The organism is Flavobacterium circumlabens (assembly GCF_004345565.1).
In the GTDB taxonomy this organism is placed as follows: Bacteria; Bacteroidota; Bacteroidia; order Flavobacteriales; family Flavobacteriaceae; genus Flavobacterium; species Flavobacterium circumlabens.
The window spans coordinates 57,672-115,342 of sequence record NZ_SLWA01000011.1 but is presented as its reverse complement, the minus strand read 5'-3'; the positions used below and the strand labels follow the sequence as shown (position 1 = coordinate 115,342).

Here is a 57,671-nt window from a genome sequence, read left to right as displayed (position 1 = left end):
TCCTGTAGAAGCTTCTTTTGCAGTACCTAATCGGCTCATGGTAGTGAATTTTTTGAATAATTCTTCGATCTGATCTTTGTTAAAACCAATTCCCTTGTCGGCAACAGTGATCACTAATTTATCTTTTTCAAAGTAAATCCGAACTTTAACTTCACTGTCAAAATAAGAGAATTTAATGGCATTACTAATCAGGTTCACCAAAACCTGCACCAATAAACCTTCATCGATTCTTAGCTTGGCTTCGTTTACTTCTAAACTCAGAGACAGCTTTATATTTTTATCAATCAGGCGTTGTTCTACCTGCTCGTTGATAAAAGGCAGAATATTAGGGAATACAATAGTCCTTACTTCCTGGTTGATTTTGGCAATCTGATCCTGCTCATTCAGTAATTTTATAAAATTCTCAATGTATCGAAATTGCAAATTAGTGGATTCACAAATTAATCCCGCCAGATTTTTTACCGAGTCCGATGGATTCTCGCTGATAATTAAATTGGCCAGACCCTGAGGATTTCCGGCAAAATTCTTTAAATCGTGCGAAAGCATATAAATCAAGTCCTGTTTTTCGTTGATATAACTTTCTGCCTCATAAATAGATTCCTGAATATTACACATCAAAAGACCTGCCTCATCGGGATATTCGGTCGGCAAAACAGACAATCTTCTGTTATTCCTGTAATCGTCTAAAGATTTTGAAGCAATTGCAATTGGTTTTATAAGCTGCTTTAAAACTAAAAGAGTTACTACAGTAGCCAATAATGTCATTATCAGGGAAAAAATTAAAATAGAAGCCGGCGAAATTTCAGTATCAAAATAGAGTACAAAGAATAAAATTCCGATTAATGGGATGTGTATACCTATAAAAGCAACAAACAGGAATTTGAAGGCATAACTTTTTTTTAAAAAGCCAATTTGTGAAAGATTGTGATACAACTTCATAAAAAAATAACAAAACGATAGGTTAAAAATGTAGCATTTGGGATTTTGCTAAAACAAAGTTACCTTTTAAACTCAATTAAACTAGCAAATTAAAAAAAATGGTAAAATATTTTAAAAATTAAATTTATAAAAGTTTACAAACCCTTATTTTTGCGCTATGGGAAGAAAAATTACAGACAAAGTTGTCTTTCATCAAATTCAGGTTCTTGATGCCGGAGCAAAGGGAGTATCCGTAGCCAAGGCTCCTGACGGAAAAGTTATCTTTATTCCGAATGTAGTACCTGGTGATGTGGTTGACGTACAGACTTTTAAAAAGAGAAAAGCCTATTATGAAGGTAAAGCCGTAAAATTTCATGAATTATCAGAACATCGCATCGAGCCGATTTGCGATCATTTTGGAGTTTGTGGAGGATGTAAATGGCAAAACATGAAATACAGCCAACAGTTGTATTATAAACAAAACGAAGTAAAAAATCATTTGCAGCGTATTGGAAAAGTTGAACTTCCTGAATTCGAAACTATTTTGGGTTCAGAAAAGCAGTTTTTCTACCGAAATAAAATGGAATTTTCATTTTCTAACAGCCGTTGGTTAACTGAAAAAGAAATTGACAGCACTGAAGATCTAGGAAACAGAAATGCCTTAGGTTTTCATATTCCGAAAATGTGGGATAAAATCCTGGACATCAGCAAATGTTATTTACAGGAAGATCCTTCAAATGCAATCAGAAACGAAATCAGGGATTTTGCAAACGAACATAATTTAGCCTTTTTTAACCCGAGAGAGCAGTCCGGTTTACTTCGAACTTTTATGATTCGTACCGCTTCTACCGGTGAAATAATGGTTTTGATTCAGTTTTTCGAAAATGACAAAAAAAATCGTGAGCTTCTTTTAGATCACCTTTACGAAAAATTCCCTCAAATTACCTCGTTACAATATGTCGTAAATTCAAAACAAAACGATACCATTTACGATCAGAATATTAAACTGTATAAAGGAAGGGATTATATACTGGAAGAAATGGAAGGTTTAAAATTTAGTATTAATGCTAAATCTTTTTACCAGACCAACTCCGATCAGGCTTATGAATTATACAAAATAACACGTGACTTCGCAGGTCTTTCCGGTGATGAAACGGTTTATGATTTATATACAGGAACAGGAACTATTGCACAGTTCGTTTCTAAAAAAGCAAAAAAAGTAATTGGTGTAGAAAGTGTTCCGGAAGCAATTTTAGATGCTAAAGCCAATGCAGAACGCAATAATATTACAAATTGCGAGTTTTTTGTTGGAGATATGAAAGTTGTATTTAACGAAAGCTTCATTGCCCAGCATGGCAAACCGGATGTTATTATTACAGATCCGCCAAGAGACGGTATGCACGCTGCCGTTATTGATCAGATTTTGAAAATTGCTCCTAAAAAAGTAGTTTACGTAAGTTGTAATTCGGCTACACAGGCACGTGATTTGGCTTTGATGGATGAAAAATACAAAGTAACACGCGTTCGTCCGGTAGATATGTTTCCGCAAACGCATCATGTTGAAAATGTTGTACTTTTAGAACTTCGATAACAAAAATTATACATGAAAAAAATAATCTCGTTTTTATTGGTTTTTGCTTTTGGTTTATCCAGTTGCGAGAAAGATGATATTTGTGACCCGGATACCCCAACAACGCCACGATTAGTAATCACTTTTTACGATATAAACAATTCAACCTTACGAAAAAGGGTAAATAATCTTAGGGTAACCGGAAAGGATCAGGAACTGAGTGTTGTTTTTAATGAAAGTGCCCTTGATGATACAAAATACCTAACCAGTGCCGACTCGATTGCTATTCCGCTCAGGACGGATACAGATATAACAACCTATACATTTATTAACAATTATGGCAGTACGAATGCTTCCCTTGTTAATTCTGATGAAATAAATTTCGTTTATTCCCGTCAGAATTCTTATGTTTCCAGAGCTTGTGGCTTTAAAACCATCTTTAATTTAAGTGCTTTTCAAAGAACGGATCCTACCGGTGACGGAGTTTGGATGCAGGACATTTTTATAATAAACCCTAACATTGAACTCGAAAATGAAACACATATTAAAGTATTTTTTTAGTATTCCTTTATTGTTTTCAATGTTTTTGGTTCACGCTCAGGAAACAGTCAAAACAAAAGAAACTGCTCCGGAAAAACCAAAATCAGAAATCAAAAAACCAGCTGGTCAGGAAACTGCCACAGATACTATTCTTCCAAAAACCAATCGATATGGACTTCGGGTTGGTGTTGACTTGTACAAACTGACACGCGGTTTTTACGACAAAGATTATAAAGGCGTTGAATTTGTGGGAGATTTTCGTCTAACGAAAAAGTATTATCTGGCTGCAGAACTTGGTTTTGAGGATAAAACCACAGATGACGACAGATTAAACTCAACAGCCACAGGAACCTACATAAAAGGAGGTTTTGATTACAATACGTATCAGAACTGGCTGGACATGGAGAATCTTATCACGATAGGGCTGCGCGGAGGTTTTAGTACTTTTAGCCAGCAATTGAATACGTACAAGATCTATAATCCAAATCCGTACTGGGGACAGCAAACCCCAATTGTTTCAGGAGAAAAATACAATGGACTTACAGCGGCCTGGCTTGAAGTTGCCATGGGGCTTAAAGCAAAAGTGTTTAATAACGTATTCGTAGGTTTCGGTGTTCAGTTAAAGCTTCTGGTAAGCAACAAAGAACCCGGTAATTTCGAAAATCTTTATATTCCCGGCTTCAACAGAACGTACGACGGAAATTTCGGAGTAGGTTTTAATTATACCGTTTCTTACTTTATTCCACTTTACAAGAAAAAAGTAATTGTTCCGGAACTGAAGAATGTCTCTCCTAAAAAATAGTTTTTTTTTTAAAAGGTGCTAAGTTACTGAGGTTCTAAGTGACTAAGATAAAATTAAAAGCCACAAATTCATCTTTGAATTTGTGGCTTTTAATTTTGTTGTTTGCAGCTTTTTTTTAACATTAGAGCTTTAGAATCTCAACACCTTAGCACCTCTAAGAAACTCTAAGAACCTATTTCCCTAATTCCTTTTAGAAAAATCCATTTCATAAATAGTTTTTCGCCGTCCTTGGTTTTCACAGCCTGAAATTTAGGCGAAATCAAAGTGGCAGCGATAAAAGCCGTCATTGGAATCCAAAGTCCTGTTAATCCGGTATAATTAGCCACCAAATATCGTCCTGCTATAAATAAAATAGCAAAACATCCTAATTGATATAAAAATCCTCTTAATTGTAGTTTAGTCATTTTTTTCTTTTTTAAGGTTCAGAGCTACAAAGGTTCAAAGGTACAAAGAAAAAACTCTGTTCCTTTGAACCTTTGCCTCTTTGTAACTATTCGTTTACCTGAAACTTCGTTCTCTTACTTCCCTCGTACATTTCGTACTTAACCAGACGCGCTTCTAAACTTGCGTTGAAAAGTTTGATTTTTCTGGAAGGTTTCAGGCCTACGAATTTTAGGGCTTCAAGATTGGCCGTGATAAACCAGGCGTTAGTCCCTGGGTAGCTTTTCTTTAAAGTATCTCCAATATTTTTGTAGAATTCTTCCATATGAATGTCCAGACGTTCGTCATAAGGCGGATTGAAAACCATGTGTAACTTTCCTTCGACCGTTTTTTCACTTTCAAAAAAGTTGTTTTCAGAAATGGAAACATAATCCTCCAGATTGGCATTCTTAATATTGTCTTTAGCTTTGTTTACAGCACTTGGCGCTTTATCAAAACCTTTTATCGTATAATGAAATTCCTTTGTTTTTTTCATCAGGCTGTTTACGATGTCATCAAATAAATCGTTATCCCAGTCTTTCCATTTCTCGAATGCAAATTCCTTACGGTTGATGTTTGCCGGGATATTGCAGGCAATCATTGCGGCTTCTGCCAGAAAAGTCCCTGACCCGCACATCGGATCAAGAAAATGGCTCTGCCCTTCCCAACCGGATAACAATAAAATTCCTGCTGCCAAAACTTCGTTAATCGGCGCAATATTCGTGGCTGTTCTGTAACCACGCTGATGCAGTGAATTTCCGGAAGTATCTAAAGCAACCGAAACCTGATCTTTATCAATATGAACGTTAATCCTTAAATCCGGAAACGCTTTATCAATACTCGGACGCTGTCCCGTTCTTTCTCTGAACTGGTCTACAATAGCATCTTTACATTTTTGAGAAACAAACTCGGAATGATTAAAATAAGTCGAATGCACGGTGGCATCAATTACAAAAGTCTGATTGGCGTTCAGCAATTTAGACCAGTTTACTCCGGAAATTCCTTTGTACAAGGCCTGCTCATTATTGGCTCTGAAAGAGTAAATCGGTTTTAAAACTTTAAGGGCAGTACGCAACGATAAATTGGCTTTGTACATAAAACCTTTATCGCCTTTAAAGCTTACCATTCGAACTCCTTTTTCTACATCCTGAGCACCAAGCGCACGCAATTCATTCTCTAATATTTCTTCAAAACCAAAAAAACATTTGGCTATCATTCTAAAATTTTCTTCCATTTTCTTATTTGAATTAAAACAGATTTCCGATCAAAATCGAATCTGCATTAAAAACTTCCCCTTAAACGTAACGATTCATGAGGTATCGTTGCGAAATAGTTATTTTTCGGCAAAAATACACTAAATTTGCGGGACTTTGAATTAATTGAAATAGAATAAATGTCTGACGCATCGAACTCCTCAACACCGAATCAGGAACGTAACACCGAAAATTGGTTTACTTCATGGTTTGACACTCCGTATTATCACATTCTTTATAAAGACAGAAACTACAGGGAAGCCCAGATTTTTATGGATAATCTGACCCATTACCTGAACTTGCCCGAAAAAGCAACAGTATTGGATCTTGCCTGCGGAAAAGGTCGCCATTCTATTTATTTAAACCAATTGGGTTTTAATGTCTTAGGTGCAGATTTATCGGAGAACAGCATCGCTGAAGCAAGCAAAAACAGTAACGAGACACTTCATTTCAAGGTGCACGATATGCGTGAACCTTTCGAAGAAAAATTCGATGCCATATTCAATTTATTTACCAGTTTTGGCTATTTCGAAAGTGATGAAGACAATCTTACCACCCTAAAAGCCATAAAAGACAGCTTATCCGAATATGGTTTTGCCGTAATTGACTTTATGAACGTGAATCAGGTGATCGAAACTTTGGTGCCTGAAGAAGTAAAAACTGTTGATGATATCGATTTTAAAATCAAAAGATACTTGAAGGACGGACATATTATTAAGGAAATAGATTTTGAAGATCAGGGACGACATTTTCATTTCACCGAAAAAGTAAAAGCCCTAACGCTAAAAGATTTTGAAGACTTAATGGCCGAAGCGGGTATTTTCCTGTTAGATATTTTTGGGGATTACAAACTCAAAAAATTCCACAAAACGGAAAGCGAACGATTAATCATGATTTTTAAATAAAATTGGTTAATCGTTTAATTGTGTAACCGTTTAATCGCTTAGACAAAAAAACAATTAACCGATGAAACGAATCAACGATTAAACAAAATACAAATGAACTATTTATTACCCTTATTTTCTGTACTTTTAGGTTATCTTGTAGCTTTGTTTTTAAAACCGAAGAGCAAAACCAATCTAAAATTATTACTTGCTTTTAGTGGTTCTTTTTTATTATCACTGACGGTAATGCATTTATTGCCGGAAGTTTACGAATCCCACAATCACCATATCGGACTCTTCATCATGATCGGGATTTTATTTCAGATCATTCTTGAATTTTTCTCCAAAGGAGCTGAACACGGTCACGTACATGGCCATGCACAAATGTCCCAGATTCCGTGGCTGCTTTTTATCAGTTTATGTATCCACGCTTTCCTGGAAGGTTTTCCTGTGAGTCATCATCACGATTTAGCCCTCGGAATTGCAATCCATCACTTACCGATTGCTATTATCTTAACGACATTTTTCATCAATGCGAATTTAAACAAGAAAGCCATTTTTGTTTTCATGCTTACCTTTGCTGTTATGACTCCGCTGGGGACAATCGCATCCGATTATCTGCCTGTCTTAAGTACATATTACACCGAGATTACCGCCATAGTAATCGGAATTTTATTCCATATTTCCTCTACCATAATTTTTGAAAGCAGCGAAGGACATAAGTTCAATGTCGCCAAAGTTTCCATGATTGTAATCGGAATTCTTCTCGCCTTTTTCCTATAATCAGGACGTGTCCCCATTTACTAAAAGCGCCATGTGACAAACCGCTGACAGGCGCCTTTAGTAAATGCGGTCTGGCTATCCGCTCCGCCGCGGCGCACAGCTCCTGTCCCTCACGCAAAAAACTCCGTCCTTACCACATATTTCGTTGTTAGAAGCCTTAAAACTTTGTAACTTTGAGACCTTGCAACTTAGAACCCAAAAAACACAATGACTTTTACTAAAACCACAGAACAAGCATCCAAATACGAACATTTAGAAAAAATGTCCGTTCACGAACTGCTTACCAATATCAATAACGAAGACAAAACCGTTCCGCATGCCGTAGAAAAAGCTTTACCACAAATTGAAGCCCTTGTGGCACAAGTGGTAAACCAATTAAAATTAGGCGGAAGATTATTTTATATCGGCGCCGGAACCTCAGGACGCCTGGGTGTTGTGGATGCCTCTGAATGCCCTCCTACTTTCGGAGTTCCATTTGATCTGGTTAACGGAATCATTGCAGGTGGCGACACAGCTATTCGTCGTGCAGTAGAAAATGCCGAAGACAATGCCACACAAGCCTGGATTGATTTACAGGCGCATAATATTGACAAAAACGATGTTGTTATAGGCATCGCAGCTTCCGGAACCACTCCGTATGTTATTGGAGGACTGGAAAGCTGTAATCAGAATAATATTGTAACGGGTTCTATTAGCTGTAATGCCGGAAGCCCTTTGTCTTTAACAGCGCAGTTTCCTATTGACGTTGTCGTTGGACCGGAATTCGTTACCGGAAGTTCCAGAATGAAAGCCGGAACAGCCCAGAAATTAGTTTTGAATATGATTTCGACTGCAGCCATGATTAAGCTTGGAAAAGTAAAAGGCAACAAAATGGTCGATATGCAATTAAGTAATGTCAAATTGGTAGATCGTGGCGTGAAGATGATTATGGGAGAAATTCCGGTTTCCTATGAAGAAGCTTCCGATCTGTTGAAAAAACACGGAAGCGTACGAAAAGCGGTAGACAATTATAATTTATAACGAACTGTTTTAACGAACGGCAAAGTTCGCAAACCTGAAACTTGAAACCTGAAACAGCAAAAAAATGGCAACAAATAAAGAATTACTGGGAAAAGGCGTCAGATATCTAACGGGGTCGTTACCTCTTTTGTTTATTGGCCCTTCGCTGATTTATAATGCTTTTATGAACCAGCATACCAATTGGCACTATCTGGTTCTGGGAATTGGAATTGTGGCTTGTCTAAGCGCTATGTTTTTAATTTTTTACGGATTGAAAACCATGATGAAAGGGTTGTTTAATGACTAAACAACTAGCAAACCCGACAGGTTTTAAAAACCTGTCGGGTTTAAATATTCAAAGTTAAAAATTCTTTTATCCAATACAAAAATGGAAAGTTTAATACACATTCAGAAAACATTCGACAAAGTCATTTATATTGACAAAAAAATAAACAACCGGGAGTTTGAAGATTGTGTCTTTAAAAACTGTGATTTTTCCAACAGCAACTTTGCGTACAATACTTTTTTGGATTGCGAATTTATCGATTGCAACCTGTCCATGACCAGCTTGGCGGGAACAAGTTTAAAAAATGTGACTTTCAAAAACTGTAAACTCCTGGGAATTGCATTTAGTGAATGTGATGATTTTTTATTTCAGGTTTATTTTGAAGAAAGCGCTTTGGACTATGCTATCTTTTCGAACAAAAAAATGCCGAAAACCAAATTTATCAATTGTTCGGTGAGAGAAGTTACTTTTATCGGAACCAATCTGACCAGTTCGCTTTTTGATCATTGCAACCTTGAAGGTGCCATTTTTAATGAAACCCAATTAGCCGCTGTTGATTTCAGAACCGCTTATAATTATAAAATTGACCCTGAATTTAATCCGATGCGAAAGGCACAATTTTCGACTCAGGGAATTGAAGGTCTTTTAGATAAGTATGATATTAAAATTGTATAAAAAAGACAACACGTATTTGCGAATTTCTATTTCAGTAAGAAACAATTAATAATTTTAATTTGTGAAATTCGTGGCCAAAAAAACAATCATGGAAGCAACCGACTCGTATTTAGAAAGCGTTAAGAAGCAATTTTTGTATTATAAAACTTTAGGCGAAAAAGCAATGGCCCAACTGGAAGCGGAGCAGCTTTTTACAACCGTAAATGAAGACAGCAACAGTATAGCCACCATTGTAAAACACGTTTCCGGCAATATGTTATCACGCTGGACCGATTTCTTAACGACCGATGGTGAAAAAGAATGGCGTAACCGTGATGCCGAATTTGAAAACGACTTACAGTCAAAAGAAGAAGTTTTAGTACTTTGGAATAAAGGCTGGGATTGTTTCCTCAATACGCTGAACAGTTTAAAAACACAGCAGCTGTCTGAAATAATCTATATCAGAAACGAAGGTCATAGCGTTATAGAAGCAATCAATCGGCAGCTGGCGCATTATCCGTATCACGTTGGACAGATTGTTTTTTATGCGAAACAATTAAAAAAAGACGACTGGAACAGTTTATCGATTCCGAAGAATAAATCAGGAAATTACAACGCTGAAAAGTTCGCTAAGGAAAAAGAAATTAAGAACTTTACCGAAGACGAATTAAAAAGACTAAAATAATCGTTTTTGTCTGTCTGAGCGAATTCGAAGATCTAATGAAATAAAAAGTCCCTTCGGCTTCGCTCAGGGCGACCTGAAAACGAAAGCACTAGCCCTGATTGCAATGGAAATCCTTTTCATTTTTTTCTTTAAAAAATGAAAAGATTGAAATGGAAAGCAGGAATTAGCTCCTAAAAAAAATAACTTACATTAAAATGAAAAAAATTATATTCTTACTTCCGTTATTAGGATTAATGTCTTGCTACGATGCGGAACACAACTGCAAGGACTTTAAAACCGGAAAATTCAAATTTGAATTTGAAGTAAACGGCGTAAAAAAAACAACCGTTTTTGAACGTAAAGACAATATTGAAATTGAAACTTTTGACGGTAAAACCGATACTTCGACCGTACGCTGGGTAAGCGACTGCGAATACATCCTGCAGAAAAAACACCCGAAAAACATGGCAGAGGAAAAAGCAATCAGCATGAAGATTTTAACGACTTCTAAGGATTCTTATACTTTTGAGTTTGGAATGGTGGGTTCTGAGGAAAAACAACGCGGAACTGTTGTTAAAATTGAGTAAATCAGTTTAGGCATTACCTAAACCATATAAAAAGTTCCTTTTGGGAGCTTTTTTTATGCTTTTCTAAAAAATAAACGTTCGTTTTAAATCTTATAAAAAGTTTAAAGGTGTTTCTTTTACATTTCTATTTTAAGTCTTACATTACAACCTAAATCTTACGCATGAAAAATACCATTTCGCATAGAGTTGCCGACTTCCTGAAAAACTATCCGCCTTTTAGTTTTTTGCATCAGGCCGATCTTGAAAAACTATCCGAGCAAATTTCTATTGTTTATAAGGAGAAGGATGCTGTGATCTTTGCAGAAAATGAGAAGACCCATGATTCTTTTTACGTGGTGCACAAAGGTGCCGTGGCTTTAAAGAAAAATCAAAAAAACGTCGTGCTGGACATGTGTGACGAAGGGGACATTTTTGGACTGCGTCCGCTTTTGGCACAGGAAAACTATATCATGGAAGCCGTTGCCCATGAAGAAAGCATCCTGTATGCGATTCCGATAGCGGTTTTCAAACCTTACGCGCTCGAAAACAGAACGGTGGGAAATTTCCTCATTGAAAGTTATGCTTCCAATACCCGAAATCCGTATTCTGATATTCATAAAGACAAACTTTACGGCGACGATCTGGTTTCCGAATCTATGCATTCCGAAAGCCATTCCTTTGACTTACAGCCTATAAAATATTCGAAGAAAATTGTGACCTGCAGTCCGTCAACAACAGCAAGGGACGTCGCTAAAATCATGAATAAGAAAAAAGTCGGAGCGATATTGATTGTTGATGAAATGCTACCGATCGGGATTATTACCGATAAAGATCTTCGAAATAAAATTGTGACGGGTGACTATTCAATCCTGACAACCGCAGAAACTATCATGACCAAACCTGTTGTGACGTATCCTAAAAAAATGACGGTTACAGAGGCCCAGATCGCTATGATGAAAAGCAATATTAGTTATTTGTGCCTGACCAAAGACGGAACCAACAATACAAAAGCGGTTGGCATCCTGTCGAAACATGATGTTATGGTAGCCCTCGGCAATAATCCGGCTGTTTTGATAAAAGCCCTGAAAAGAGCTAAAAAACCCAAAGATATCAAACCCATTCGCGCCCGTATCATGCAGTTACTTCAGGGCTATTTGGACCAGAATATTCCAATGACACTGATTTCAAAAATCATCACCGGATTAAATGAAGCCTGTACAACCCGTGTTATCGAAATGTCAATTGAAAAAATGAGCAGTCCGCCGCCTGTGAAATTTGCCTGGCTGGCTTTGGGAAGTCAGGGACGAAGCGAACAAATGCTGCATACCGATCAGGATAATGCTATTGTTTATGAAAATGTTTCTGAAGTTTTCAGAGAGGAAACAAAGGTATATTTCCTGAAATTTGCCGCACTGGTAAACAAAGGCCTTTTTGAAATTGGTTACGATTATTGCCCTGCCGACATGATGGCTTCGAGTCCGAAATGGTGCATGAGCCTGGACGACTGGAAAAATCAGGTGCATCACTGGATTACGAATCCGGGGAAAAATGAGGTTTTGCTGTCTTTTATCTTTTTTGATTACAGCGTAACCTATGGTGATGCTGAAATAGCCAATGAACTTTCGGATGCTATTTTTGAAAACATAAAAGCAAATCCGATTTTTTATGTGCATCTCGTGAGCGGTGCTTTGCAAAGCCCTTCCCCAACGGGCTTTTTCAGACAGTTTTTAGTTGAACAGGATGGTGCCAACAAAGACAATTTCGATATTAAAAGAAGAGCCTTAATGCCGTTGACGGATGCAGCAAGGGTTTTGATTTTATCACATTCCGTAAAATCTATAAGCAATACCGCCGAACGTTTTGAAAAATTAGCCGACCTTGAACCGAATAACAGGGAATTGTATTTGTCTTGCTCATATTCGTTTAAAGCTTTATTGAAATTCCGAACCAAACAAGGCCTGCTGCACAATGATTCCGGACAATTTATCGCGTTGGAATCCTTATCCAAAATGGAAAAAATAAAGCTCAAAAGAACTTTTAAAACCATAAAGGAACTTCAGGAATTGATTACTGTGCGATTTAATATTTCAAATATCGTTTAAGTATGGGTTTATTTAATTTTTGGAAGAAAGACGAAAATCTATTCGATGCAGCTATTTCGGTTGAAGAAACCCGCTTTGTGGTTTTAGATACGGAGACCACCGGTTTTGATTACGAAACAGATCGGATATTGTGCATCGGCGCTTTAGTTCTTCAAAATGGTATTATCTCAATACAGGACAGTTTCGAAATTTATATCGAACAGGATCATTATGATAAAGCAACGGCTCAGATTCATGGTATCCTAAAAGCTTTCGTCGTTCAACGTCCAACAGAATTAGAAGCCTTACAGCAGTTTCTTTCTTTTCTGGGAGATTCGGTTATTATTGCACATCACACCATTTTTGATGTGACCATGATCAATAAAGCCTTAGAACGAAATGGTTTGCCTTTACTAACCAACAAGCGTTTAGACACTGCTATTTTATATAAAAAGACCTTAATCAAGTCGCATTTGTTTGAGCGAAAAGACCATTATACACTCGATGATCTCGCGGACAAATTTGATATTTCGAAAAAAGACCGGCACACGGCACTCGGAGATGCCTATATTACTGCCATTGCCTTTTTGAAAATTGTCAAAAAACTGAAAGAGAAGAAGGCCATTAATCTGAATTACCTTTTCAAATAGTCATTTTAAGTTTTTTTTTACAAAGCTAAAATTTACAATTAAACACCACAATTTACAATTTAGTAATACATACCTTATTATTTATTAGCAATTATAAAAAATTGGCATAACATATATTTTGTTTTTGAAGGATAGCTTTGTTAAAAATAAAAAACACAAAATACTATGAAATTTAATTTTTTAAAATCAATGGCATTGCTGGGTATTACAGGTCTTTCTGTAATCAGTTGTCAGGATGATGACAACAAGAACCCTTCTAATGATGTAAACGCTGAAATCGATTTTACATCTCATTCAAAAGTTCCTGCTTTTGTATTCGCAATGAATGGTTTCGAAAGTCTAAAAATCAGTACTCTTATTAGTAGTACCGATGTTTTACCACAATCACCTGCATTTGTTTACGGAGCTCAGCCAGATGGTGCCGGATTAATGAAAAATCCAAATGGAGAAGGTTACATTATGATTACCAATCACGAGATATTACAATCTGTTTCCAGAGTTTATCTGGATAAAACTTTCAAACCGGTAAAAGGAGATTACCTTGTTGACGGAATTGGCGGATTAACACGTTTATGTTCTGCAACTTTGGCAACACCTGAAATTCACGGATTCGGACCGATTTTCTTAACTGCCGGAGAAAGTGGTCAGGAAAGTATGGTACACGGAATTAACCCGTTAGGGTTATCTTCTGATAAAAGCAAAACCGACAGAGTTTTACCGGCTTTAGGAAAAGCAAGTATGGAAAACGCAGTTCCGTTACCAAAGGAAGCGTATCAGGGTAAAACCATCATCTTAATCGGAGAAGATCAGTCTTATGCGACTTCACATGTAAGTGCCGGACAATTGATCATGTACATGAGCAACACTGTAGGTGATTTATCAAACGGAAAATTATATGCTTTAAAAAGAACAGACGGAAATCAGGTAGAAACGACTATGACTTTAAACAATTCATACCCAGTTTCCTTTGTTGAAATTCCGGATGCTAAAAACCTGACAGGAGCTGTAATCAATACGACAGTAAATGCATTGGGAGCCATTCGTTTTTCAAGAGTGGAAGATGTTGACTACAGAAAAGGAAGCGCCAGCAACAACAGAGAAGTCTATTTTACGGCAACAGGACAGGCGACATCAAACGCTCCGGTTGACGGATACACCATGTGGGGAAGAGTTTACAAGTTGAAAATGGATGCTGCTGATCCATTAAAAGGAACTTTAGAATTAGCGGTTGAAGGTGACAGTACACCTGGAACGGGAATCATTAATCCTGATAATCTTTGTGTAACGGAAAACTACGTTTACATTCAGGAAGATGGTGACAGTTATTATGCAAATGCAAAACATGATTCTTACATCTGGCAGTATAGTATTGCATCGAAACAAAATAAACCATGGTTAAACATGAACCACAAAAGAACAGATACGGCCTGGAATACTTTATACAACCAGACTGGTGAAATGAGATTCGGAAGCTGGGAATTTGGTGCCATGCAGGATATTTCAGATTTAATTGGTGTTCCAAATACTTTTACGGTAAATATTCACCCTCACACATGGCAGCTTGACGCGTTTAAAAATGCGGATGGTTCCGGTATCAACACCAATAAAGAAGGTGGACAAACTGTTATTATCAGAGACGTACAGCGATAATAATTTCAATCTAAAATAATTTATGACCCTTATTTTTCAATAAGGGTTATTTTCTTTTTAAGTATTATGATACAATTAAAACACTTTACTTCCCTGTTGGTATTACTTTTTCTGGTTTCTTCCTGCAAAGAAAATCAGGCTGTAAAAACGACCGTTAAACAGGATTTAATCATTGATTTAAACAAATTAGATAATGAAATTATACAATTTCAAAAACTGGTTACTGAAAATAAAGCACCGGCAGCAATTGTAGAGCAGTTTAAAAAATCCCGTCTGGCGTATAAAAAAGCAGAATGGGCCATTGAATATTTCATTCCCGAAACGGCCCGTTTTATGAATGGCCCGGCGCTGGATGAAATGGAACTGGAAGAAAACAGATCTTTCGAACCGCATGGTTTTCAGGTAATGGAAGAGCTTATTTATCCGGAATACGACAGCAAAAATAAAGAAGATTTAATTCGGGAATTAAAGATTTTCATGTCGAATATCAAACAGGTAAAAAGCACTTTTGAAGTAATTGCCATCAGTAACGATTATGTACTTGATGGTATTCAACAAAATGTTTTCAGGGTGATTGCTTTGGGAATTACCGGCTTTGACAGTCCGATTTTGCAGTCTTCTATTCCGGAAGCAGGTGCTAGTTTAATTGGCATTCCGAAAGCACTCGAAAAAATCAATGCAGCCAATACAACATTGCCGGACTTAAAAAAACTGACACAGGAAGCACAAAAATATTGTACGGAAAATAATAATTTTAATTCCTTCAACAGAGCTGTTTTTATAACGCAATACCTGAATCCGATTTCAAAAAAAATAAAAGCTTTTCAGCAGGAAGAAAAAATCAAAAATGTAAAGAAAAGCAGTCCGCTTAAGCCCACTGCAATAACTTTGTTTGATAAAGATGCTTTTGATGTAAACGGATTTGTGCTGTCTGAGGATTATAATTATACTACTGATAAAGCCGTTTTGGGAGAAAAATTATTTTATGACAAAAGCCTGTCCAAAAATAGTGACCGAAGCTGTGCTACCTGCCATCATCCCGAAAAGGCTTTTACCGATGGCCTGAAAACAAATGTATCGCTAAACGGCAGTAACCTGATGAGAAACACGCCTACCCTAACCTATGCTTCGTTACAGAATGCACAATTTTGGGATATGCGTCAATTGGATTTAGAAAAACAAAGTGTTGATGTAATCGAAAATACAGACGAAATGCATGGCTCCCTGAAAAACATTCACGCTCAGGTTTTACTGGATGCTGCTTATATCAAACTTTTCAAAAAAGCCTATTCTAAAACGGCCAAACCGGAAGCCTGGCAAATTCAAAATGCCATTGCCAGTTACGTAAGATCGCTAAACGCTTTTGATTCCAGATTTGACGATTATATTAGGGGACGGGAAAACAAACTGACCGATCAGGAAATTGAGGGAATGAATCTTTTTATGGGAAAGGCAAAATGCGCCACTTGTCACTTTACCCCTTTATTTAACGGAACTGTTCCGCCCAATTATGCCAAAACCGAACATGAAGTGATCGGAACTCCGAAAGACGCCTCCGGAAAAGCACTTAGCCCGGATACCGGCCGTTATTTATACAATAAAATGCCGCAGCTAATTGGGGCTTTCAAAACACCAACCGTTCGAAATAGTGCTGTTACAGGACCTTACATGCACAATGGCGTTTTTAAAACTCTTGAGGAAGTAGTTGATTTTTACAATAAAGGTGGAGGAAAAGGTTTAGGATACGCGGTAGACAACCAAACACTACCTTTTGATGCCCTAAAGCTTAATAAAAAAGAAGAGCAGGCACTGGTTGCTTTTATGAAAACCCTGACGGATAAAAGATATCAGAAGAATTAATTTTTTTCTCGCAGATTTTGCAGATTAAGCAGATTTTTTTTAATGATCCGCTGAATCTGCTAAATCTGCGAGAGAATTTAATCGCAAAGTGAAAACAATGACTAATTTTTTCCCGCAGATTGAGCAGATCTGGCAGATTTTTTTTTAAATAGATCCGCTGAATCTGCTAAATCTGCGAGAGACTTTAATCGCAAAGTGAAAACAATGACTAATTTTTTCCCGCAAATTGAGCAGATTTTGCAGATTTTTTTTAAAATGATCCGCTGAATCTGCTAAATCTGCGAGAGAATTTAATCGCAAAGATTTTGAATAGCCTCCTGCTTTAGCTGGAGGTATTGAATTTATTTTCAGATCACTTAATGATTTTTTCCCGCAGATTTAGCAGATTGGGCAGATTTTCTCTTAAAATAGATTTACTGAATCTGCAAAATCTGCGAGAGACTTTTAATCGCAAAACTTTTGTTTATAATAAAGCTATTCCTTAATCAGCCTGCTACTAAAAACCTTGTTCTTATCATCCACAAACTTTAGAATATAAATCCCTTTTTGCAAATTTGAAATATTCACCTCGCCATCAAAATTTTCTGTGATATTTTTTACCACTGTCCCTTTAATGTCATAAATTTTCATTGTCTTGATAGTACCTCTATGTTTTACCCTGAAAGTATCCTTCACAGGATTAGGATAAACAGTTGTGTTACTGGTAAGGTCAAAATCATCAACTCCTAAACTTACGCCACACACAATTTCAACCGGAACCCTTCTTTCAAGTCCCGAAGGAACGCCTAACTGTCTGTAGAAGTTTTGCCCCCATCCCCAGAGAGAGCCATCTTTTTTAATGACAAGTGTATGCACAGAGCCTGTATTAATGCTTTGCCAGTCGTTAGCCTCTTCCAGCTTAGCGGGTACGCGTCCGTAATTTTTTGTTCCATTCCCTAATTGTCCGTAGTAATTATCTCCCCACAACCAAATTGTTCCATCTGTTTTCATTGCAACACCGTGGTAGGCTCCCGCACTAATGCTGCTCCAGTCGGTATCAGTTCCTATCGGAGCAGGTACTCGCCTCGTTTCTACAAGAGTACCATCTCCTAACTCATAGTTAGAATTACTTCCCCAGGCCCAAAGCGTGCCATTGGTTTTTATGGCAAGAGTAAAATAATATCCTCCTGTGACGGTTTGCCAGTCAGTAGCACTTCCTACCTGAAGCGGGAATTTTTGATCTGTATAGGTATTATTCCCCAATTGACCTGCCCAGTTATATCCCCATGTCCAAAGCGTACCATCGGTTTTAATGGCCATCACATGACCATCACCCGTAGAAATAGTTCGCCAATTCGTATCTATCCCCAGCTTTTTGGGTATACTTCCATTAATCGTTGTTCCGTCTCCCAATTGACCGTAATTATTTCTTCCCCATGCACATAAAGTGCCATCTGCTTTAAGTGCAATAGTATGATATGTTCCCGCGCTAACGAAAGTCCAATTGGTATCACTTCCTATTTTTGTGGGTACCGTTACATTCGTGGTTGTGCCATTCCCTAACTGACCATAAGTATTACTTCCCCATGTCCATAATGTGCCATCTTTTTTTATAGCAATAGAATAACTTCCGCCTGCAGCAATTTTCTCCCAATCTGTATCTGTTCTTATTTGTCGCGGTACACTTTTATTTACTATGGTTCCGTCTCCCAATTGGCCTGCCCAGTTATCCCCCCAAGTCCAAAGCGTACCATCATATTTTAAGGCAATAGTATGTCCTACGCCACCATCAATACTTTTCCAGCACTGACCAAAAATTTGCAAACTCAAACAAATAAATAATAGTGTAAATATTCTTTTCATATTTTATATTTAGAGATATCAATCCATTTCAAAACTTCACCAACTTACATGATTATGAAGTCTTAAAAAAAGCTCCTGAAAAGGAGCTCTTCTTTATTATTCTAAAACCAGTCCGATCTGGCCGTCGTCGTCTAATTCGGTTTCCACTGAATCATCCTCTTCTAATTCCGGTTTTTCCGGAACTTCTTCAACGGGTTCTTCATACGGCAATGGATCCAGTAAATTGACTTGTTTTAACTTATCGGCTGTCAGTTGATTTCCTAAAGCCTTAAAGCCTTTTACAGCAATAAAATCCTCCACATCTATATGTAAATCTTCTTTCTGGACTCCTTTTACTTTGGCGAAAATTAATTGCGCCACCGGACGGTAATCTGTCGATACGATTTCTAATTGCGAATTCGGATGTTCTGTAATAAAGCTCTCTTCTTTTTCGGTTTCCACCAGAAAACGTTTCAGGTAATAGCGCTCTTTTTCACCATCAAAATAAATGGCCGAGATTGGTTTCTTCGGATTGAATTTCTCCAGAACAATCATATCTTCATCAAAATGAGTCGATAATTCCGGGATGATAACCTTCAGTTTTCCGCTTTGGTTGATGACTAAGATTTTATCACTTGGCTTAAATTCACCCAATAATTCCCCTCTGGCATCCACATTTAAACGTTTTACGGTATCATCAAACCAGACTTTTCTTGGCAGTAATGTCGAAATTCCTTTTTCTTTCAGTTCGATTTTCTTGATCGGATATTTAGTAACCAGATTTCCTTTTGAAGCACGTCCTTTAATCGCTAATTTGGCGAAATCAATATCGAATTTCAATTTCTTGATCGTTCCGACCTGACGTAATAAAATCGTGATTACTTCTGCTTCTCCATTCGGATTATGCGAAAAATAAACCACTTGCGAACCGGCCGTTTCATTTGTCAGATCATAGGGTTTATCACGTGTTACACCCGAAACATTGAAACGTTTGATATAAGAAGGCCCGGATTTTCCGTCACGGTACATCATGTTGTAAATGGTACGCTTATCGCTTTTATCAAAAATAGCGACATGTATAATATCCTTGCCCACAAACGTTTTGGCATCGACTTTTGTCACCAGCATTTTTCCGTCACGCAAAAACACAATCACATCATCAATATCAGAACAATCGGTCAGGTATTCGTCTTTTTTAAGACTGGTTCCAACGAAACCTTCTTCACGATTAACGTATAGTTTGGTGTTACGCAGCACTACTTTTGTAGCTTCAACATTATCAAAAACACGAAGCTCCGTCTGGCGTTCGCGGCCTTTTCCGTACTTCTCTTTTAATCTGGTAAAATAAGCAATGGCAAAATCTGTTAAATTTGCTAGATGATGCTCTACTTCTTTCATTTCGTCTTCTAACTTCGCGATAAAATCATCGGCTTTGTCAGAGTCAAAACGGGTAATACGAATCATCGGAATCTGAGTCAGTCTTTGTAAATCCTCGTCAATAATTTCTCTTACGAATGATTTTTTGAAAGGCTCAAAGCGGTCATACATGTATTTGTAAAGCGCTTCCCTGTCGGAATACAATTTGAAATCAATATACATTTCTTCACGAATGAAGATTTTCTCTAATGTAGAGAAATGCCATTTGTTTTTTAATTCCTCTAATTGGATTTCTAATTCCTGACGAAGCAAATCAACCGTTCTGTGTGTCGAAATTTTCAACATTTCAGAAACTCCGATAAACAATGGTTTATTGTCTTCAATCACACAGCCTAAAGGCGCAACAGAAGTTTCGCAGGCGGTAAAAGCAAACAAAGCGTCAATTGTTTTGTCCGGAGAAACACCCGGAAAAAGATGGATTAAAATCTCAACATCCGCAGCTGTATTGTCTTCAATTTTCTTTATTTTGATTTTACCTTTATCGTTGGCTTTCAAAATACTGTCAATCAAAGTCGTAGTATTGGTCGAAAACGGAATTTGCGTAATGACCAGTGTATTTTTGTCTAATTGGGCAATTTTAGCACGCACACGCACACGTCCGCCACGAAGTCCGTCATTATAATTAGATACGTCGGCAATACCCTGTGTCATGAAATCAGGATATAGCGTAAAGGCTTTTCCTTTTAAAATCTTGATCGAAGCATCAATTAACTCATTGAAGTTGTGTGGTAAAACTTTAGTCGAAAGTCCCACTGCAATTCCCTCAGCTCCCTGTGCCAGAAGCAACGGAAACTTAACCGGAAGATTGTTGGGTTCTGCACGACGACCATCGTAAGAAACACCCCAATCGGTAATTTTTGGAGAATATAAAACCTCCAGGGCAAATTTAGATAAACGTGCCTCAATGTAACGAGAAGCCGCAGCTCCGTCACCCGTTAAGATATTTCCCCAGTTTCCCTGGCAGTCAATCAATAAATCTTTTTGACCAATTTGTACCATTGCATCTCCAATACTCGCATCTCCGTGTGGGTGATACTGCATGGTGTGACCTACAACATTGGCCACTTTATTATAACGACCATCATCTAATTCTTTCAAAGAGTGCATGATACGACGCTGAACTGGTTTAAAACCGTCCTCAATCGCCGGAACTGCACGTTCTAAAATTACATACGAAGCATAATCTAAGAACCAGTCTTTGTACATACCCGTTACTTTTGTAATAACGTCTTCTCCTTCTTCTTCCTGATTTTCGTAAAAATGCTGTCCTTCAAAATTTTTAGCATCTACGTTGATAATTTCATCATCCTCTCCGTCCTGATTTTCATCAAGTTGATTCTCCTCTGAATTATTTTCGTCGTCGTTTGGAATTATGTTATCGTCTTCTTCGTCTTTCATTTATTTATATTCGAAAATTATAAATTTAAATTTGTTGTAATAAACTTTTATTTAACTCAAGTTTGGTATTTTTAATTCGAATTGTATTGATCTAAAATTGTGTTTTTTAAAATATACGGTTTTAATTCTTCATAACTGAAAAAAATCTCAGGTTCTCCACCTGCAAAACCAACAAGTTCATATGGAGCATAAGAAAAAGTAATCCCTGTTGGCAAAATATAAAAAGTATTGGCCATTTCTATTTTATCTGATAATCCATCACCATACTCTGACTTAATTCTATTTTCATAAAAATCAATAAAATTTTGATTTTTTGTATTTAGAAGATGTTCTATTTCTATTTTTCTTCCGGTACTTACTTCATAATTATCGTATGATGTGCGGTACAAACCGTGTGCTCCGCCCATATAGTTGTACCAATAATGATAAACTACATAAATATTTGAATCAATAAAAATAGGCCAACTGACAAATAAGCTTTCTGACGCATAATTATCTTCATCCTTTACAGCCTTTTTACTATCAAAATTATGTTTCCATTTATCATGATTTTTTATGCTGAGTGAATCGCTAGACAAATACTTTACATTCGAACTTAAAGCCTCAAAGTTTTTATCATTTGATAAAATTTCTCCCAGGAAAGTATAATCCCTTGATGGCATATAATCTCTTCCTTGTCCTTTTTTATAAGCTTCTGTGGTATCAAATAATGTATAATCTATTTTATCAAAACATTTATAAGATGGAAATTTTTTACTTGGATAAATTTTATATGCTTTTTTATTATAGATGCACTCTATAAACATTTCATCAGTAAATAGATTGTATAATTTGAGTTTACAAGTAGTTTTCCCGTTATCATTCTCATCAGAAGATACTTCTCCTGTGTAGAAATCCTCTTTCTCCTTTTTTACTAATCCAAAACCGAAAATTTGATCTTCTCCATCAATATAAAGACGCCCTGATTTCCAATATCCTCCATATTCTTCAGTTAATGCATTAGAAATATGAATTTGAATTTTTTTATTATCATCAAGTGTTCCATCAAAAGAATAAATAAAAGGAGCTTCTATTTTTAATGTATCACCGCCTATTACTATTGTATTGTCTTCAATTTTATAAATTAAGCTATCATTTTTTTCTTCAATTTCAACTTTCGTAATTGGATTTTTAGGAATCAATTCTTTTTTCTCTTCATTTTTTGACTGGCAAGAAATAAATAATAAAATTAATAAAACGAAAAGATATTTTTTCATAAACGAAATTAAGTTACTAATCATTAAAATTTTATCTTAAACATCAGCCTCAACCGCATCCAGTTCCACCTTCAGGTTCTTGATAATAAATTCCTGTCTGTCCGGCGTATTTTTTCCCATATAAAATGACAATAATTGCTCGATAGAAGTATTTTTATCCATCATAATCGGGTCAAGGCGAATGGTTTCTCCAATGAAGTTCTTGAACTCATCCGGTGAAATCTCTCCCAAACCTTTAAATCGGGTTATCTCCGGCTTTGGTTTTAGTTTTTCAATGGCGTCTCTTCGTTCTTCATCGGAATAACAGTAGATCGTTTCTTTTTTATTACGAACCCTGAAAAGCGGTGTCTGCAAAATATACAGATGCCCTTCTTTGATTAATTCCGGGAAAAACTGAAGAAAAAAGGTAATCAGCAACAAACGAATGTGCATACCGTCGACATCGGCATCGGTTGCGATTACAATATTGTTGTAACGCAATTTTTCCAGTCCGTCTTCAATATCTAAAGCAGCTTGTAATAAATTGAATTCCTCATTTTCATACACAATTTTCTTCGTCATTCCGTATGAATTTAAAGGCTTACCACGCAAACTGAAAACGGCTTGAGTATTCACATCACGCGATTTGGTAATCGATCCGGAAGCCGAATCTCCCTCGGTGATAAAAAGTGTGCTTTCTAAGTTTCTCGGGTTTTTGGTATCCGGAAGATGCGCGCGGCAATCTCTTAATTTTTTATTGTGAAGATTAGCTTTCTTGGCACGATCTGTCGCCAGTTTTCTGATTCCTGACAGCTCTTTACGCTCTCTTTCGGCCTGCAAAATTTTACGCAATAAAGCTTCAGCTGTCGGAGGATTTTTATGTAAATAATTGTCTAATTTATTCTTCACGAAATCATTTACAAAAGTACGAACGGACACTGCCGGTGTTCCGTCATCGGATCCCATATCAGTTGAACCCAGTTTGGTTTTGGTCTGTGATTCAAAAACCGGTTCCATCACCTTGATACTAATCGCACTCACAATCGATTTACGAACATCAGAGGCTTCGAAATTTTTGTTGTAAAACTCCCGGATGGTTTTTACGATAGCTTCCCTGTAGGCCGCTAAGTGTGTTCCTCCCTGTGTGGTGTTCTGACCGTTGACAAAAGAGTGGTATTCTTCGCTGTATTGTGTTTTACTGTGGGTTAAAGCGATCTCGATATCATGATCTTTCAGGTGAATGATCGGATATTCTAAATCCTCTGCACTGATGGTTTCTTCCAATAAATCCCTAAGACCATTTTCGGAAATGTATTTTTCGCCATTGAATATAATCGTCAGGCCATTGTTCAGGTAACAATAGTTTTTGACCATTTTAATGACATATTCCATACGGAATTTGTAATTTTTAAAGATCGTTTCATCGGGCGTAAAAGTCACTTTTGTTCCTTTTCGCTTTGTAGTTTCAATTATATCTTCTTCTAAAACTAAATTTCCCGCAGAAAACTCGGCTCCTTTTTGTTTGTCGTCACGAACTGATTCTACCCTAAAATAATTCGATAAGGCATTCACCGCTTTTGTTCCGACACCATTTAAACCCACTGATTTCTGAAAAGCTTTAGAATCGTATTTTCCTCCCGTATTCATTTTCGAAACTACGTCGACTACTTTTCCTAAAGGAATTCCACGTCCGTAATCACGAACTGAAACCGTTTTATCCTTGATAGTCACCTCAATAGTTTTTCCGGAGCCCATTACGAACTCATCGATACAGTTGTCTAAAACCTCTTTTAAAAGAATATAAATACCATCATCCGGCGAAGATCCATCTCCCAATTTCCCGATATACATTCCGGGACGCATACGGATATGTTCTTTCCAATCGAGTGATCGAATATTATCTTCGGTATATTGATTTTGCTCTAGCATAAATGAATTGGATTTTTGGCTAATGTACCATTTCTGCGTAAAAAATAAAAGCGTATTTTTTTTTTGTTATAATTAATAACAGCTTTAAATCTATTTAAATTGATTTTAAAAAAATACAAGCTTTAAAAGTAGAAAAAATCAATTTTAAAACAAAAAAACACTATCTGATTCCGAGTACTTCTTTTGCCAAAGCAATCATTTCGGGCGTTCCCGTATTTTTGTTTTTTTCGTCAGAAAGTTTCACTACACCCTGCCAATGCACATGGTCAGGTTTGGTTTCGATTAGTTTTATGACCATATTCATTGTCGGGAGACCCACATCATTGGTAAAATTAGTTCCGATACCAAATGACATCCTGATTTTATCTTTACAAAAATCGGATATAATTTTTACCTTATCGTAATTGAGGGAATCTGAAAAAACAATACTTTTTGATTTTGGATCGATTCCCATTTTGGTGTAGTGCGCAATTACTTTTTTAGCGAATTCTACCGGATCACCGCTGTCGTGCCGGACTCCATCAAAGAGTTTGGAATATTTTTTATCAAATTGATTGAAAAAGATATCGGTGGTGTAGGTATCTGTAAGGGCAATTCCGAGATCTCCGCCGTAGACCTCTGTCCAATGTTCCAGACTCATAAAATTAGCCATTTTAAAACCATACTGTGCGGCATGAAACATAAACCATTCGTGTGCGTGTGTGCCTAACGGACGCTTATTGTTGACCATCGCAAAATGTACGTTACTGGTTCCGATGAAACTTTGATTTCCGAAATTGTTTAAGGTTTCATTAACCAAAACATGTACATCGTAAGAATGGCGGCGCCTTGTACCAAATTCCAAAACAGCAACGCCCAGTTTATTGTAATTGTCAATTTTGTCTTTCGTATGACTTTTGACCGCTTCATCATTTAAACGGATCAAATGATTTGCTTTATAAAAAAGCTCCGAAATTAAAGCCATCAAAGGAACTTCCCATAAAATGGTGCGGTACCAAAACCCTTCAATGGTGACTTTTATTTCTGATCCTTCCTGTGTTATTTCAACTTCGGAAGGATCATAAGTGTATCCTTGTAAAAAATCTAAATATGTAGGATCGAGATAAGAGCAATGATGCGACAGGTACCGTTTTTCTTCTTTTGTTAATCGCAAATCTGCCATAGAATCGACCGATTTTCGAAGTAATTCAGCAAAGCCCGGCGGAAAAACATGCTTTCCACGATTAATAAAAGCATAACGCACTTTTGCCCTTGGAAAAAGCCTGATCACGGCATGCTGCATCGTAAATTTATAGAAATCATTATCTAAAATTGATTTCAGAAATGTTGCTTCCATCTTATCATTACTATAATATTCTTAATTGATAAAGATACTGCAATTCACTAAAAGAAGAAAATCAGGTCTTTATTAATTACTTCATGATCACTTTAAAAGAGACAATACTGTTTTCACCAAGATAAAAAGTAATAAACTGCCCTATATTTTTATCAAAATTGACCTCAAATTCCAAACTGCCTTTTCTTTCTTTTGGATTTTCAATTTTCACGGGCTGGTTCTTTTTATTCAGATAAAAAAACTGGGCTGTTTTCGAAATATTTTTTATTCTGAAAGTCACATTTTCGCCATTTTTAACCTCAATAAGACCGGAATTAGGAGCTGTAATTTGATGATCGCCATCGATGGTAATGTTATAAATCAGTGGACCGTTCAGAAAATCTTCTTTGCTTAATTTTTGCCCCAGAAAGGTTCCCGAATCCGGAAAATGTTTCGCGAAAAAATAATCCGGATCTGAGTCGAAATAGATTGAAGTAAAGTCCTTTACCATTTTTCCTTTACTGCTGTCATAATATCCCTGACCCCAGGTAACATCTATCAATCTCCATTTTTTATCAATCAAAACAATATTCCACGCGTGGTTGGAAGAGGTATTTTTTCTTCCAATATCTTCCAATATGGTTTTTGAATCTCCCTTTATTATTTCTGATTTTAAGCCTGCTAATTCAGCCAAATGTTGATATAAAGCGGTAAAGCCCTCACAAACTGCTTTTTGAGCAGTAAAGGACTTCTGAATCAGTTTATCATTCAGTTGTTTTATCTTTCTTTGTTTTTCAGCCTCTGTAGAATAACTAAAACCTTGTGTTCGGGGCGGATTTAAAAAAGAGGCATAATCGTATTTGATATTAAAGGCAATCCAACTGTAAATAGCCCGTGCCTTATCCGATTCTGAAGTAAAATCTTTTTGAATTCTTTTTGCCAAATCTTCTGTCGAATTGAAGCGTTTTGGATATTTTAAAACTATTTTATCTACATCATTGTACTTTTGCGAGTAAGATGAATGCAGAAAAATAAAATTTACGAAAAGAAACAGGAACGCAATCTTTTTTATAGTCATCGATTAAAAACTGGATTTTATGGTATCTCTTAATTCTTTATCCAGCTCAGCATTTGAAATTTTATTTTCTTCTAAATTAAAATTCGCATTAAATGCCGGCAACGAAAAAGTAGCTTTTATTTGCGCCCCATATCTTGGCAAAGCATTATTGGCGATTTCTAAAACCGATGCCCCGCCCCTTGCTCCCGGCGAAGTGGCTAGTAACAGCATTGGTTTTTGCTGAAAAACATCTTTGACTATTCTGGAGCTCCAGTCAAAAATATTTTTGAAAGCGGCAGAATAATTTCCGTTATTTTCCGCTAAAGAAACTACCAAAATATTAGCGCCTTCCATTTTTTTCAGAAATGCTTTTGCGATTTCATGCTGACCTATTTCTTTTTCCAGATCAACACTAAATAAAGGCATTGCGTAATCGTTTAAATCCAAAACTTCAACTTGTGCATTTTCAAATAAACCAGCAGCATAAGTCGCTAAATGCTTGTTGATAGAATGCTGACTGTTACTTCCTCCAAAGGCTATGATTTTCATATTTGTTCTTTTTTTACCGGTTCTTTTTTTCCAGGTTTGTCAATCTCAAAAATTTCTTTTTTGATTTCTACCGAGTATTCATTGGGATAAATTTTTCCTCCGTAAGATTTTGCATATACTTTGGTAAATTCTGCTCCAAAATACAGAATAATTGCGGAATAATAGACCCAAACCAGAATAATTATTACAGAGCCTGCTGCTCCATAAACTGAGGCAACTGTAGAGCTTCCCAAATAAAATCCAATGGCGAATTTACCAATCATAAAGAGTATTGCCGTAACCGTTGAGCCTATAAAAGCATCTTTCCATCTTATTTTTCCGTCGGGTAATGTTCTGAAAATAATGGTGAAAAGAAGCGTAATACTGGCCAGTACAATAAAAATATTGACTACGTAAAATAAATAAACCGTGCTTTCCGGGAAGTACATTTTCAAACGTGAACTCACTAAATCGAGCGTTGTATTGACAAAAAGACTGACCAGCATTAAAAAACCAACAGAAGCAATCATTGAAAATGACATCAAACGATTCTGAATGAATTTTTTAACGCCTTTATCCGGTTTGGCGCGGAGTCCCCAAATAAAGTTAATAGAACTCTGTATTTCTGCAAAAACTCCCGAGGCACCAATTAACAGCATCACAATTCCAAACGTAGTGGCGAAGACGTTGTTTCCTGAGAGTTGCACATTTTTTATCGCTTCCTGAATCTGAATGGCGGCACCGTTCCCTACCATACCGTTAATTTGTCCGTACAATTGTCCCGTTACGGCATCTTCACCAAAGAAAAAACCGCAAATGGTAATGATGATAATTAATAATGGAGGTAAAGCGAATATGGTATAATAGGATAAAGCAGCACTAAGCTTGATCGCATTATCATCATTAAATTCTAAGAAGGCGTTCTTGATAAGAAACCAGGATTTGGAGAATATACTTTTAACTTTCACAATACTTTCTGATTTTTAGATAATGGCTCAAATTTAAGGAATAATTAAAAAATCTGAATTCTTGCATTATGGAGAAATTTTACATTTTTACCATGTTATCTTTAAATTTGTGATTTTTATTTTGAAACCTTTTTATATTCCTGATCAGTCCCTAAATGTTTAATTTTTAATATATTTTTAAATTCACGAAGTGTTGATTTGATTAAATAGGAAGCAGAATCCAGCATTTTGCCTTTAATGACCGTTATTGAATCCAGTTTCTTTAAATTTTCCCGCTCATAAATATTTTTCAATTTGATGGTTTTATTTTCTAAAGATAAAATTTCTATTCTCCAGAACACAGAATCTCTTATGCTTAAAACCAATTGATTCTTAATTCTCTTCGCTTTTTGATTATACGAAAATCTAAAAAGAGTATCAATATGGTTAGTTACTAATTCAACAGAATCTCCTTTTGGATAAAAATCAAACTTTTCTTTAGTTTCTCGATTTACTAATTGATTATTAACAACATCATATTCCGTTTTTAAAGAATCCAAAAAGTTTTTATGAATTCTATATTTAAAAAAATATTCTTCTAAAATCCGATCTTCTTCAATTTTTATAAAAGCAGAATCCTTACTCATATATAGACCTTTAAATCTATTTGGGAAACCACGTAATTCGGAAACATTCCTAGGTTGAGGATGCTCAAAATAAAAAGTCACACAATCTTCACATGCCGGAGCATCTTTTTTTTTACACGCTATTAAAATACTAATAACTAATAAAATTAAAATGATTTTTTTCATGGTCCTTTTTTAGTGTAAGGTTAATTTCCTAAAACTAAAATCATACCAAATCTTATGTACTAGACCAAACTGAAATGGAAAGCATTTTTTTGTATGTTTTAATTTTCTCGCAGATTTTGCAGATCAGGCAGATTTATTCTTTTGGAAATGGATGTCAGCCTGAGCGAATTCGAAGGCTCATTACTTTGAAGAGCTTCAACTCCGCTCCCTCTGACAATCATAATTTGGAGCATAAAAAAACTGCTGAATTTCTCCAGCAGTTCAATCTATTCTCTTTATTTTTTATTCTATATTCTTCAAAAAAAAAAATTAAACGTTAAAACGGAAATGCATTACATCACCATCTTTTACGATATATTCTTTTCCTTCTACTTTGAATTTCCCTGCTTCTTTTGCTTTTGCTTCTGAACCGTACTGAACGTAATCTTCGTATGAAATTACCTCTGCACGGATAAAACCTTTCTCGAAATCAGTATGGATAACTCCGGCAGCCTGTGGCGCAGTTGATCCGATATTGATTGTCCAGGCACGTACTTCTTTTACACCGGCGGTAAAGTACGTTTGTTGTTTTAATAATTTGTAAGCAGCACGAATTAAAACGGATGCTCCCGGCTCTGTTAATCCCATATCTTCAAGGAAAACCTGACGCTCTTCGTAACTTTCTAATTCGGTAATATCAGCCTCTGCTCCTACTGAAAGGATGATTACTTCAGCATCTTCGTCTTTTACCAGTTCACGAACCTGATCTACATATTTGTTCCCGTTTACTGCTGAATTTTCATCGACATTACAAACGTATAAAACCGGTTTTGCAGTAATCAATTGAAATGATTCCATTAAAACTTCTTCATCAGTACCCTGAGGTACAATAGTACGAGCCGATTTAGCTTGTAATAAAGACTCTCTGATTCTGTCTAAAAGTGCTTTTTCAGTTTGTGCTTCTTTATTTCCTGTTTTAGCGGCACGGTTTACTTTCTCCAAACGTTTTTCAACAGTTTCCAAATCTTTCAACTGAAGTTCGATATCAATTGTTTCCTTGTCACGAATTGGATTCACATTTCCGTCAACGTGTACAATATTATCATTGTCAAAACAACGCAATACGTGAATAATAGCATTACACTCTCTAATGTTTCCTAAAAATTGGTTTCCAAGACCTTCTCCTTTACTTGCACCTTTTACCAAACCTGCGATATCTACAATATCAACTGTTGCCATTTGTACACGCTCTGGTTTTACCAATTCTTCTAATTTATTGATTCTCGGATCCGGAACGTTTACAACACCAATATTAGGTTCGATAGTACAAAAAGGAAAGTTGGCACTTTGCGCTTTTGCATTAGATAAACAATTAAATAATGTTGATTTTCCAACATTTGGCAATCCTACAATTCCTGCTTTCATCTGTAGATAATTTTTTTTTATTTGATTTCGATCGCCTCAGACACCATTATTATTGAGTTAACCCCCAATTCTTTAGTAATGATTTAATCGTACTATACTTATTTTTTATTCCATCTTAATTTTTGTCAAAATGTTACATTTTAACGCTAAAATTTTGCAAATATAAGATTTAATCGCTCGTAACTAAACAAAAAATGACGATATATACATTTTTAGTACTATTCTTAAAATAAATCAAACTTTTTAATAATATTTTGTTAAATAATACTAATTTTATCACAATATTTAACAAACCACATACAAATTTTTTTAACCAAAACAAGTTTTAACATGAAAAGAATTGCAATTTTATTTTTTCTATTTAACACCGTCATTATTTTTGCACAGCAACAAGTAACAGGTGTAGTAAAAGACAATACGGGTACCCCTCTGCCCGGAGTGAATATTGTTGAAAAAGGAACTAACAACGGCGTATCCACCGATATTGACGGATCGTATAAAATAACAGTTAAAGAAGGCGCATCGCTAATTTTTACGTATGTAGGTTACAACAGCGTTACCAGGCTGGCCAATGCCTCTCAAATTGATGTTGCTTTATCTGAAGAAGGCGGACAAAATCTTGATGAAGTTGTCGTAACAGGATCCAGAACAGCTCAAAGAAGTAATACTACAACTCCGTTACCTATTGATGTTATCTCTTCCAAGGATTTGGCTTCAACTGGACAAGCTTCTTTTGATAAGGCATTACAATACAAAATTCCGTCATTTAATACCGTTCAGACTCCGGTAAATGATGCTACTTCATTATTAGATCCTTATGAAATTAGAAATTTAGGACCAAGCAGAACCTTAATTCTTATTAACGGTAAACGAAAAAACTTAAGTTCTTTGCTTTATGTACAGACTTCTCCGGGACGTGGAGAAACAGGTGCAGATATCTCTGCCATCCCTACAGACGCGATCGAAAGAGTAGAGATTTTACGTGATGGAGCATCTGCTCAATACGGTTCTGATGCAATTGCAGGAGTTATGAACATCATTTTAAAGAAAAACTACAGTGATAGTTCATTAACATTAAGAAGCGGAATTACTTCTGAAGGAGATGGTGAAATGTTGGGTGTAAGTTTAAACAGTGGAACTACTGTTGGCGAAAAAGGTTTTCTAAATTATACTATTGATTTCTCTAAAGTAAATTTAGCAAACAGACCTGGAACTGTAGATGCAGAAGGTGATGCAGGAGATTTTGGTGCTGACATCGCTGATGTTCAGTCTTTTCTTGCTAAACATCCAGATGCAGGAAACATTAACGGTTCTCCAGAAACAGCAGCTGCAAAATTCTTAATCAATGGTGGAAACGACATCAGCGATAATACAAAATTATATTACAACGCTGCTTATGTGTATAAAAAAGTAAATTCTTTTGCAAATTACAGAACTCCATATTGGAGACCTTTGGCAGACGAACCATATCTAAATGATTTTTTCGGAAACGGAAATCCTTTAGACCCATCTTACGAAGGATATGTTCCTACTTTTGAAGGTAACCTTAGTGATTATAACGGTACTTTAGGCTTTAGAAACGTAAAAAATGGATGGAATACTGACGCGAGTGTAACTGTAGGTGGAAATAAACAAACTTATGCAGTTAACAACTCTGTGAACAGATCTAGTATCCTGGATGCTGATGGTAATGAAACTTACAGAGAAAATAGCCCAATTTCTTTTAACCCGGGAGGTACTTCTTTTAATCATGTTGTTGGAAATATCGATGTTTCTAAAATTCTATCAGACAAAATCAGTATTGGATTTGGTTCTGAGTTCAGATCAGAGAATTTTACCGTAATCGAAGGTGATAAAGCATCTTGGGATGGTTTAGGAGCAGATTCTTTTGCAGGTAACAGACCTGAAAACTCCGGAAAATGGAATCGCTACAACGTAGGTGTTTATTTGGATGTTGCTTTTGATATTACAAAAGACTTCTTAATAAACGGTACAGTTCGTCATGAAGAATATAGTGACTTTGGAGGAGCGACAGTTTGGAAAGCAAGTACAAGATATAAATTCCTGGACGATAAAATTACATTGAGAGGATCAGTTTCTACTGGTTTCAGAGCACCTACATTACACCAGATTTATACTCAAAAATCACAATATTCTTTTGTTCCTGGTGAAGGAATTCAAGTAAGTGGAATCATTAATAACGTTTCTCCTCAGGCTCGTAAGCTAGGTGTTAACCAATTACAACCGGAAAAATCTACAAACATTACTGTTGGTCTTGGAGCTAAACCTTTCAACAATTTTAATATAACATTAGATTACTACAATATTAAAATAGAAGACAGAGTAACATTAGGTGACAGACAGTATGAATTTATACAAGTTACTCCAACAGATCAAGAAGTAATTGGTAACGTAGCATATTTTTCTAATGCTTTTGATTCAAGAACTTCTGGACTTGATGTGGTTACAAGTTATAATAACATTGGTATAGGTGAAGGTAAATTAGGCTTTAATTTATCAGGAAACATTACTTTTCAAAACGAAAGAATTTCCGGAATGAAAAACGAAAGTTCATTCAGTGATATTTTAAACTCACTAACTTTTACATCAAGACCTAAAACAAAATGGATTTTAGGAGCAAATTATGAAATTGGTAAATTTGGTTTCTCTCTTAATAATACTTATTTTGGAAAATCTACTTTTAATCAGGATGGTTTAGCTTCTAATGAAGTAACATTTGGAGATTTACCAATCACTGATCCTAATAGCATTACCAATCCTAGCAGCCCTAATTATAATAATACTTCTATTGCTAAAAATTTCGTAAGAGATGCTAATGGAGAGACATTAAGAGATGACTCTGCAAACCTAAAAACAGAGTTCCTTGCTAAAATTGTTACTGATTTAGGTGTTAATTTTAATGCTTCTGAAAAATTAACAATCGCATTAAACATAAATAACTTATTTAATGTTTTACCGGAATGGAAATTTGTTGCTGAAAATGAAGCTGGAGCAGCATTGTTAAATGACGCTGCACTTGTTAAAGGGCAATCTAACTTAATTACATTTAACCAACGTTATTCTAGAATGACTTACGATGGTTCACATTTCAGCCAGTTAGGAACTATGTTTAACTTATCATTAAACTATAAATTCTAAGTTCAGCTTTTTTTAAATAATTAAAAAGGGTTGTCTTATGACAGCCCTTTTTTTATACTTTTATAATTAAAAACCAAATTGTTATGGCAAATTTATATGATGGAAAAATGGCTGCGATTTACGATGCAATGTACCAGACTTTTGTGAATTATGACGAAGAGTATGCTTTTTATAATACTTTAATCCAGGAAAATAATTGCTCCAGTATTCTGGAAATTGGCAGCGGAACGGGAAACCTCGCCAAACGATTCGACGAAAACAAACAAAACTATCAGGGTCTTGATTACAGCGAAAGTATGATCGAAATTGCAAAAGAACGAAACCAAAATTGTTCTTTTATCCAGGGTGATATGCGCGATTTTACACTTGATAATCCCGTCGATGCTATTTTAATAACAGGAAGATCCACGAGTTATCTCATCTCTAATAGTGATATCAACAGGACTTTTGATTCTCTTTATAAAAATAGCAGTGATAATGGCATTATAATTTTTGATTTTATCGATGCGAACCGCTTTATTCCTTTCATTAAGGAAAATTTACTGATCACGCATGAAGCAGACTACGAAAATGTAAATTACAAAAGAGACAGCCATTGGGATATCAATGATTCACAGGAAAACTTCATGTTGGATTGGAGTGCAGAATATTACACTGTTGTAAGCGGCAAAAAAGAAGTTATTGAAAATGATTTTTCGACTGTTCGCGTTTTCACGCTTAACGAAATAGAGCTGTTCCTATATCTAAATAATTTTGAAATACTAAAAGTCATCGACAGGAAAACCTATGCTTACGACACTTATGTTATTGTAGCAAAGAAAAAAGCATAAAAAAAACGGATAGCAAATCAGTATTTTTTTCTACATTTTAAATTCTAAGGAATCGATTAATGTCTTTTCTTCATCAGTCGCGGTAAATCCTGAAATATTCCAGTAATTCGTCAGGATTTTATTTTTTTTATTAAAAAGGGTCTTGTCTTTAAAAACATCACTTTCACTATACGTAAATTTCTGCTTATTGAAATTTGTTGTAATAAAATTATTGCGGACCTGAATATTTTTGACCTGATCTTTCAGTACAAGATCATAAGCGATTTCTTCATTTGAACTCAGTACATAATAATCTGAACCATCCAATCTGTAATTTACCTTTACCAGCGATCTGGTCACATTCTTAGAGCCTACAGCTGCTTTATCTACTGTCGCTGCTAAAGTTCCCGGAGTGATGATAATAGAGAATTCAATTATTAATTTTTTCAAAGGATCGTATACAATTTCGAAATTATCGACTGCTGTTTTAGATTTATCCAACGGCGTAATTTTCATTACATAATAATCTTTATTCACAGGATGTCCTCTGGTTATAAAGTCGTATTCTTTTTTTGCTTTTGGATTTAAAATAGGGTCAAAATAGGTCAAATTCGAATATTTTTCCATGATATCATTCAAATTATATCCTTTTAAATCAGCGCTTATATCCTTTTCCAGCAAACCATAAGACCGGTTTTGCTCTACCAGTAAAGTAGTGGAAATCTTCTTACGACTGACTCCAAACTGAAAATTCACAAGTCCGTCGTTATAATAAGAATATTGGTTGTTAAGCATAAAAAATTCCCTTACATACACTTTTAGCCGATAAGGCATTGCTAGTTTTCCACGCGAATTGAGGACAATTTTCCGAAGGATTTTCTGGGGAGATTCTGTAGACAAAACAATTTCATCTAACTTATTGTTTTTACTTTTTAAATAAACCGTAAATTCATTCTCTTTTAAACTTGCCCAGCGAATGGTTAAATTTTCATAATTTGTTTCAGAAACCTGAACATTGGAGCCTCCGGTTAACATAAAATTCGCTTTACCATCTTCATTACTTAATAAAATTTGTTTGGTTTTCATAATTACAATAGTTGCATTCTCTATAGGAAGCTGTGTTTCTATATCCTTTACAACAATAGAATATTCCGTATTCTGAGCAAAGACACCTCCGCTAAAAAATACAACAAACAAAATTATTAATTCCTTCATAGGCTATTCTTTAAAATTAACAAACAAAGTGTTAAAAAATCAATCAAATTAACAAAAATAAAACATTAAATCCCAATTTAATACGAAATACTTACAAATTGAGACATAAAAAAACCTGAGTTACAATACTCAGGTTCTTTTTTATCTTGATAGAACAAAGCTTATTCGTTATGCAGGAACGCTTGGCGCGCGAGCAAAGTCTCTTCGTCTTCTACGTGATTATCATCTGGTACACAGCAATCTACAGGGCATACCGCAGCACATTGAGGCTCATCATGAAAACCTTTACATTCTGTACATTTTCCAGGAACGATATAATACACTTCATCCGAAATTGGAGTTTGTGCATCATCTGCATCCACTTCAGTTCCGTCTGGTAAAATTATTTTTCCTGAAAGGGCTGTTCCATCTTTATATCTCCAATCATCAGCTCCTTCATAAATTGCTGTATTTGGGCACTCTGGTTCACAAGCTCCGCAGTTAATACATTCGTCGGTTATAATTATCGCCATTTTTATATTATTTTATGCTTTAAGTTTTACACTTTAAGCTATTTCTAAAATATTATTTTTCAAAAATTAAAGCTTATTGCATAAAGCTTACCGCTTACCGCTAAAAAAACTTATTTTTGTGCAAAATTACAATCAAAACTATTCATAAACAAACATTATGACATTAGAAACAAAAAAAAGTGTTTTTGTTGAATTAGGCAAATTCTTAAAACAATTTTCTGAAAACAATACAACTAAAAAATCGGATGTTTTACACAACGATTTATTTTTTGATGATTTCGAAAAGCTGATTCGCTTATCACAATCTCATAATGGATGGTATACTCCTGAACAGGTATACTTTGCACTTCAGTCATGGGCAGACGCTTTAACAGAAGAAAATATTACAAAATGGCTTTCTAATTATTCTTTTGAATTATCTGTGGAAAAAGAAAACGGAAAAAATGTGGCACTGATTTTAGCCGGAAATATTCCGTTAGTCGGTTTTCATGATTTTTTATCTGTTTTAATAAGCGGAAATAATGCAGTCATAAAAACATCTTCAAATGATCAGCATCTGTTACCATTTTTAGCTAAATACATCATTGCCGTCAATCCTGACTTTTCGAATAAAATCAATTTTGTAGAAGGAAAATTAGAAAATTTCAATGCCGTAATCGCCACAGGAAGTAATAATACAGCGCGTTATTTTGAATATTATTTCAAAGACAAACCTTCTATTATCCGTAAAAACAGAAATTCAGTTGCCGTTATAAGCGGAAAAGAAACCAAAGAACAACTGGAAGCCTTAGGGGAAGATATATTTAGATATTTTGGATTAGGCTGTCGAAATGTTTCGAAGCTTTTTGTCCCGAAAGGCTATAAATTTGATGCTTTTTTCGAAGCTATCTTCAAATATCAGGACGTTATTCATTATGAAAAATACGCTAACAATTACGACTATAATAAGGCTGTATTTTTAATGAGTAATTTCAAATTACTCGACAATGGCTTTCTGACTTTAAAAGAAGATCCGAGTTATGCCTCTCCTATTTCGAGTGTTTTTTATGAATTTTATGAAAGCCGCGAAGATCTGGAAAAGCGCCTTGAAGCTGATGCTGAACAAATTCAGTGTATTGTCAGTGCAGATTCTGGAAAAAACAATATTCCGTTTGGACAGACCCAAAATCCGCAATTGTGGGATTATGCAGATAACGTAGATACTATAACGTTTTTGTTAACAACAAAGTAAAAAAATGTTTAATTATTTCGAATAATTTATCGCTTTTTCAGCTCCTATTGCCGAAATTTGCGTTTTTAAAATTTTCGTCTATTAACTATATCATGAAAAAACACAACTACAGCGCAGGACCAAGTATTTTACCACAAGAAGTTTTTGAGAAAGCTTCAAAAGCCATTTTAAATTTCAATGATTCAGGACTATCTATCCTTGAAATTTCGCACCGAAGCAAAGATTTTGTTGCTGTAATGGATGAAGCCCGATCGCTTGCTTTAGAATTATTAGGACTTGAAGGAAAAGGATATCAGGCCTTATTTTTACAAGGTGGTGCCAGTACTGCATTTTTAATGGCGCCGTACAATTTGATGAAAGAAAACGGAAAAGCCGCTTACTTAGATTCGGGAACCTGGGCAACCGCTGCCATAAAAGAAGCTAAAAATTTTGGAGAAACTGTTGTCGTAGCTACTTCAAAAGAAGAAAATTACAATCACATTCCAAAAGGATACGAAATACCAGCTGATGCAGATTATTTTCACTGTACCAGTAATAATACCATTTTTGGAACTCAGATGCATGATTTCCCAACTACAAATATTCCTGTAGTTTGCGATATGAGTTCGGATATTTTTTCACGTAATTTAGATTTTTCTAAATTTGATTTAATCTATGCCGGAGCCCAAAAAAATATGGGACCTGCAGGAACTACTTTAGTCGTTGTCAAAGAAGAAATCCTGGAGAAAAACGGAAGAACTATTCCAAGTATGTTAGATTACGCTAAACATATCAAAGCAGAAAGTATGTACAATACACCTCCTGTTTTTGCAGTATACGTTTCGTTATTAACGCTACAATGGATCAAAAATAACGGTGGTGTTGCAGCAATTGAAAAATTAAACGATGCCAAAGCGGCTTTGCTTTATGCTGAAATCGACAGAAATCCTTTATTCAAAGGAGCTGCCGCAGCTGAAGACCGTTCTAAAATGAATGTTACTTTCTTATTGAACAACCCGGATCACGCCGCAACTTTTGATGCGCTTTGGAAAGAAGCAAATATCTCAGGATTACCGGGACACCGTTCTGTTGGTGGTTACAGAGCTTCTATCTACAACGCCATGCCGATCGAAAGTGTTCAGGTGCTGGTAGATGTAATGAAAGCGTTGGAAGCTAAAGTTTAGTTTGCAGTTTTCAGTCTCAGTTTACAGTTTTCAAACCGAATAATGCAAACTGAGACTGAATTCCTAAATCAAAAAAGAAAAATATAATAGCTGGCTAATCAATTAAACCTTTAAACGAATAAACGATTAACCAAATAAACACATAAACACAAATGAAAGTATTAGCCAATGACGGAATTTCTAAAAGCGGAATTCTAGCTTTAGAAAAAGGTGGATTTGAAGTTATAACAACAAAAGTGGCACAGGAACAAGTGGCTAATTTTGTAAACGAAAACAATGTAAGCGTAGTTTTAGTGCGCAGTGCGACTAAAGTTCGTAAAGATATTATTGATGCCTGCCCGGGGCTTAAAATCATTGGCCGTGGTGGTGTTGGTATGGATAATATCGATGTTGATTATGCCAAAAGCAAAGGAGTACACGTAATTAACACACCGGCTTCATCATCAGAATCTGTTGCTGAACTGGTTTTTGGACACTTATTTTCCGGTGTTCGTTTTTTGCATGACTCTAACCGAAATATGCCTCTTGAAGGAGATTCAAACTTTGACGGTTTGAAAAAAGCCTACGCAAACGGGGTTGAATTAAGAGGAAAAACGCTTGGAATTGTTGGTATCGGACGTATTGGCCAGGCTACTGCAAAAATGGCACTTGGTTTAGGTATGAAAGTGATTGCTGCCGATAGTTTTATTCCGACTGTAGATGTAAAGGTAGCGTTTTTTGACGGTCAGTCTATCACGACAACAATCGTTTCACAATCACTGGAATCTTTATTTAAAGAAGCTGATTTCATTACTCTTCACGTTCCTGCTCAGGATGGTTATATCATTGGAGAGAAAGAATTTGAAATCATGAAAGACGGTGTTGGAATTGTAAATTGTGCCCGCGGTGGTGTGATTGATGAAGTGGCATTGATAAAAGCTTTGGATTCAGGTAAAGTAGCATTTGCAGGACTGGACGTTTTTGAAAGCGAGCCAAAACCGGAAATGACAATCTTAATGCATCCTAAAATTTCATTGACGCCACATATCGGGGCTGCAACGGGAGAAGCACAAGACAGAATTGGTACGGAATTAGCTTCACAAATTATCACTTTGCTGAGCTAATTAACTGTAATTAAATATCTTAAAAGGGATTTATTAACATTGTTTAATAAATCCCTTTTCTTTTTTTATTAAATTTGAACTTACCAATCTAAAAAAATCTAAATCATGTTTGAACAATTAACACAATTAGTGCAACAATATGGAGGCGATGCAATTGTCAACAACAGTGCGGTCCCAAACGAACATAATGAAGCGGTAGTAGCTGAAGCCGGCAACTCCATTTTTTCAGGACTGCAGAAAATTGCTTCAGAGGGTGGTGGTGCAGAACAGTTGGCAGGTTTATTTAACGGAAGTTCTCCAATAGACAATTCTAATCCGGTGGTACAGCAAATAACACAGCAACTCAAAGGTAGTCTTGGTGAGAAATTTGGATTAAGCAATGCAGATTCTTCAGGTGTTGCCTCCGGCATTATTCCACAGGTATTAAATTCATTGGTGAATAAAGCAAAAGATCCAAATGACAGCAGTTTTCAGATTTCAGATATCATTGGAGCCATTTCCGGAAACAGCGGACAGGCATCCGGTATTATGGACACCATCTCTAAATACGGAATGCAGTTTGGCCTGGACCAAAATGCTGATGGAAAAGTTGACGTAGCCGATGTTATGGTCATCACCAAAAGCAAAGGAGGCATCTCAGGCTTTATCGGTAAATTATTTGGAAGATAAGTTTTTTTAAGGTTCAGAGGGACAAAGGTTCAGAGGGACAAAGGTTCAGAGTTGCAAAGGTTTTCTTTGCGATCTTTTTTAATAAAGTCAGCCTTTGTACCTCTGAACCTTTGTCCCCTTTGTCCCTTTGCAGCTCTAAACCTTAGTACCTTTGCAACTTAGTACCTTAGTACCTTTTTTTTCCGTAACTTTAGGTTCAAATTAAAAGTCATGAAAAATTTCGTTTACATTCTTGCGATTTTGTGCACCATTATAGCCTGCTCAACTGCCAAAACAAATGCAATTGAGCCGGTAAAAAATAATGGGGTAGCATTAAACGATACGGTACGAATTGCCAATGACTCTTTAGAATACGAAGTTATCATTATCGACAACGGTTTTAGCACCTGGCTGGCTTCCCGAGCTTTTCCAAGAAATTATCACTCTCAAAGCTATCTGGAGTCGAAAAATATTTTATACGTAAACGAATGGAATAATCGTGTTTTGCAGCCGCAACGTTACAGTCCGAATTTATATGAAATGAATATCAATTATAACCCTGCAATCAATTATGGGTACGAGGTAAATTACCTCATTTATAATTATATGATTTATTTTCAAAATACTTACAAACAAAAACTTTGGGGTTATGTTCCTTCCAGATAATGTTGTTATATTTGTAATCATTACAAATAAAAATGAATAAATTAAAGCAACGCTGGGGAATCTCCTCAAACTTCCAACTCATTATTATATTTATTGTTTTTGCCATCACCGGATCGGCATCGGCTTATTTATCCAAGCCTTTTTGTATTTGGCTGGGAATCAGCAAAGAAGATTTTGGGGGATGGTTTACCTTAATCAGACTGATTATTATCTTCCCTATTTACCAGGTTATATTAGTGGCAATAGGAACCCTGTTCGGACAGTTTCGTTTCTTTTGGAACTTTGAAAAAAAAATGCTCAAAAGTATGGGGCTTGGATTTCTGTTTAAAGATTAATTAGTTTTATTCCTTTCTCTGGATGTAATAGGTGTAAATCCACGTTAGAGTAAACGACGGAATTACATCTGTAAAAGGCAGAATTTCTTCTACAAAAGTCAAAATACCCGCTACTCTCCCTACTCTTCCCTTGTACATATAAGTCATTAAAAAGCCGGCCAGCGGTGCCCAGACAACATCGGCAAATTCCCCAACAAGCGGAATTGTAAAAGTCAACATTCCCATTGCATCAAAAAGCAGACCCAACAACAGCTTTTTCGTTTTTTCGTCTTTCACCATTATTTCTTCTTTCATATTCCTAAATTTAGTACTATTTTATTTAAAAACCAACTGGTTACAAATCAGACTTTTTACATTTATAAAATTGTCCTCAACCTAACAATCAAATATTGTTCCTAAAATTCTGTTAGAACAGCTTACGATTTCAACAGAATCTTTGTTTCTTTGTAAAAACAGTTTCATAAATGATACACGCAAAAAATATACATAAATTCTACGATCAGCTTGAAGTTTTAAAAGGAGTCGATTTGCATATTAAAAAAGGAGAAATTGTTTCAATCGTTGGAGCTTCCGGAGCCGGAAAAACAACATTACTGCAAATTTTAGGAACATTAGACAAACCATCAAAATCACAAACTGAAACTTCATTAATTATAAACGGAGAGAATATACTGGGTTTCAATGATAAAGCATTATCAAAATTCAGAAATTTAAATTTGGGATTTATTTTTCAGTTTCACCAGTTATTACCGGAATTTACAGCCTTGGAAAATGTTTGCATTCCTGCTTATTTAGCCAATAAACCTAAAGCTGAAACCGAAAAAGAAGCTAAAAGGTTATTAGAATATCTTGGTTTGTCGCACAGAATAAATCATAAACCAAGCGAACTTTCGGGCGGGGAACAACAACGTGTCGCTGTTGCCAGAGCCCTGATTAATAAACCTGACGTAATTTTTGCCGATGAACCTTCCGGAAACCTGGATACCCATTCTGCCGAAAATCTGCATCAGTTATTTTTTCAGCTTCGTGATGAATTCGGTCAGACTTTCGTGATCGTGACCCACAACGAAGAATTAGCCAATATGGCCGACAGAAAATTAATCATGGTCGATGGCCAAATTAGTAATTAGGAGCTATTTCCTGCTGTCCGCTCTATCTTTTCCTTGCTAAAAAGCAAGAAAAAGGATGCCGCTCCCATCAGGGCTAGGACACCCGAATAACAAGAACTTTCATTTTAAGCATGAACCAAAAAGAACTCAAAGAATTTCTGGACGAAAAAGTCATTCAATACAACAATCAGGATTTTATTGAAAGTGATCCGGTACAGATTCCGCATTTGTTTACCCAAAAAGAAGACATCGAAATTGCCGGTTTCCTGAGTGCTACAATTGCCTGGGGAAATCGTAAAATGATTATTAAAAATTCGCATACCATGATGGAATTAATGGGCAATACGCCCTACGATTTCGTTATGTCCCATTCTGATGAAGATTTGGCAAGACTGGAGAATTTTGTTCACAGAACCTTTAACGGAAATGATTTTGCCGGTTTTATAAAAGGATTGCAGCACATTTATAAAAACCACAATGGCCTTGAAGCCGTCTTTGCCAAAAATCAGGAAAATGACAGCCTGCAAAAAAGCATTCATGAATTTAAAAAGATCTTTTTTGAAACAGATCACCTTGCGCGGACTCAAAAACACATTTCGGATCCCTTAAACAATTCCGCTGCCAAAAGAATCAACATGTACCTGCGCTGGATGGTACGTCAGGATACAAAAGGAGTCGATTTAGGAATCTGGAAAACGATCTCACCAGCTGCCTTATCCTGCCCTTTAGATGTACATTCCGGCAATGTTGCCCGAAAGCTGGGTATCCTGACCCGAAAACAAAACGATGGAAAAGCTTTAGCTGAATTAGACCAAAAACTAAGGAAAATGGACGCTCAAGACCCTGTAAAATACGATTTTGCCCTTTTTGGCCTTGGTGTTTTTGAAGGATTCTGATATTGATAATCAAGCAATTAAACACCTAAATTTCTCGAATCATCTGGTAATCTAACAATCAAACCGTTATTTTAACGTACATTTGCACAAAATTTAATGTAAATGAGCACTTTCGAAAAATTCAATCTTCCAAAATCACTACAAAAAGCAATCGACGAATTGGGTTTTGTTACACCAACTCCAATTCAGGAAAAATCCTTTGCTGTGATTATGTCAGGTCGCGATATGATGGGAATTGCACAAACCGGTACCGGTAAAACATTTGCCTATTTACTGCCTCTTTTAAAATTATACAAATTTACCCCAACCAATACCCCAAAAATTGTAATTCTGGTTCCTACCCGTGAATTAGTGGTTCAGGTTGTAGAAGAAGTAGAGAAATTAACCAAATACATGTCGGTTAAAACACTTGGTATTTTTGGTGGTGTAAATATCAATACACAGAAAAAAGCCGTTTACGAAGGAGTTGATATCCTGGTTGGAACCCCTGGTCGTACTATGGATTTGGCTTTGGATGCGGTAATTCGTTTTGATGAAACTCAGAAATTAGTAATTGATGAGTTCGATGAAATGCTGAATTTAGGTTTCCGTACGCAATTGACAGCATTGTTGGCGATGATGAAAACCAAACGTCAAAACATTTTATTCTCCGCAACCATGACAGATGAAGTAGATGCTGTTCTGAATGACTTTTTTGATTTTCCGGAAGAAGTCACACTTGCTGCTTCAGGAACTCCACTTGAAAAAATTACACAGATTACCTATAATGTTCCGAACTTTAATACCAAAGTAAACTTACTGAAACATTTATTGGAAACCAATGAAAGCATGGAACGTGTTTTGGTTTTTGTGAATAATAAAAAGATTTCAGACATGCTTCACACACGTATCGAAGAAGATTTCGAAGGTCAGTTTGGAGTAATTCACTCCAATAAATCTCAAAATTACCGTTTGAGTACGATGGCTGAATTTCAGGAAGGAAATCTTCGCGGACTGATTACCACAGACATTATGGCGAGAGGTTTGGATATTTCTAATATTTCGCATGTTATTAACTTTGAGCTTCCGGAATTCCCTGAATTATATATGCACCGAATTGGCCGTACTGGTCGTGCCGATGCTACAGGAACTGCAATCAGTTTTATCACGCCACGTGAAGAAGAATTTAAGGTAGAAGTTGAAGTTTTAATGAATCAGGAACTGGCAATAGCCGATTTTCCTGAAGAAGTCGAAATTTCATCTAAACTGATTGAGCCTGAAAAAGACCGCCAGCCTATTAAGTTTTTAATGAAAAAACAAAAACTCAACGGAGATGGTGCTTTCCATGAAAAAGACAAAAAGAACAAAAAAGTGAATCTTGGAGGTCCATCAAAAACCAAAAAGAAAACTCATGGTTCTGTTAACAGAAATATGTTGAAAACGAGAGATAAGAAGAGAAAAGATAAGAATAAATAGTTTTTTTCTAAAAGATTCAAAGGCTCAAAGGTGCAGAGGTTCAAAGTTTTTTTAACTTATCCTTCTTCACCTTTGAGCCTTTATTTTTTAACCTTTGAACCTTTGTCCCTCTGTACCTTTGAGCCTTAACAACTTATATTTTCGTAAAAACCAGTCCAACCGGCGAACAAAGTTCTATTTTTTTACCAGTATCGGTCAGCTTTCCGGTAGTTTTGTCTCTTTTAAAAATTATGATATCATTCGTATACTGATGTGCTACTAAAAGGTAATTTCCTGTTGGATCCATTGCGAAATCTCTTGGGCCTTTCCCTAAAGTACTTAATTGTTCTACCAGTTCTAATCCTCCGTTTTTAAGAATTTTATAAACCGAAATAGCATTAACATCTACGCGGTCTGATACGTATAAAAATTTTCCGTCAGGCGAAATTTTTATAGCCGCTGCTCCGGTTCCTCCCTTAAAATCTTTTGGAAGAATACTGCTTTCTCCAACAAGTTTTAAACTTCCGTTTTTATCATACGAAAAAGTAGTCAGTGTTCCGTCTAATTCCTGAATCAGATACACAAATTTGCCATCTTTACTGAAAGTTAAATGTCTTGGGCCACTTCCTGCTTTTACAGCAACGCTTTCTTTTAAAGTAAGGATTTCATTTTTAGAATTTGGATTGTATTTATAAATAAAAACCTTGTCTAAACCCAAATCGTTAGATAAAACAAACTTTTTATCAGGAGAAAAACAAACCATATGCACATGCGCTTTTTCCTGACGTCCCGCGTTGATTCCTTTCCCTTCATGCTGAATTAACTGCTGTACTTCGGTAATACTCCCGTTCGGTTTTTTCTTAAAGACAGCGATATTTCCACCTGAATAATTGGCAATTATCACGTTTTTATCATCATTAATTAAATGACACGGATCTGCTCCTAAAGCATCATTTTTATTTAAAAAAGTTAATTTTCCTTTTGCTGCACTATATCCGAAAGCGCTTACTGTACTCTGGGTTCCGTTCTCGTTTACGGCATAAACAAATTTATTATCTGCTGAAACAGACAAATAACTTGGACTTAAAACATTTTCTGAGTTATTTTTCAATTTAAATTCACCTGTAGCTGCATTGAATTCGTACACATAAATCCCCTTACTCTCACAAGTGTTCGTATAAGTTCCCACCAATAAATTGAATTTATTCTGAGCCTGGAAAGTAGTAAAAACTAAAGTTGAAAAAAGAAACATATATAATCTTTTCATATTTTTTGATTTGTTTTTTGAATTAGCTAAAATACTCAATATTCTCTTTTGGAAGTCCATTTTTTATTACAAATGAATTTACAAAAGTTACATTTTTCAAATACCTGCACTTAAACCATATAAGTAGTTGAAGAGATTATAAGTAAATGTTTATTTGTTGTTTGTTCAAAAATTATATGAACTTACATTACTTATACGGTTTAAGCAACATATAACTTAGGGTTTAACCAATATTACGTATTTGGTTTAACTAAAAATTTGTATTTTTGACCAGTATCTTCACGAAAAAACAAACGTAGTGAAGTAAATCAAAGCCAGAATGCATTTTAAACACCCCGAAATTCTATACTTTCTGTTTTTATTGATTGTTCCTATTTTGGTTCATTTGTTTCAATTACGACGTTTTAAAACCTCCTATTTTACGAACGTTCGTTTCTTAAAAGAACTTTCCATTAAAACCCGTAAAAGTTCTAAAATCAAAAAAAGACTATTGCTGGCCACCCGTTTGCTCTTATTGGCTTTCGCTATTTTTGCCTTCGCACAGCCTTTTTTCGAAGCCAAAGACAGTAAAAATGTATCGAACGAAATGTATATTATTCTGGACAATTCCTTTAGTATGCAGGCAAAAGGAAAAAAGGGTGAATTACTAAAACGAGCCGTTCAGGAATTACTGGAAAACACCCCGGAAACTGCTAATTTTTCACTGCTTACCAATACCGAAAACTATTGGAATACCGATATTAAATCTTCCAAAAGTGCTTTACAAAATCTAAAATACAGCGCAACTCCGTTTGAGCTTTCGGCTATAATAGCAAAAATAAAAGCGCATAAATCTGCTCATAAAAAAGACATTGTAGTCATTACTGATGCTGTTGGCCTTACTGAAAAAGATATAAAAAATATTGATCCTGAAGAAAAACCTTATTTTATAATTCCGGAAGCGGAACAAAAAAATAATGTCGCGATTGACAGCGTTTTTGTCAATCAGACCCTGGATCATTTTTATGAAATCAGTGTGAATTTATCGGCTTACGGAGAAGATTTCAAACCAATTTCGATGGCACTTTACAATCAGAACAAACTGATTGCCAAAACCATCATCAATTTTGATAACCGGAAAAAGAAAATCAATTTTACAATTCCGAAAGAAGCTTTTCATGGTTATGTAACGATTGAAGATAATGGCTTGAGTTACGATAACAAGCTTTATTTCAGTATTTCGAAAACGAAGAAAACAAACGTCATTAGTATTGGAGATCCGGAAAAAAGTAACTTTTTGTCGAGAATTTACACGCAATCTGAGTTCAATTACAACAACTACTCGCTCAGCAGTCTGGATTATAATAGTTTAGAAAAACAAAATACTATTATTCTGAATGAACTGGAAGAAGTGCCTCAGGCTTTGCAGACCACTTTAAAAGCATTTGTATCAAAAGGCGGGAATTTAGTAATCATACCTTCTGAAAAAAGTTCGATTAGCAACCTGAATACTTTTCTGGGTAATTTTGGAAGAATTCAATTTAAAAACCTTCAGAATACCAGTAAATTAATTACCAAAATCAACTTTGATCACCCTTTGTTTGCTGGTGTTTTTGAAAATAAAATCACGAATTTTCAATATCCTAAAACCGCTAAGTCATTTGACATTTCGAGTCCGTATCCGGCAGTTTTATCTTATGAAGACCAAAGCGTATTCCTTACAATGGTTCAAAATGCGGTTTCGGGAGTTTCTGTTTTCTCAGCACCTCTTAATGCTGTGAATTCAAACTTTCAGCAATCGCCTTTAATTGTTCCTCTCTTTTACAAAATGGGGCAGAACAACCAAAAAACGGGAGTTAATGCATTGACTATTGGTAATAATCAGCCGTATTTCGTGGATGTTTTATTGACGAAGGATGCTATTTTAGAGATAAAAGGAAATGACGATTCTTTTATTCCGATTCAGCAAATATTGAATAATAAAGTAAAATTAATATTTAACGACTTTCCTGAAACAGCCGGAAATTATAGTGCTTTTGATAAAAAAAACTGGGTAGAAAACCTGAGTTTCAATTACAAACGAAGCGAAAGTGATTTAAGCCAGGCCAATACAAGTTTGGTTTCGGATTTTAAAACTGCCGATACCCTTTCGACTATTTTTAACACCCTGCAAACTGAACGAACTGACAGCCAAATTTGGAAATGGTTTGTTATCTTTGCACTGTTATTTTTAGCATTAGAAATGGCAATTATCAAATTTGTAAAGTAAAGTTTCGTTTTCTTTTAAAGGCTTTTTACTTTTTACAAAAATCATTTTACGGTTTCAGTACAAAATAAATTTATCTACATATGAAAATAATCATCAGAAGCGCCAGAATTATCGACTCAAAAAGTTCTTTTCACAACCAGACCGTTGATCTTTTAATTGCAGATGGTATTATAGAAAAAATAGGACCTTCAATTCTTGATATTGACGATACAACCGAAGTAAAATTCGTTAATCTACATCTCTCACAAGGCTGGTTTGACAGCAGTGTTTCTTTTGGAGAACCAGGTTACGAAGACAGGGAAACCATCGCAAACGGATTGAAAGTTGCAGCCAAAAGTGGTTTTACCGGAATTGCGCTTCAGCCCAACTCCTTCCCTGTTATCGACAATCAATCGCAGATTAATTTTGTAAAAAGCAAAGCAAATGGTTTTGCAACAGAACTTTTCCCAATCGGAGCTTTAACCAAATCCAGTGAAGGAAAGGATATGGCAGAATTATTTGATATGAAAAAATCGGGTGCTGTCGCTTTTGGAGATTATAACAAAAGCCTTGACAATGCCAATCTTCTGAAAATCGCCCTGCAATATGTGCAGGATTTCGATGGTTTGATCATTTCCTATTCGCAAGATACCAACATTAAAGGAAATGGTGTCGTAAACGAGGGAATTGTTTCTACGCGATTAGGTTTAAAAGGAATTCCAAATTTAGCGGAAGAATTACAGATTTCCAGAAACTTGTTTTTATTGGAATATACAGGAGGAAAACTTCATATACCAACCATTTCTACCGCAAAATCGGCTGCCATGATTAAGGAAGCTAAAGCGAAAGGCCTCAACGTAACCTGCAGTGTGGCTGTTCACCATTTGGTTTTAAACGATGAAAAATTAGAAGGTTTTGACACACGCTACAAAGTAACACCGCCATTGCGAAATGAAACGGACAGGATTGCCCTTATCAATGCTGTGCTTGACGGAACAATTGATATGATTACTTCCGATCATAATCCGATTGACATTGAGTTCAAGAAAATGGAATTTGATACGGCTAAAAATGGTACCATTGGACTCGAAAGTGCTTTTGGTGCTTTATTGACTGTTTTACCTTTAGAAACTGTAATCGAAAAACTAACTTCAGGAAAAGCGGTTTTCGGAATACAAGACAATGCAATTACGGAAGGTGCTAAAGCTAATTTTACACTTTTTACCACAGAAGGAAAATCAACTTTTACAAAAGAAAATATTCTTTCCAAATCCAAAAATTCTGCGTTCTTAGGAACAGAAATTCAAGGTGCTGTTTATGGAATTTTAAATCAAAATCAACTTGTTATCACAAAATAATCACATGAATAATTCGATCGAAGAGGGAAAAACTGCTGCAATTACCAGCTACATTTTAATTGTAGGTGTACTTATTGCCATGTCTATGAACTCTGAAAACAAAAATAGTTTCGCTTCCTTTCATATTCGCCAGGCTTTGGGATTATCGCTGGCTTTCATTTCATTTGGAGCTATCATCAGCAATTTTGACAGCTTTTTCATTACTTTCCCGATGTGGATTTGTATCTCCGTTTTATGGAGCTATGGAATATTTAGTGCTATACAGGGGCATACAAAACCGATTCCTTTAGTGGGAGAGCTTTTTCAGAAATGGTTCAAAAGTATTGGTTAGAATAAATTCCAATCCCGAAGCGTTGGGATAAATTCCAAATTCCAAACCTGAAAAACGTTGTCAAGGCGATTTTTTGGTTTTGGCAAAGGGAAAATTTCCAACTCATAACTCATAACTCATAACTCATAACTCATAACTCATAACTCATAACCCAAAACTCACAACTTTTACAAGAAATGAATCTATCTTTAGAATATAAAATACAAGAACCAAAAGTTATCTTAGACAAGAATCCAGTTTTGCTTTTATTACACGGATATGGCAGCAATGAAGCTGATTTGTTTTCATTTGCTTCTGAACTTCCGGACAATTATTACATCATTTCGGCAAGAGCACCTTATGATTTGCAATATGGAGCCTATGCCTGGTACGCCATCAATTTTGACGCAGATCAGAATAAGTTTTCAGATAACGAACAAGCCAAAACTTCAAGAGATACGATCGCTTCTTTTATAGATGAATTGACTGCAAATTATCCAATTGACACCAATGATGTGACTTTAATTGGATTTAGCCAAGGTTCTATTTTAAGTTATTCTGTTGCGCTTTCTTATCCTGAAAAAGTACAACGAGTTGTAGCAATGAGTGGTTATTTTAACGAAGAAATCATAAAAGAAGGTTTTGAGAAAAACGACTTTAAAAACCTAAAAATATTCGCTTCACACGGAACTGTAGATCAGGTTATTCCGATTGAATGGGCAAGAAGAACTCCAGCAATCTTAGAGAAATTAAACATTCCGGTTACGTATAAAGAATACCCGGTTGGTCACGGAGTTGCACCGCAGAATTTCTTTGATTTTAAGAACTGGCTGTCTTTGTAGTATTCAGTTTTCAGTCGCAGTTTTTAGTTTAAATACTCAGACTGAAAACTGCGACTGAAAACTACAAACTTTACTGTCCTGTATAAATAATCTTATCTCCTTTTTTAAGGACATATCCTTTCCAGGGAATCAATTGCAAATCGCTATTAACCCAGGAATCCCCTTCTGATTTTCTTTCTAAAATAATCGCTTCTTTTTGTGTATCCAGAAAAAGTTCGGCTTTATCTCCTTCAAAAATTACATAGGCAACTGTAGAATATGTTTTTCCGTCTTCTGCATGATTCAGCTTTGTTCCGATTTCAAACAATCGTACACATTCGTTCTTAACAACTGACCAGGTATAGCCGGCAGAACCTTTGCATCCATGCGCATCAGCATCACCTCCAGCCACTTCTGGCTTAGTTTCTTCTTTTACAGTATCTTTTTGTAAGGCTTCGGTTTTTGTAACAGTAGTCGTTTCCTGATGGACTTTTTTAGTACACGAAAAAGAAAGTCCAATAATAATTGAAAATAAAAGTAGTTTTTTCATCCTTCTTATAAGTTAGACTGCTGTCAAAAGCAGGATTTTTTTCTTATTTCTGATACAACAAAGACTGGTTTACTTCAAAAGTAATGCTTTCATCATCAGCAACAAAATATTTCAACAACACTTCCCCCCAATATTCGCCATTGCTGTAATCTGCAATAATCCATCTGTGATTCAGTATTTTAACTTTATTGATGATAAATTTTTTACCCTCAATTTTGTCCTGTCCTGTATAAGGATTTCCGTTTGGACTGGAATTGTAATCCAGTAATTTTTCGGTTACCACCGGAATCAGTTTTTCGTAAAGAATAACTTTGCCTCCGGAGGCACTGTTATCAAAATAGTTCTGCGCATTTTCGTTATTTTCCAAAGAAAAATAATTCGATTCTGTCAGTTTTGTTGTCACCAGATTGATACTGTCTCTTAGCTTTTTCGTTGTTTTATCATATCTTTCCTGCCCAAATTTTACTTCACGGCTGTAAAACATGTACGTAAAAACATTCATTAATATCGCAAGGATAAAAAGGTAAAGCATTAAGGATTTTTTCATTTTTGGAATATAATTAAATTGTAATTTCTAAATTATCGTAAGCCAGAAAGACATTTTCAGGAAGTTGCTGCTGCACTTCTTCGTGAAAACCCAATACATGGCTGATGTGTGTTAAATAAGCAACTTCGGGTTTTACCAAGTTGATAAAATCAAGGGCTTCCTGCAGGTTGAAGTGTGTGTCATGAGGCTCTACACGTAAAGCATTCACCACCAAAACTTTCAGGTTTTTAAGCTTTTTAATTTCGGTTTCGTGAATGGTTTTCACGTCTGTGAGATAAGCAAAATCATCTATTCGATATCCAAAAACCTGCAAATCACCATGCATAACATTTACCGGAATTGCCATTTTATCACCAACAGCAAAAGGTGCATCGTTTTTGACTTCGATTGTTTTTACGCTTGGGGCTCCGGGATATTTGTTTACGGTCTCGAAAACATAGTCAAAACGACGTCTGAGATTGTCTATTACCCGCTGATGGGCATAAACAGGAATTTCACCCTGTCTGAAATTAAACGGGCGAATATCGTCTAAACCTGCCGTATGATCTGCATGTTCGTGTGTAAATAAAATAGCATCCAGCTTACGGCATCCGCAGGAAAGCATTTGCTGCCTGAAATCAGGACCGCAATCTATTACATACGAATGTGTGTCCCACGTGATCCAGATGGAGACGCGAAGCCTTTTGTCCTTAGCATCAGTGCTATTACAAACGGGATGATCGACCCCAATAATTGGGATGCCCTGAGAAGTACCGGTACCTAAAAAATAGATCTTCAATTGAACTTAATTTTTTTACAAAAATAGGATTATTTCTCTTTCATTAGAAGCCTAATTTGCTAACTTTGTAACAAATCTATTTAAAATAAAATGGGTACAGAAATAAAACTCAAAGGTGACAAGGTCATCGAACAGATTCCTTCTATAAAAGACAAAGCGTTACGCATTAATTTAAACGAGAATATTTACGGAACATTTGCTGAAATCGGTGCTGGACAAGAAACGGTCAGGCATTTTTTCAGGTCCGGAGGTTCATCGGGAACTATTGCAAAAGCAATGTCTGCCTATGACAAAGATTTTAGTGACGCCGTTTACGGAATTGAAGGTGACGGAAGGTACGTAACCGAAAACCGACTCAAAAAAATGTTAACCTTTGAAGGTGAACTTATCGAAGAGCGTCTGAGCCGTGAAAAACACCCCAACAAGCTTTTCTTTAGTTACGCCAATACCGTTGCAACTATTGACTTTGCCAAACAATTTAAAGGTCACGGCTGGGTTGGAATACGATACCAGATAGAACCGGACGAAGCTTACAACGAAATTATTCTGCACATTCGTTTTAAAGAAACTGACGCAAGACTACAACAGGAAACACTTGGGATTTTAGGTGTAAACTTAATTTACGGTGCTTTTTACAAATACAACGATCCAAAACGATTACTTCGTTATTTATACGATCACTTAGATAAAGACCAGCTTGAAATTGACACTATTAACTTCTCAGGACCCCGTTTTGCAGATGTTGACAATCGTCTGATGAGTTTGCAACTGGTTAAAAACGGAATGACAGATGCCGTAATGTTTAATCCTGAAGGGAAAAATATTTTACCGGCTGCCATTTTATACAAAAAGAACCTTTTGGCCTTTAGGGGAAGTTTTCGTCCGGTTACGAATGTAAACCTTGACATGTACGAGAAATCATTGAAAATGTTTCTGGAAGAAAATAAGGTTGAAAAAGAGAATACATTGGTTGTTTTTGAAATTACACTTTCGAATTTACGTTCTGATGGTGAAATTGATGAACGCGATTTCATGGACAGGGCAGAATTACTTTGTTCGTTAGGACAAACCGTTATGATTTCTAATTTCCAGGAATATTATAAAGTAGTGGAATATTTTGCTAACTATACCAAAGCCCGAATGGGATTGGCGATGGGAGTAAATAACTTAATTGATATTTTTGACGAGAAATATTACCGTCACCTGAGTGGTGGAATCCTGGAAGCTTTTGGAAAATTATTCTACCGCGATATGAAAGTATTTTTATATCCGATGTTGGGTGAAAATGGAGAAATTATTACTTCTGAAAACCTGAAAGTTCATCCTAGAATGAAAGAATTGTATAAATTCTTCAAATTCAACGGAAAGGTAGTGGACATAAAAGATTACAATACGGATATATTGAACGTATTCTCACGCGAAGTTTTAAAAATGATCAGTCAGGGGAAATCGGGCTGGGAACCTATGCTGCCTTCCGGAGTTGCCGAAATTATAAAGGAACATCATTTATTTGGTTATCATCCTGAAACTGAATTGGAGCAAAATATATAACGATTATTTGTTCAGAACAAAAAAAGTCCAAAAGAGAAATAATTTCTTTTTTGGACTTTTTTTGTTTTCAGTCTCGGTCACAGTTTTTCGCAATTTTGTCATTTCGAGGAACGAGAAATCACAAACTGAACGCTAACTTTTTTTTTTTGCAAACAAACGGCTACTTCAAAATTTGCGATGCGTGTTCTTTTGTTTTTACATTTTCAATTACTTCTTCTATAATTCCGTTTTCATCAATTACGAAAGTGGTTCTGTGGATTCCGTCGTATTCTTTTCCCATGAATTTTTTAGGTCCCCAAACACCAAAAGCATTGATTACTGATTTATCTTCGTCGGCAATTAACGGAAAAGGGAATTCATATTTATCTTTGAATTTTCCCTGTGCTTTCTGACTATCGGCACTTACCCCTAAAAGCTCGTAGTTATTGGCTTTAAAACGTTCGAAATTGTCTCTTAAATCACAGGCTTCAGCTGTGCAGCCTGGTGTGCTTGCTTTTGGGTAAAAGAAAACTACCAGTTTTTTTCCGGCATAATCCGCCAATTTATGGATGTTTCCGTCCTGGTCTGTTCCTGAAAATTGCGGGGCTTGATCTCCTTTTTTTAATGTTGTCATTTTTTTTATTTTAGATTGTTGATTTTAGATTTTTAAACCGAATAATAAAGGGGAAAGAGTAAAGATTGTTGAATTGGATTTACATTTGAAACTCATCACTCACAACTTATAACTCATAACTCATAACTCATAACTCCTTACTTTTAACTTATAATTCATTATTTTTACGGGATTAAAAATACGGAAATGAATAAAGAAGCTCGCGTACAATTTGTTATAAATACGTTAAAAGAACTCTACCCTACTATACCTGTTCCTCTTGATCACAAAGATCCTTATACTTTACTGATTGCTGTTTTATTATCGGCACAATGCACAGATGTCCGTGTGAATCAAATTACACCTATACTTTTTGCAAAGGCTGATAATCCTTATGATATGATAAAAATGTCTGTGGAAGAAATTAAGGAAATTATTCGCCCTTGCGGATTATCCCCGATGAAGTCGAAAGGAATTTATGGCTTATCGCATATTCTTATTGATAAACATGACGGAAAAGTACCGCAGAGTTTTGAGGCACTTGAAGAATTACCTGCCGTTGGCCATAAAACAGCAAGTGTGGTCATGTCCCAGGCTTTTGGAGTTCCTGCTTTTCCGGTTGATACACACATTCACCGATTGATGTACAGATGGAATCTTTCGAATGGAAAGAATGTGGTACAGACAGAAAAAGATGCCAAAAGGTTATTCCCACGCGAATTATGGAATGATTTACATCTGCAAATTATCTGGTACGGCCGTGAGTACTCCCCTGCCCGTGGCTGGAGTTTAGAAAAAGATATTATTACGAGAACGATTGGAAAGAAATCTATTATCGATGAAATGAGTAAGGTGAAGTAATTTCAGGCGTTATCAAAAGTGAATTACGGAAAGGTTTACGTTAGGCTTAATTTTATAAAATGTAAAATGCAAAGGTTTAAATAGTGGATTTTATAAATCATAAAACCTAGCTATTCAAACCTTTGCACCTTTGTAACTTTGCACCTTTGTACCTTTGTACCTTTATTTTTAACCTCAGCAACCTACATTCCGGCTTTTAAAGAATTGTATTCCGCAGTCATATCAAGTGATCTGTAAACTCCCAAAAGTGTTTTTGCAACAGATTCATTCTTAGGTTCAATAAGAAGTGCTTTTTTAAGATAAGGAATGGCACTTCTGGCAATATCATCTTTTTTAGCATTTAGTTTATCGTATTGCTGCATTTCTTTTGGACTGGTTCCTAAAGCGGAAATTTCTTCTGTTAAAGCCTTTTTTAATTCTAATTTTAAATAAGCCAGATTAACGTACGCATCAACACAATTTGGATCGATCTCCAAAATACTGTTATAAGTTGTTTCTGCTTTGGCAAAATCTTTTTTCTCCAGATAAGAATAAGCGAGATTTTTATTTACCTCTATCTTTTTCGAAGGAACAGATTCTGTTCTTGGTTTCTCATAAAGACCGGCATCAATAGCTGATTGTCTTGCTTTTGGCGAAATAAAAGTATCTTCTTCTTTTGTCTTTTTATTCGTAGCGTAATAAACAATTCCTTTTCCTGAAAAATTGATTTTCTTTAACTGCTCGTAATATTTAATTGCCGAATCATAATCTTCTGCATTTACAGAAGCTGCCGCTGCATTATACAAATTCAGGGTGTCTTTTTTATCAAACAAATACACCTTAAAACTCTTTTCTGCACTTTCTTTGAACTTACCTGCCTTAAAATCATTCATTGCGCCATTTACGAGATTGGATTTCATTTGTTTTAATGCTGCACCGGCTTTTACACTGTATTTATATTTTCCGGATTCATTTTCATATAACATCACATCCTGATAAGCTTGTGAGGCTAAGGTAAAGTTATTGGCTGCATCTATATCTTTGGTAGCTAAATCCTTTAATACATTTCCTTTCAAAAAATAAAAATCAGATTTGTCTTCATCAGGAGCATTAAGGATCATGTATTCTGTTTTATTCAAAATCGTTATTGCAGCCTGTGAATTACCTTTTTCAAAAATAGATTGCGCTTCTTTAATTTGTGCATTTTGGGCATACACGCTAACATTTATCAATACAATTGATAGTATTAAATATTTCATTTTCATTTGAACTTAGGTTTGATGGTTAAATAAAGTTTTGGTTTTTATTTCCTGAGCAATTTTGGCAGAATGTGCCCGGCTTAAAAGTGGTTATGACTATTTTTAAAAAATATTTTTCATCTCCGGACAAAACAGGATTGTTGTCTGGTTTCTTTTAAGCAAAATTGCATGCACTCTTAATTTCCACTTATGGATTTAAAAGTTTATCAAACTGAACAAATTAATTAGTGTAGTTTTTTATCATATTAAACATTTTAGGGGTTAAAGATTCTTTCATTACTTTTAAAGCATACTTATAAAAAATACATGATTTTAACAATATTTAAACTATAAATACCTTTTTATTAATTATTTGTTACAAACAATTTATTTTTATCTAAAATAAAATTAAAAACTGAATAGACAAATAAAATACAAACAATTTTTTAACCAAAATATAACGTTTCGTGTAAAATAAATAATAACCTACAATTATACAGAATAAAAAATGTTATTTACTACAAAATACCCCTAATACAACGACTTCTACAGTTTAAGACAGTAATTGAAAGTCTTATAATTCTTATATAATTAAACGCAGAAAGGGTTCTGAATTTGATTTAAACAAAAAAAACTCACTATCTGTATTTGCATACAAATAGTGAGCTTTCAACCAAAACGACCATTTGGTTTTTCTTTCGAAATAAACATCCGACCAAGGCAGCGGGCTGTTTAATTAGCTATAATATCAAAACTTTTATCTTTAATCTTCACAACTGTCAACGCTTGTGAGTAATTTAATAAAAAAGAAACGACTTCTTTTTTTGGTTTTAAGTTTTTAAAAGCTAA

General features: G+C 35.6%; 54 protein-coding genes (2 of these 54 cut by a window edge). 31 read left to right on the top strand and 23 right to left on the bottom strand.

Going from position 1 to position 57,671, the window contains the following annotated elements:
• A protein-coding gene (locus EV142_RS21365) for a sensor histidine kinase (RefSeq protein ID WP_132037875.1) crosses the window boundary here: on the bottom strand, positions 1-939 show its 5' portion. The gene continues 111 nt to the left of window position 1, outside the view; 939 of the gene's 1,050 nt are visible here — the first part of the coding sequence; the start codon lies at positions 937-939; its stop codon lies beyond the left edge, outside the window.
• A 157-nt stretch (positions 940-1,096) separates the two neighbouring features.
• On the opposite strand from EV142_RS21365, the gene rlmD reads away from it, so the two are divergent.
• From rlmD to EV142_RS21350, 3 genes are read left to right on the top strand one after another with little or no spacing between them, the layout of a single operon-like run.
• Positions 1,097-2,509, top strand: a complete 1,413-nt coding sequence (rlmD, locus tag EV142_RS21360) for a 23S rRNA (uracil(1939)-C(5))-methyltransferase RlmD (RefSeq protein ID WP_132037874.1) — start codon at positions 1,097-1,099, stop codon at positions 2,507-2,509.
• Positions 2,510-2,521: 12 nt separating this feature from the next.
• Positions 2,522-3,049, top strand: coding sequence for a DUF6452 family protein (locus EV142_RS21355; RefSeq protein WP_132037873.1), 528 nt, complete (start codon positions 2,522-2,524; stop codon positions 3,047-3,049).
• Complete coding sequence (locus tag EV142_RS21350) at positions 3,021-3,830, top strand: DUF6048 family protein (RefSeq protein ID WP_132037872.1); 810 nt, start codon at positions 3,021-3,023, stop codon at positions 3,828-3,830. The genes EV142_RS21355 and EV142_RS21350 overlap by 29 nt, the downstream gene beginning before the upstream one ends.
• A gap of 164 nt (positions 3,831-3,994) precedes the next feature.
• On the opposite strand, the gene EV142_RS21345 is transcribed toward EV142_RS21350, so the two are convergent.
• Both EV142_RS21345 and EV142_RS21340 read right to left on the bottom strand, forming a co-directional pair.
• The gene (locus tag EV142_RS21345; RefSeq protein ID WP_132037871.1) at positions 3,995-4,234 is read right to left on the bottom strand and encodes a hypothetical protein; all 240 of its coding nucleotides are present in this window, start codon (positions 4,232-4,234) and stop codon (positions 3,995-3,997) included.
• An 86-nt stretch (positions 4,235-4,320) separates the two neighbouring features.
• Entirely contained in the window at positions 4,321-5,484 is a 1,164-nt protein-coding gene (locus EV142_RS21340) for a THUMP domain-containing class I SAM-dependent RNA methyltransferase (RefSeq protein ID WP_132037870.1), read from the bottom strand.
• A gap of 159 nt (positions 5,485-5,643) precedes the next feature.
• On the opposite strand from EV142_RS21340, the gene EV142_RS21335 reads away from it, so the two are divergent.
• The 11 genes from EV142_RS21335 (at position 5,644) to EV142_RS21285 (ending at position 16,580) form a co-directional block, all read left to right on the top strand.
• Positions 5,644-6,408 (top strand): class I SAM-dependent methyltransferase, encoded by a 765-nt coding sequence (locus EV142_RS21335; RefSeq protein ID WP_132037869.1) that lies wholly within the window; start codon positions 5,644-5,646, stop codon positions 6,406-6,408.
• Positions 6,409-6,501: 93 nt separating this feature from the next.
• The gene (locus EV142_RS21330) at positions 6,502-7,170 is read left to right on the top strand and encodes a ZIP family metal transporter (protein ID WP_132037868.1); all 669 of its coding nucleotides are present in this window, start codon (positions 6,502-6,504) and stop codon (positions 7,168-7,170) included.
• 207 nt (positions 7,171-7,377) lie between these two features.
• Complete coding sequence (gene murQ, locus EV142_RS21325) at positions 7,378-8,190, top strand: N-acetylmuramic acid 6-phosphate etherase (protein WP_132037867.1); 813 nt, start codon at positions 7,378-7,380, stop codon at positions 8,188-8,190.
• Positions 8,191-8,254: 64 nt separating this feature from the next.
• Positions 8,255-8,476, top strand: coding sequence for a DUF6095 family protein (locus EV142_RS21320; protein ID WP_132037866.1), 222 nt, complete (start codon positions 8,255-8,257; stop codon positions 8,474-8,476).
• Between the two features lie 81 nt (positions 8,477-8,557).
• Positions 8,558-9,130 carry a pentapeptide repeat-containing protein gene (locus EV142_RS21315; protein WP_132037865.1) on the top strand — a complete coding sequence of 191 codons (573 nt, stop codon included), beginning with the start codon at positions 8,558-8,560 and terminating at the stop codon, positions 9,128-9,130.
• Positions 9,131-9,218: 88 nt separating this feature from the next.
• On the top strand, positions 9,219-9,794 hold the full coding sequence (locus tag EV142_RS21310; protein WP_132037864.1) for a DUF1572 family protein: 576 nt from the start codon (positions 9,219-9,221) through the stop codon (positions 9,792-9,794).
• Between the two features lie 194 nt (positions 9,795-9,988).
• Complete coding sequence (locus tag EV142_RS21305; protein WP_132037863.1) at positions 9,989-10,360, top strand: DNA topoisomerase IV; 372 nt, start codon at positions 9,989-9,991, stop codon at positions 10,358-10,360.
• A gap of 161 nt (positions 10,361-10,521) precedes the next feature.
• Positions 10,522-12,441, top strand: a complete 1,920-nt coding sequence (locus tag EV142_RS21300) for a DUF294 nucleotidyltransferase-like domain-containing protein (protein WP_132037862.1) — start codon at positions 10,522-10,524, stop codon at positions 12,439-12,441.
• A gap of 2 nt (positions 12,442-12,443) precedes the next feature.
• The gene (locus tag EV142_RS21295) at positions 12,444-13,070 is read left to right on the top strand and encodes a 3'-5' exonuclease (protein ID WP_132037861.1); all 627 of its coding nucleotides are present in this window, start codon (positions 12,444-12,446) and stop codon (positions 13,068-13,070) included.
• Between the two features lie 165 nt (positions 13,071-13,235).
• Positions 13,236-14,720: an alkaline phosphatase PhoX gene (locus EV142_RS21290; RefSeq protein WP_132037860.1), complete on the top strand. Its 1,485-nt coding sequence runs from the start codon at positions 13,236-13,238 to the stop codon at positions 14,718-14,720.
• Positions 14,721-14,786: 66 nt separating this feature from the next.
• A complete protein-coding gene (locus tag EV142_RS21285; RefSeq protein WP_132037859.1) occupies positions 14,787-16,580 on the top strand; it encodes a cytochrome-c peroxidase in 1,794 nt (597 codons plus the stop codon).
• A 474-nt stretch (positions 16,581-17,054) separates the two neighbouring features.
• Here the strand turns inward: EV142_RS21285 and EV142_RS21280 are convergent, their stop codons facing one another.
• The 10 genes from EV142_RS21280 to ychF form a co-directional block, all read right to left on the bottom strand.
• Entirely contained in the window at positions 17,055-18,422 is a 1,368-nt protein-coding gene (locus EV142_RS21280) for an RCC1 domain-containing protein (RefSeq protein WP_132037858.1), read from the bottom strand.
• A gap of 96 nt (positions 18,423-18,518) precedes the next feature.
• Positions 18,519-21,236 (bottom strand): DNA gyrase/topoisomerase IV subunit A, encoded by a 2,718-nt coding sequence (locus EV142_RS21275; protein ID WP_132037857.1) that lies wholly within the window; start codon positions 21,234-21,236, stop codon positions 18,519-18,521.
• A 71-nt stretch (positions 21,237-21,307) separates the two neighbouring features.
• Positions 21,308-22,492 carry a DUF3298 domain-containing protein gene (locus tag EV142_RS21270; RefSeq protein ID WP_158286359.1) on the bottom strand — a complete coding sequence of 395 codons (1,185 nt, stop codon included), beginning with the start codon at positions 22,490-22,492 and terminating at the stop codon, positions 21,308-21,310.
• A gap of 36 nt (positions 22,493-22,528) precedes the next feature.
• Positions 22,529-24,400, bottom strand: coding sequence for a DNA topoisomerase IV subunit B (locus tag EV142_RS21265; RefSeq protein WP_132037855.1), 1,872 nt, complete (start codon positions 24,398-24,400; stop codon positions 22,529-22,531).
• Between the two features lie 160 nt (positions 24,401-24,560).
• Positions 24,561-25,736, bottom strand: coding sequence for a nicotinate phosphoribosyltransferase (gene pncB / locus EV142_RS21260; protein ID WP_132037854.1), 1,176 nt, complete (start codon positions 25,734-25,736; stop codon positions 24,561-24,563).
• Between the two features lie 76 nt (positions 25,737-25,812).
• Positions 25,813-26,793: a transglutaminase domain-containing protein gene (locus EV142_RS21255; protein WP_132037853.1), complete on the bottom strand. Its 981-nt coding sequence runs from the start codon at positions 26,791-26,793 to the stop codon at positions 25,813-25,815.
• 3 nt (positions 26,794-26,796) lie between these two features.
• Complete coding sequence (locus EV142_RS21250; RefSeq protein WP_132037852.1) at positions 26,797-27,321, bottom strand: NADPH-dependent FMN reductase; 525 nt, start codon at positions 27,319-27,321, stop codon at positions 26,797-26,799.
• Entirely contained in the window at positions 27,318-28,268 is a 951-nt protein-coding gene (locus EV142_RS21245) for a YihY/virulence factor BrkB family protein (protein ID WP_132037851.1), read from the bottom strand. The genes EV142_RS21250 and EV142_RS21245 overlap by 4 nt, the downstream gene beginning before the upstream one ends.
• Positions 28,269-28,384: 116 nt before the next feature.
• A complete protein-coding gene (locus EV142_RS21240) occupies positions 28,385-29,059 on the bottom strand; it encodes a hypothetical protein (protein ID WP_132037850.1) in 675 nt (224 codons plus the stop codon).
• Between the two features lie 309 nt (positions 29,060-29,368).
• Positions 29,369-30,463 (bottom strand): redox-regulated ATPase YchF, encoded by a 1,095-nt coding sequence (gene ychF, locus EV142_RS21235; RefSeq protein WP_132037849.1) that lies wholly within the window; start codon positions 30,461-30,463, stop codon positions 29,369-29,371.
• 330 nt (positions 30,464-30,793) lie between these two features.
• On the opposite strand from ychF, the gene EV142_RS21230 reads away from it, so the two are divergent.
• Both EV142_RS21230 and EV142_RS21225 read left to right on the top strand, forming a co-directional pair.
• Positions 30,794-33,622: a TonB-dependent receptor gene (locus EV142_RS21230; protein WP_132037848.1), complete on the top strand. Its 2,829-nt coding sequence runs from the start codon at positions 30,794-30,796 to the stop codon at positions 33,620-33,622.
• An 83-nt stretch (positions 33,623-33,705) separates the two neighbouring features.
• Complete coding sequence (locus EV142_RS21225; protein WP_132037847.1) at positions 33,706-34,452, top strand: class I SAM-dependent DNA methyltransferase; 747 nt, start codon at positions 33,706-33,708, stop codon at positions 34,450-34,452.
• A gap of 30 nt (positions 34,453-34,482) precedes the next feature.
• Here the strand turns inward: EV142_RS21225 and EV142_RS21220 are convergent, their stop codons facing one another.
• Both EV142_RS21220 and EV142_RS21215 read right to left on the bottom strand, forming a co-directional pair.
• On the bottom strand, positions 34,483-35,646 hold the full coding sequence (locus EV142_RS21220; protein ID WP_132037846.1) for a hypothetical protein: 1,164 nt from the start codon (positions 35,644-35,646) through the stop codon (positions 34,483-34,485).
• 161 nt (positions 35,647-35,807) lie between these two features.
• Positions 35,808-36,158, bottom strand: coding sequence for a 4Fe-4S dicluster domain-containing protein (locus EV142_RS21215; RefSeq protein ID WP_132037845.1), 351 nt, complete (start codon positions 36,156-36,158; stop codon positions 35,808-35,810).
• Between the two features lie 157 nt (positions 36,159-36,315).
• On the opposite strand from EV142_RS21215, the gene EV142_RS21210 reads away from it, so the two are divergent.
• From EV142_RS21210 to EV142_RS21185, 6 genes are all read left to right on the top strand, one after another.
• Positions 36,316-37,389 carry an acyl-CoA reductase gene (locus EV142_RS21210; RefSeq protein WP_132037844.1) on the top strand — a complete coding sequence of 358 codons (1,074 nt, stop codon included), beginning with the start codon at positions 36,316-36,318 and terminating at the stop codon, positions 37,387-37,389.
• Between the two features lie 92 nt (positions 37,390-37,481).
• Positions 37,482-38,552 (top strand): 3-phosphoserine/phosphohydroxythreonine transaminase, encoded by a 1,071-nt coding sequence (gene serC / locus EV142_RS21205; protein WP_132037843.1) that lies wholly within the window; start codon positions 37,482-37,484, stop codon positions 38,550-38,552.
• Positions 38,553-38,704: 152 nt separating this feature from the next.
• Positions 38,705-39,655 (top strand): D-2-hydroxyacid dehydrogenase, encoded by a 951-nt coding sequence (locus tag EV142_RS21200; protein ID WP_132037842.1) that lies wholly within the window; start codon positions 38,705-38,707, stop codon positions 39,653-39,655.
• A gap of 105 nt (positions 39,656-39,760) precedes the next feature.
• Positions 39,761-40,324, top strand: a complete 564-nt coding sequence (locus tag EV142_RS21195; RefSeq protein WP_132037841.1) for a DUF937 domain-containing protein — start codon at positions 39,761-39,763, stop codon at positions 40,322-40,324.
• A gap of 210 nt (positions 40,325-40,534) precedes the next feature.
• A complete protein-coding gene (locus tag EV142_RS21190) occupies positions 40,535-40,969 on the top strand; it encodes a DUF6146 family protein (protein WP_132037840.1) in 435 nt (144 codons plus the stop codon).
• A gap of 32 nt (positions 40,970-41,001) precedes the next feature.
• Entirely contained in the window at positions 41,002-41,304 is a 303-nt protein-coding gene (locus EV142_RS21185) for a DUF6787 family protein (RefSeq protein WP_132037839.1), read from the top strand.
• Positions 41,305-41,310: 6 nt separating this feature from the next.
• On the opposite strand, the gene EV142_RS21180 is transcribed toward EV142_RS21185, so the two are convergent.
• The gene (locus EV142_RS21180; RefSeq protein WP_132037838.1) at positions 41,311-41,598 is read right to left on the bottom strand and encodes a hypothetical protein; all 288 of its coding nucleotides are present in this window, start codon (positions 41,596-41,598) and stop codon (positions 41,311-41,313) included.
• Between the two features lie 170 nt (positions 41,599-41,768).
• Between EV142_RS21180 and EV142_RS21175 the strand changes: the two genes are divergently transcribed.
• From EV142_RS21175 to EV142_RS21165, 3 genes are all read left to right on the top strand, one after another.
• A complete protein-coding gene (locus tag EV142_RS21175) occupies positions 41,769-42,434 on the top strand; it encodes an ABC transporter ATP-binding protein (RefSeq protein ID WP_132037837.1) in 666 nt (221 codons plus the stop codon).
• 110 nt (positions 42,435-42,544) lie between these two features.
• On the top strand, positions 42,545-43,309 hold the full coding sequence (locus EV142_RS21170) for a TIGR02757 family protein (RefSeq protein ID WP_162304654.1): 765 nt from the start codon (positions 42,545-42,547) through the stop codon (positions 43,307-43,309).
• A gap of 102 nt (positions 43,310-43,411) precedes the next feature.
• Positions 43,412-44,764 (top strand): DEAD/DEAH box helicase, encoded by a 1,353-nt coding sequence (locus tag EV142_RS21165; protein WP_132037835.1) that lies wholly within the window; start codon positions 43,412-43,414, stop codon positions 44,762-44,764.
• A gap of 133 nt (positions 44,765-44,897) precedes the next feature.
• On the opposite strand, the gene EV142_RS21160 is transcribed toward EV142_RS21165, so the two are convergent.
• Positions 44,898-46,010, bottom strand: coding sequence for a lactonase family protein (locus EV142_RS21160; protein ID WP_132037834.1), 1,113 nt, complete (start codon positions 46,008-46,010; stop codon positions 44,898-44,900).
• Positions 46,011-46,329: 319 nt separating this feature from the next.
• Between EV142_RS21160 and EV142_RS21155 the strand changes: the two genes are divergently transcribed.
• From EV142_RS21155 to EV142_RS21140, 4 genes are all read left to right on the top strand, one after another.
• Entirely contained in the window at positions 46,330-48,258 is a 1,929-nt protein-coding gene (locus EV142_RS21155) for a vWA domain-containing protein (RefSeq protein WP_132037833.1), read from the top strand.
• 80 nt (positions 48,259-48,338) lie between these two features.
• Complete coding sequence (locus EV142_RS21150; RefSeq protein ID WP_132037832.1) at positions 48,339-49,595, top strand: dihydroorotase; 1,257 nt, start codon at positions 48,339-48,341, stop codon at positions 49,593-49,595.
• Between the two features lie 4 nt (positions 49,596-49,599).
• A complete protein-coding gene (locus EV142_RS21145; protein WP_132037831.1) occupies positions 49,600-49,926 on the top strand; it encodes a hypothetical protein in 327 nt (108 codons plus the stop codon).
• A 176-nt stretch (positions 49,927-50,102) separates the two neighbouring features.
• Positions 50,103-50,747: an alpha/beta hydrolase gene (locus EV142_RS21140; protein WP_132037830.1), complete on the top strand. Its 645-nt coding sequence runs from the start codon at positions 50,103-50,105 to the stop codon at positions 50,745-50,747.
• Between the two features lie 70 nt (positions 50,748-50,817).
• Here EV142_RS21140 and EV142_RS21135 read toward each other — a convergent pair whose 3' ends face one another.
• From EV142_RS21135 to EV142_RS21125, 3 genes are read right to left on the bottom strand one after another with little or no spacing between them, the layout of a single operon-like run.
• Positions 50,818-51,276: a hypothetical protein gene (locus EV142_RS21135; protein ID WP_132037829.1), complete on the bottom strand. Its 459-nt coding sequence runs from the start codon at positions 51,274-51,276 to the stop codon at positions 50,818-50,820.
• Positions 51,277-51,319: 43 nt separating this feature from the next.
• A complete protein-coding gene (locus EV142_RS21130; protein WP_132037828.1) occupies positions 51,320-51,823 on the bottom strand; it encodes a hypothetical protein in 504 nt (167 codons plus the stop codon).
• Between the two features lie 13 nt (positions 51,824-51,836).
• Positions 51,837-52,601: an MBL fold metallo-hydrolase gene (locus tag EV142_RS21125; protein WP_132037827.1), complete on the bottom strand. Its 765-nt coding sequence runs from the start codon at positions 52,599-52,601 to the stop codon at positions 51,837-51,839.
• A 90-nt stretch (positions 52,602-52,691) separates the two neighbouring features.
• On the opposite strand from EV142_RS21125, the gene EV142_RS21120 reads away from it, so the two are divergent.
• Entirely contained in the window at positions 52,692-54,152 is a 1,461-nt protein-coding gene (locus tag EV142_RS21120) for a TonB-dependent receptor (RefSeq protein WP_132037826.1), read from the top strand.
• A gap of 160 nt (positions 54,153-54,312) precedes the next feature.
• On the opposite strand, the gene bcp is transcribed toward EV142_RS21120, so the two are convergent.
• Positions 54,313-54,765, bottom strand: a complete 453-nt coding sequence (gene bcp / locus EV142_RS21115; protein ID WP_132037825.1) for a thioredoxin-dependent thiol peroxidase — start codon at positions 54,763-54,765, stop codon at positions 54,313-54,315.
• A gap of 186 nt (positions 54,766-54,951) precedes the next feature.
• Here bcp and EV142_RS21110 point away from each other — a divergent pair, with 186 nt between their 5' ends.
• Positions 54,952-55,605: an endonuclease III domain-containing protein gene (locus EV142_RS21110; protein WP_132037824.1), complete on the top strand. Its 654-nt coding sequence runs from the start codon at positions 54,952-54,954 to the stop codon at positions 55,603-55,605.
• A gap of 182 nt (positions 55,606-55,787) precedes the next feature.
• On the opposite strand, the gene EV142_RS21105 is transcribed toward EV142_RS21110, so the two are convergent.
• Together EV142_RS21105 and EV142_RS24180 are read right to left on the bottom strand one after the other, a co-directional pair.
• Positions 55,788-56,849 carry a tetratricopeptide repeat protein gene (locus EV142_RS21105; RefSeq protein WP_132037823.1) on the bottom strand — a complete coding sequence of 354 codons (1,062 nt, stop codon included), beginning with the start codon at positions 56,847-56,849 and terminating at the stop codon, positions 55,788-55,790.
• Positions 56,850-57,554: 705 nt separating this feature from the next.
• On the bottom strand, positions 57,555-57,671 hold the 3' portion of the coding sequence (locus EV142_RS24180) for a hypothetical protein (protein WP_164502545.1). Its footprint extends 27 nt past the window's final position; only the last 117 of its 144 coding nucleotides appear in the window; the start codon falls outside the window, past its right edge — the gene reads right to left on this strand; it ends in the stop codon at positions 57,555-57,557.

What these genes read in the sequence shown, in the direction of transcription:
- EV142_RS21170 (WP_162304654.1), top strand. Translation starts at nt 42,545, where the DNA reads ATGAACCAAAAAGAACTCAAAGAATTTCTGGACGAAAAAGTCATTCAA.
- EV142_RS21215 (WP_132037845.1), bottom strand. Translation starts at nt 36,158, where the DNA reads ATGGCGATAATTATAACCGACGAATGTATTAACTGCGGAGCTTGTGAA.
- EV142_RS21310 (WP_132037864.1), top strand. Translation starts at nt 9,219, where the DNA reads ATGGAAGCAACCGACTCGTATTTAGAAAGCGTTAAGAAGCAATTTTTG.
- EV142_RS21350 (WP_132037872.1), top strand. Translation starts at nt 3,021, where the DNA reads ATGAAACACATATTAAAGTATTTTTTTAGTATTCCTTTATTGTTTTCA.
- EV142_RS21175 (WP_132037837.1), top strand. Translation starts at nt 41,769, where the DNA reads ATGATACACGCAAAAAATATACATAAATTCTACGATCAGCTTGAAGTT.
- EV142_RS21300 (WP_132037862.1), top strand. Translation starts at nt 10,522, where the DNA reads ATGAAAAATACCATTTCGCATAGAGTTGCCGACTTCCTGAAAAACTAT.
- EV142_RS21165 (WP_132037835.1), top strand. Translation starts at nt 43,412, where the DNA reads ATGAGCACTTTCGAAAAATTCAATCTTCCAAAATCACTACAAAAAGCA.
- EV142_RS21120 (WP_132037826.1), top strand. Translation starts at nt 52,692, where the DNA reads ATGGGTACAGAAATAAAACTCAAAGGTGACAAGGTCATCGAACAGATT.
- bcp (WP_132037825.1), bottom strand. Translation starts at nt 54,765, where the DNA reads ATGACAACATTAAAAAAAGGAGATCAAGCCCCGCAATTTTCAGGAACA.
- EV142_RS21200 (WP_132037842.1), top strand. Translation starts at nt 38,705, where the DNA reads ATGAAAGTATTAGCCAATGACGGAATTTCTAAAAGCGGAATTCTAGCT.
- EV142_RS21305 (WP_132037863.1), top strand. Translation starts at nt 9,989, where the DNA reads ATGAAAAAAATTATATTCTTACTTCCGTTATTAGGATTAATGTCTTGC.
- EV142_RS21345 (WP_132037871.1), bottom strand. Translation starts at nt 4,234, where the DNA reads ATGACTAAACTACAATTAAGAGGATTTTTATATCAATTAGGATGTTTT.
- EV142_RS21275 (WP_132037857.1), bottom strand. Translation starts at nt 21,236, where the DNA reads ATGAAAGACGAAGAAGACGATAACATAATTCCAAACGACGACGAAAAT.
- EV142_RS21340 (WP_132037870.1), bottom strand. Translation starts at nt 5,484, where the DNA reads ATGGAAGAAAATTTTAGAATGATAGCCAAATGTTTTTTTGGTTTTGAA.
- EV142_RS21130 (WP_132037828.1), bottom strand. Translation starts at nt 51,823, where the DNA reads ATGAAAAAATCCTTAATGCTTTACCTTTTTATCCTTGCGATATTAATG.
- EV142_RS21335 (WP_132037869.1), top strand. Translation starts at nt 5,644, where the DNA reads ATGTCTGACGCATCGAACTCCTCAACACCGAATCAGGAACGTAACACC.
- EV142_RS21320 (WP_132037866.1), top strand. Translation starts at nt 8,255, where the DNA reads ATGGCAACAAATAAAGAATTACTGGGAAAAGGCGTCAGATATCTAACG.
- ychF (WP_132037849.1), bottom strand. Translation starts at nt 30,463, where the DNA reads ATGAAAGCAGGAATTGTAGGATTGCCAAATGTTGGAAAATCAACATTA.
- EV142_RS21280 (WP_132037858.1), bottom strand. Translation starts at nt 18,422, where the DNA reads ATGAAAAGAATATTTACACTATTATTTATTTGTTTGAGTTTGCAAATT.
- EV142_RS21145 (WP_132037831.1), top strand. Translation starts at nt 49,600, where the DNA reads ATGAATAATTCGATCGAAGAGGGAAAAACTGCTGCAATTACCAGCTAC.
- EV142_RS21315 (WP_132037865.1), top strand. Translation starts at nt 8,558, where the DNA reads ATGGAAAGTTTAATACACATTCAGAAAACATTCGACAAAGTCATTTAT.
- EV142_RS21250 (WP_132037852.1), bottom strand. Translation starts at nt 27,321, where the DNA reads ATGAAAATCATAGCCTTTGGAGGAAGTAACAGTCAGCATTCTATCAAC.
- EV142_RS21190 (WP_132037840.1), top strand. Translation starts at nt 40,535, where the DNA reads ATGAAAAATTTCGTTTACATTCTTGCGATTTTGTGCACCATTATAGCC.
- murQ (WP_132037867.1), top strand. Translation starts at nt 7,378, where the DNA reads ATGACTTTTACTAAAACCACAGAACAAGCATCCAAATACGAACATTTA.
- EV142_RS21240 (WP_132037850.1), bottom strand. Translation starts at nt 29,059, where the DNA reads ATGAAAAAAATCATTTTAATTTTATTAGTTATTAGTATTTTAATAGCG.
- EV142_RS21255 (WP_132037853.1), bottom strand. Translation starts at nt 26,793, where the DNA reads ATGACTATAAAAAAGATTGCGTTCCTGTTTCTTTTCGTAAATTTTATT.
- EV142_RS21180 (WP_132037838.1), bottom strand. Translation starts at nt 41,598, where the DNA reads ATGAAAGAAGAAATAATGGTGAAAGACGAAAAAACGAAAAAGCTGTTG.
- EV142_RS21355 (WP_132037873.1), top strand. Translation starts at nt 2,522, where the DNA reads ATGAAAAAAATAATCTCGTTTTTATTGGTTTTTGCTTTTGGTTTATCC.
- EV142_RS21160 (WP_132037834.1), bottom strand. Translation starts at nt 46,010, where the DNA reads ATGAAAAGATTATATATGTTTCTTTTTTCAACTTTAGTTTTTACTACT.
- EV142_RS21105 (WP_132037823.1), bottom strand. Translation starts at nt 56,849, where the DNA reads ATGAAAATGAAATATTTAATACTATCAATTGTATTGATAAATGTTAGC.
- serC (WP_132037843.1), top strand. Translation starts at nt 37,482, where the DNA reads ATGAAAAAACACAACTACAGCGCAGGACCAAGTATTTTACCACAAGAA.
- EV142_RS21265 (WP_132037855.1), bottom strand. Translation starts at nt 24,400, where the DNA reads ATGCTAGAGCAAAATCAATATACCGAAGATAATATTCGATCACTCGAT.
- EV142_RS21330 (WP_132037868.1), top strand. Translation starts at nt 6,502, where the DNA reads ATGAACTATTTATTACCCTTATTTTCTGTACTTTTAGGTTATCTTGTA.
- EV142_RS21285 (WP_132037859.1), top strand. Translation starts at nt 14,787, where the DNA reads ATGATACAATTAAAACACTTTACTTCCCTGTTGGTATTACTTTTTCTG.
- EV142_RS21150 (WP_132037832.1), top strand. Translation starts at nt 48,339, where the DNA reads ATGAAAATAATCATCAGAAGCGCCAGAATTATCGACTCAAAAAGTTCT.
- EV142_RS21270 (WP_158286359.1), bottom strand. Translation starts at nt 22,492, where the DNA reads ATGAAAAAATATCTTTTCGTTTTATTAATTTTATTATTTATTTCTTGC.
- EV142_RS21220 (WP_132037846.1), bottom strand. Translation starts at nt 35,646, where the DNA reads ATGAAGGAATTAATAATTTTGTTTGTTGTATTTTTTAGCGGAGGTGTC.
- EV142_RS21195 (WP_132037841.1), top strand. Translation starts at nt 39,761, where the DNA reads ATGTTTGAACAATTAACACAATTAGTGCAACAATATGGAGGCGATGCA.
- EV142_RS21290 (WP_132037860.1), top strand. Translation starts at nt 13,236, where the DNA reads ATGAAATTTAATTTTTTAAAATCAATGGCATTGCTGGGTATTACAGGT.
- EV142_RS21140 (WP_132037830.1), top strand. Translation starts at nt 50,103, where the DNA reads ATGAATCTATCTTTAGAATATAAAATACAAGAACCAAAAGTTATCTTA.
- EV142_RS21155 (WP_132037833.1), top strand. Translation starts at nt 46,330, where the DNA reads ATGCATTTTAAACACCCCGAAATTCTATACTTTCTGTTTTTATTGATT.
- EV142_RS21230 (WP_132037848.1), top strand. Translation starts at nt 30,794, where the DNA reads ATGAAAAGAATTGCAATTTTATTTTTTCTATTTAACACCGTCATTATT.
- rlmD (WP_132037874.1), top strand. Translation starts at nt 1,097, where the DNA reads ATGGGAAGAAAAATTACAGACAAAGTTGTCTTTCATCAAATTCAGGTT.
- pncB (WP_132037854.1), bottom strand. Translation starts at nt 25,736, where the DNA reads ATGGAAGCAACATTTCTGAAATCAATTTTAGATAATGATTTCTATAAA.
- EV142_RS21185 (WP_132037839.1), top strand. Translation starts at nt 41,002, where the DNA reads ATGAATAAATTAAAGCAACGCTGGGGAATCTCCTCAAACTTCCAACTC.
- EV142_RS21225 (WP_132037847.1), top strand. Translation starts at nt 33,706, where the DNA reads ATGGCAAATTTATATGATGGAAAAATGGCTGCGATTTACGATGCAATG.
- EV142_RS21210 (WP_132037844.1), top strand. Translation starts at nt 36,316, where the DNA reads ATGACATTAGAAACAAAAAAAAGTGTTTTTGTTGAATTAGGCAAATTC.
- EV142_RS21110 (WP_132037824.1), top strand. Translation starts at nt 54,952, where the DNA reads ATGAATAAAGAAGCTCGCGTACAATTTGTTATAAATACGTTAAAAGAA.
- EV142_RS21135 (WP_132037829.1), bottom strand. Translation starts at nt 51,276, where the DNA reads ATGAAAAAACTACTTTTATTTTCAATTATTATTGGACTTTCTTTTTCG.
- EV142_RS21295 (WP_132037861.1), top strand. Translation starts at nt 12,444, where the DNA reads ATGGGTTTATTTAATTTTTGGAAGAAAGACGAAAATCTATTCGATGCA.